General features: G+C 69.5%; 57 protein-coding genes and 1 pseudogene (2 of these 58 running past the window's edge). 18 read left to right on the top strand and 40 right to left on the bottom strand.

What is annotated here, in order from left to right:
- The 6 genes from lysA to QOL69_RS12960 all read right to left on the bottom strand — a co-directional run.
- Positions 1 to 726 carry the 5' portion of a diaminopimelate decarboxylase gene (lysA, locus tag QOL69_RS12985; protein ID WP_283403506.1) on the bottom strand. It extends 678 nt beyond the left edge of the window, so the window shows 726 of its 1,404 coding nt (coding positions 1–726); its start codon is at positions 724 to 726; the stop codon falls past the left edge of the window.
- Positions 723 to 1,562 carry a 2,3,4,5-tetrahydropyridine-2,6-dicarboxylate N-succinyltransferase gene (locus tag QOL69_RS12980; protein WP_283403505.1) on the bottom strand — a complete coding sequence of 280 codons (840 nt, stop codon included), beginning with the start codon at positions 1,560 to 1,562 and terminating at the stop codon, positions 723 to 725. Before QOL69_RS12980 ends, lysA begins: the two co-directional genes overlap by 4 nt.
- Positions 1,563 to 1,615: 53 nt before the next feature.
- The gene (gene dapB / locus QOL69_RS12975) at positions 1,616 to 2,404 is read right to left on the bottom strand and encodes a 4-hydroxy-tetrahydrodipicolinate reductase (protein ID WP_283403504.1); all 789 of its coding nucleotides are present in this window, start codon (positions 2,402 to 2,404) and stop codon (positions 1,616 to 1,618) included.
- Entirely contained in the window at positions 2,401 to 3,399 is a 999-nt protein-coding gene (gene dapA / locus QOL69_RS12970; protein ID WP_283403503.1) for a 4-hydroxy-tetrahydrodipicolinate synthase, read from the bottom strand. Before dapA ends, dapB begins: the two co-directional genes overlap by 4 nt.
- Positions 3,400 to 3,631: 232 nt before the next feature.
- Positions 3,632 to 3,898 carry a hypothetical protein gene (locus QOL69_RS12965; protein WP_283403502.1) on the bottom strand — a complete coding sequence of 89 codons (267 nt, stop codon included), beginning with the start codon at positions 3,896 to 3,898 and terminating at the stop codon, positions 3,632 to 3,634.
- Complete coding sequence (locus QOL69_RS12960) at positions 3,876 to 4,559, bottom strand: haloacid dehalogenase type II (protein ID WP_283403501.1); 684 nt, start codon at positions 4,557 to 4,559, stop codon at positions 3,876 to 3,878. Before QOL69_RS12960 ends, QOL69_RS12965 begins: the two co-directional genes overlap by 23 nt.
- Positions 4,560 to 4,693: 134 nt before the next feature.
- Here QOL69_RS12960 and QOL69_RS12955 point away from each other — a divergent pair, with 134 nt between their 5' ends.
- Positions 4,694 to 5,572, top strand: coding sequence for an HD domain-containing protein (locus tag QOL69_RS12955; RefSeq protein ID WP_048077451.1), 879 nt, complete (start codon positions 4,694 to 4,696; stop codon positions 5,570 to 5,572).
- Between the two features lie 27 nt (positions 5,573 to 5,599).
- Here the strand turns inward: QOL69_RS12955 and QOL69_RS12950 are convergent, their stop codons facing one another.
- Complete coding sequence (locus QOL69_RS12950; RefSeq protein ID WP_283403500.1) at positions 5,600 to 7,177, bottom strand: aldehyde dehydrogenase family protein; 1,578 nt, start codon at positions 7,175 to 7,177, stop codon at positions 5,600 to 5,602.
- A gap of 117 nt (positions 7,178 to 7,294) precedes the next feature.
- Between QOL69_RS12950 and QOL69_RS12945 the strand changes: the two genes are divergently transcribed.
- Both QOL69_RS12945 and QOL69_RS12940 read left to right on the top strand, forming a co-directional pair.
- Positions 7,295 to 11,080: a transcriptional regulator FilR1 domain-containing protein gene (locus QOL69_RS12945; protein ID WP_283403499.1), complete on the top strand. Its 3,786-nt coding sequence runs from the start codon at positions 7,295 to 7,297 to the stop codon at positions 11,078 to 11,080.
- A 72-nt stretch (positions 11,081 to 11,152) separates the two neighbouring features.
- Complete coding sequence (locus QOL69_RS12940) at positions 11,153 to 11,665, top strand: PUA domain-containing protein (protein ID WP_283403498.1); 513 nt, start codon at positions 11,153 to 11,155, stop codon at positions 11,663 to 11,665.
- Positions 11,666 to 12,124: 459 nt separating this feature from the next.
- Here QOL69_RS12940 and QOL69_RS12935 read toward each other — a convergent pair whose 3' ends face one another.
- From QOL69_RS12935 to QOL69_RS12910, 6 genes are all read right to left on the bottom strand, one after another.
- Positions 12,125 to 13,135 carry a presenilin family intramembrane aspartyl protease PSH gene (locus QOL69_RS12935; RefSeq protein ID WP_283403497.1) on the bottom strand — a complete coding sequence of 337 codons (1,011 nt, stop codon included), beginning with the start codon at positions 13,133 to 13,135 and terminating at the stop codon, positions 12,125 to 12,127.
- 764 nt (positions 13,136 to 13,899) lie between these two features.
- Complete coding sequence (locus tag QOL69_RS12930; RefSeq protein WP_283403496.1) at positions 13,900 to 14,706, bottom strand: carbon-nitrogen family hydrolase; 807 nt, start codon at positions 14,704 to 14,706, stop codon at positions 13,900 to 13,902.
- Complete coding sequence (locus QOL69_RS12925; RefSeq protein WP_283403495.1) at positions 14,703 to 15,134, bottom strand: SRPBCC family protein; 432 nt, start codon at positions 15,132 to 15,134, stop codon at positions 14,703 to 14,705. The genes QOL69_RS12930 and QOL69_RS12925 overlap by 4 nt, the downstream gene beginning before the upstream one ends.
- Before the next feature lie 76 nt (positions 15,135 to 15,210).
- Positions 15,211 to 15,438 (bottom strand): DUF7123 family protein, encoded by a 228-nt coding sequence (locus QOL69_RS12920; protein ID WP_004598402.1) that lies wholly within the window; start codon positions 15,436 to 15,438, stop codon positions 15,211 to 15,213.
- 115 nt (positions 15,439 to 15,553) lie between these two features.
- On the bottom strand, positions 15,554 to 15,736 hold the full coding sequence (locus QOL69_RS12915) for a DUF7525 family protein (RefSeq protein ID WP_283403494.1): 183 nt from the start codon (positions 15,734 to 15,736) through the stop codon (positions 15,554 to 15,556).
- A gap of 69 nt (positions 15,737 to 15,805) precedes the next feature.
- Positions 15,806 to 16,837: a phosphate signaling complex PhoU family protein gene (locus QOL69_RS12910; RefSeq protein ID WP_048077454.1), complete on the bottom strand. Its 1,032-nt coding sequence runs from the start codon at positions 16,835 to 16,837 to the stop codon at positions 15,806 to 15,808.
- 217 nt (positions 16,838 to 17,054) lie between these two features.
- On the opposite strand from QOL69_RS12910, the gene QOL69_RS12905 reads away from it, so the two are divergent.
- A complete protein-coding gene (locus tag QOL69_RS12905) occupies positions 17,055 to 17,414 on the top strand; it encodes a response regulator (RefSeq protein ID WP_006629705.1) in 360 nt (119 codons plus the stop codon).
- A gap of 42 nt (positions 17,415 to 17,456) precedes the next feature.
- Here the strand turns inward: QOL69_RS12905 and QOL69_RS12900 are convergent, their stop codons facing one another.
- Positions 17,457 to 17,837: a DUF7522 family protein gene (locus tag QOL69_RS12900; protein WP_048077455.1), complete on the bottom strand. Its 381-nt coding sequence runs from the start codon at positions 17,835 to 17,837 to the stop codon at positions 17,457 to 17,459.
- A gap of 133 nt (positions 17,838 to 17,970) precedes the next feature.
- Here QOL69_RS12900 and aglJ point away from each other — a divergent pair, with 133 nt between their 5' ends.
- Complete coding sequence (aglJ, locus tag QOL69_RS12895; protein WP_283403493.1) at positions 17,971 to 19,005, top strand: S-layer glycoprotein N-glycosyltransferase AglJ; 1,035 nt, start codon at positions 17,971 to 17,973, stop codon at positions 19,003 to 19,005.
- A gap of 109 nt (positions 19,006 to 19,114) precedes the next feature.
- Positions 19,115 to 20,197 carry a DUF8054 domain-containing protein gene (locus tag QOL69_RS12890; RefSeq protein ID WP_283403492.1) on the top strand — a complete coding sequence of 361 codons (1,083 nt, stop codon included), beginning with the start codon at positions 19,115 to 19,117 and terminating at the stop codon, positions 20,195 to 20,197.
- 89 nt (positions 20,198 to 20,286) lie between these two features.
- Here the strand turns inward: QOL69_RS12890 and QOL69_RS17315 are convergent.
- A pseudogene (locus QOL69_RS17315) lies at positions 20,287 to 20,721 on the bottom strand (ABC transporter permease subunit); the annotation flags it as partial.
- Here QOL69_RS17315 and QOL69_RS12880 point away from each other — a divergent pair.
- Positions 20,617 to 21,018: a hypothetical protein gene (locus QOL69_RS12880; RefSeq protein ID WP_283403491.1), complete on the top strand. Its 402-nt coding sequence runs from the start codon at positions 20,617 to 20,619 to the stop codon at positions 21,016 to 21,018. The pseudogene QOL69_RS17315 and the gene QOL69_RS12880 sit on opposite strands and share 105 nt — an antisense overlap.
- 59 nt (positions 21,019 to 21,077) lie before the next feature.
- Here QOL69_RS12880 and QOL69_RS12875 read toward each other — a convergent pair whose 3' ends face one another.
- The 11 genes from QOL69_RS12875 to tpiA form a co-directional block, all read right to left on the bottom strand.
- Complete coding sequence (locus QOL69_RS12875; protein ID WP_283403490.1) at positions 21,078 to 21,617, bottom strand: DUF7974 family protein; 540 nt, start codon at positions 21,615 to 21,617, stop codon at positions 21,078 to 21,080.
- A gap of 88 nt (positions 21,618 to 21,705) precedes the next feature.
- On the bottom strand, positions 21,706 to 23,034 hold the full coding sequence (locus QOL69_RS12870) for an ABC transporter ATP-binding protein (protein ID WP_283403489.1): 1,329 nt from the start codon (positions 23,032 to 23,034) through the stop codon (positions 21,706 to 21,708).
- Positions 23,027 to 24,103 (bottom strand): ABC transporter ATP-binding protein, encoded by a 1,077-nt coding sequence (locus QOL69_RS12865; RefSeq protein ID WP_283403488.1) that lies wholly within the window; start codon positions 24,101 to 24,103, stop codon positions 23,027 to 23,029. Before QOL69_RS12865 ends, QOL69_RS12870 begins: the two co-directional genes overlap by 8 nt.
- Entirely contained in the window at positions 24,103 to 25,152 is a 1,050-nt protein-coding gene (locus tag QOL69_RS12860; RefSeq protein ID WP_048077460.1) for an ABC transporter permease, read from the bottom strand. Before QOL69_RS12860 ends, QOL69_RS12865 begins: the two co-directional genes overlap by 1 nt.
- The gene (locus QOL69_RS12855) at positions 25,145 to 26,101 is read right to left on the bottom strand and encodes an ABC transporter permease (RefSeq protein WP_048077461.1); all 957 of its coding nucleotides are present in this window, start codon (positions 26,099 to 26,101) and stop codon (positions 25,145 to 25,147) included. The genes QOL69_RS12860 and QOL69_RS12855 overlap by 8 nt, the downstream gene beginning before the upstream one ends.
- An 87-nt stretch (positions 26,102 to 26,188) precedes the next feature.
- Entirely contained in the window at positions 26,189 to 27,973 is a 1,785-nt protein-coding gene (locus tag QOL69_RS12850) for an ABC transporter substrate-binding protein (protein ID WP_048077504.1), read from the bottom strand.
- A gap of 624 nt (positions 27,974 to 28,597) precedes the next feature.
- Entirely contained in the window at positions 28,598 to 29,359 is a 762-nt protein-coding gene (locus tag QOL69_RS12845; RefSeq protein WP_283403486.1) for an acyl-CoA synthetase family protein, read from the bottom strand.
- Between the two features lie 88 nt (positions 29,360 to 29,447).
- Complete coding sequence (locus tag QOL69_RS12840) at positions 29,448 to 29,768, bottom strand: cupin domain-containing protein (RefSeq protein WP_283403485.1); 321 nt, start codon at positions 29,766 to 29,768, stop codon at positions 29,448 to 29,450.
- Between the two features lie 78 nt (positions 29,769 to 29,846).
- Positions 29,847 to 31,016, bottom strand: a complete 1,170-nt coding sequence (gene dnaJ, locus QOL69_RS12835) for a molecular chaperone DnaJ (protein ID WP_283403484.1) — start codon at positions 31,014 to 31,016, stop codon at positions 29,847 to 29,849.
- 82 nt (positions 31,017 to 31,098) lie between these two features.
- Entirely contained in the window at positions 31,099 to 33,012 is a 1,914-nt protein-coding gene (gene dnaK, locus QOL69_RS12830) for a molecular chaperone DnaK (protein WP_283403483.1), read from the bottom strand.
- Positions 33,013 to 33,220: 208 nt separating this feature from the next.
- The gene (tpiA, locus tag QOL69_RS12825) at positions 33,221 to 33,865 is read right to left on the bottom strand and encodes a triose-phosphate isomerase (protein WP_283403482.1); all 645 of its coding nucleotides are present in this window, start codon (positions 33,863 to 33,865) and stop codon (positions 33,221 to 33,223) included.
- Positions 33,866 to 34,031: 166 nt separating this feature from the next.
- Here tpiA and QOL69_RS12820 point away from each other — a divergent pair, with 166 nt between their 5' ends.
- Both QOL69_RS12820 and QOL69_RS12815 read left to right on the top strand, forming a co-directional pair.
- The gene (locus QOL69_RS12820; RefSeq protein WP_283403481.1) at positions 34,032 to 34,811 is read left to right on the top strand and encodes a DICT sensory domain-containing protein; all 780 of its coding nucleotides are present in this window, start codon (positions 34,032 to 34,034) and stop codon (positions 34,809 to 34,811) included.
- Positions 34,808 to 35,218, top strand: a complete 411-nt coding sequence (locus tag QOL69_RS12815) for a disulfide bond formation protein B (RefSeq protein WP_283403480.1) — start codon at positions 34,808 to 34,810, stop codon at positions 35,216 to 35,218. Before QOL69_RS12820 ends, QOL69_RS12815 begins: the two co-directional genes overlap by 4 nt.
- Before the next feature lie 64 nt (positions 35,219 to 35,282).
- On the opposite strand, the gene QOL69_RS12810 is transcribed toward QOL69_RS12815, so the two are convergent.
- The gene (locus QOL69_RS12810; protein WP_283403479.1) at positions 35,283 to 35,816 is read right to left on the bottom strand and encodes a multiprotein bridging factor aMBF1; all 534 of its coding nucleotides are present in this window, start codon (positions 35,814 to 35,816) and stop codon (positions 35,283 to 35,285) included.
- A gap of 135 nt (positions 35,817 to 35,951) precedes the next feature.
- On the opposite strand from QOL69_RS12810, the gene aroA reads away from it, so the two are divergent.
- Together aroA and QOL69_RS12800 are read left to right on the top strand one after the other, a co-directional pair.
- Positions 35,952 to 37,331: a 3-phosphoshikimate 1-carboxyvinyltransferase gene (aroA, locus tag QOL69_RS12805; RefSeq protein WP_283403478.1), complete on the top strand. Its 1,380-nt coding sequence runs from the start codon at positions 35,952 to 35,954 to the stop codon at positions 37,329 to 37,331.
- Between the two features lie 504 nt (positions 37,332 to 37,835).
- Complete coding sequence (locus tag QOL69_RS12800; RefSeq protein WP_283403477.1) at positions 37,836 to 38,990, top strand: ArsA family ATPase; 1,155 nt, start codon at positions 37,836 to 37,838, stop codon at positions 38,988 to 38,990.
- 22 nt (positions 38,991 to 39,012) lie between these two features.
- Here QOL69_RS12800 and QOL69_RS12795 read toward each other — a convergent pair whose 3' ends face one another.
- Together QOL69_RS12795 and QOL69_RS12790 are read right to left on the bottom strand one after the other, a co-directional pair.
- A complete protein-coding gene (locus QOL69_RS12795) occupies positions 39,013 to 39,675 on the bottom strand; it encodes a DUF2238 domain-containing protein (protein ID WP_283403476.1) in 663 nt (220 codons plus the stop codon).
- Positions 39,672 to 40,307: a hypothetical protein gene (locus QOL69_RS12790; RefSeq protein WP_283403475.1), complete on the bottom strand. Its 636-nt coding sequence runs from the start codon at positions 40,305 to 40,307 to the stop codon at positions 39,672 to 39,674. The genes QOL69_RS12795 and QOL69_RS12790 overlap by 4 nt, the downstream gene beginning before the upstream one ends.
- A 172-nt stretch (positions 40,308 to 40,479) precedes the next feature.
- Here QOL69_RS12790 and QOL69_RS12785 point away from each other — a divergent pair, with 172 nt between their 5' ends.
- The 5 genes from QOL69_RS12785 (at position 40,480) to QOL69_RS12765 (ending at position 45,433) form a co-directional block, all read left to right on the top strand.
- A complete protein-coding gene (locus QOL69_RS12785; protein WP_283403474.1) occupies positions 40,480 to 41,277 on the top strand; it encodes a DUF2103 domain-containing protein in 798 nt (265 codons plus the stop codon).
- Positions 41,278 to 41,421: 144 nt separating this feature from the next.
- On the top strand, positions 41,422 to 42,120 hold the full coding sequence (locus QOL69_RS12780) for a LysE family translocator (RefSeq protein ID WP_048077469.1): 699 nt from the start codon (positions 41,422 to 41,424) through the stop codon (positions 42,118 to 42,120).
- 89 nt (positions 42,121 to 42,209) lie between these two features.
- The gene (locus QOL69_RS12775) at positions 42,210 to 43,262 is read left to right on the top strand and encodes an NAD(P)-dependent glycerol-1-phosphate dehydrogenase (protein WP_283403473.1); all 1,053 of its coding nucleotides are present in this window, start codon (positions 42,210 to 42,212) and stop codon (positions 43,260 to 43,262) included.
- A 73-nt stretch (positions 43,263 to 43,335) separates the two neighbouring features.
- Complete coding sequence (locus QOL69_RS12770; RefSeq protein WP_048077471.1) at positions 43,336 to 43,995, top strand: DUF420 domain-containing protein; 660 nt, start codon at positions 43,336 to 43,338, stop codon at positions 43,993 to 43,995.
- A 115-nt stretch (positions 43,996 to 44,110) separates the two neighbouring features.
- Entirely contained in the window at positions 44,111 to 45,433 is a 1,323-nt protein-coding gene (locus tag QOL69_RS12765; protein ID WP_283403472.1) for a M28 family peptidase, read from the top strand.
- A gap of 66 nt (positions 45,434 to 45,499) precedes the next feature.
- Here the strand turns inward: QOL69_RS12765 and QOL69_RS12760 are convergent, their stop codons facing one another.
- The 9 genes from QOL69_RS12760 to QOL69_RS12720 all read right to left on the bottom strand — a co-directional run bounded on the left by QOL69_RS12760 (position 45,500) and on the right by QOL69_RS12720 (position 51,352).
- A complete protein-coding gene (locus QOL69_RS12760; protein WP_048077473.1) occupies positions 45,500 to 45,943 on the bottom strand; it encodes a DUF7313 family protein in 444 nt (147 codons plus the stop codon).
- 98 nt (positions 45,944 to 46,041) lie between these two features.
- Entirely contained in the window at positions 46,042 to 46,794 is a 753-nt protein-coding gene (locus QOL69_RS12755) for an NAD(+)/NADH kinase (RefSeq protein ID WP_283403471.1), read from the bottom strand.
- Positions 46,795 to 46,902: 108 nt separating this feature from the next.
- Positions 46,903 to 47,181 carry a DUF7314 family protein gene (locus QOL69_RS12750; RefSeq protein WP_048077474.1) on the bottom strand — a complete coding sequence of 93 codons (279 nt, stop codon included), beginning with the start codon at positions 47,179 to 47,181 and terminating at the stop codon, positions 46,903 to 46,905.
- A 4-nt stretch (positions 47,182 to 47,185) separates the two neighbouring features.
- Positions 47,186 to 47,617, bottom strand: a complete 432-nt coding sequence (locus QOL69_RS12745; protein WP_048077475.1) for a DUF7315 family membrane protein — start codon at positions 47,615 to 47,617, stop codon at positions 47,186 to 47,188.
- Positions 47,618 to 47,704: 87 nt separating this feature from the next.
- Positions 47,705 to 48,523 carry a cytochrome b family protein gene (locus QOL69_RS12740; protein ID WP_283403470.1) on the bottom strand — a complete coding sequence of 273 codons (819 nt, stop codon included), beginning with the start codon at positions 48,521 to 48,523 and terminating at the stop codon, positions 47,705 to 47,707.
- 4 nt (positions 48,524 to 48,527) lie between these two features.
- Positions 48,528 to 49,337, bottom strand: coding sequence for a cytochrome b (locus QOL69_RS12735; protein WP_048077477.1), 810 nt, complete (start codon positions 49,335 to 49,337; stop codon positions 48,528 to 48,530).
- A gap of 7 nt (positions 49,338 to 49,344) precedes the next feature.
- Positions 49,345 to 49,734, bottom strand: a complete 390-nt coding sequence (locus tag QOL69_RS12730) for a DUF7318 family protein (RefSeq protein ID WP_048077478.1) — start codon at positions 49,732 to 49,734, stop codon at positions 49,345 to 49,347.
- Complete coding sequence (locus QOL69_RS12725) at positions 49,731 to 50,372, bottom strand: halocyanin domain-containing protein (RefSeq protein WP_283403469.1); 642 nt, start codon at positions 50,370 to 50,372, stop codon at positions 49,731 to 49,733. Before QOL69_RS12725 ends, QOL69_RS12730 begins: the two co-directional genes overlap by 4 nt.
- A gap of 95 nt (positions 50,373 to 50,467) precedes the next feature.
- Positions 50,468 to 51,352, bottom strand: coding sequence for a DUF7319 domain-containing protein (locus QOL69_RS12720; protein ID WP_283403468.1), 885 nt, complete (start codon positions 51,350 to 51,352; stop codon positions 50,468 to 50,470).
- Between the two features lie 116 nt (positions 51,353 to 51,468).
- Here QOL69_RS12720 and QOL69_RS12715 point away from each other — a divergent pair, with 116 nt between their 5' ends.
- Positions 51,469 to 51,945 carry a DUF7321 family protein gene (locus tag QOL69_RS12715; RefSeq protein ID WP_048077479.1) on the top strand — a complete coding sequence of 159 codons (477 nt, stop codon included), beginning with the start codon at positions 51,469 to 51,471 and terminating at the stop codon, positions 51,943 to 51,945.
- Positions 51,946 to 52,069: 124 nt separating this feature from the next.
- Complete coding sequence (locus tag QOL69_RS12710) at positions 52,070 to 52,690, top strand: HAD family hydrolase (RefSeq protein WP_283403467.1); 621 nt, start codon at positions 52,070 to 52,072, stop codon at positions 52,688 to 52,690.
- A gap of 36 nt (positions 52,691 to 52,726) precedes the next feature.
- Here the strand turns inward: QOL69_RS12710 and QOL69_RS12705 are convergent, their stop codons facing one another.
- Both QOL69_RS12705 and QOL69_RS12700 read right to left on the bottom strand, forming a co-directional pair.
- Entirely contained in the window at positions 52,727 to 53,641 is a 915-nt protein-coding gene (locus QOL69_RS12705) for an MBL fold metallo-hydrolase (RefSeq protein WP_283403466.1), read from the bottom strand.
- A gap of 1 nt (position 53,642) precedes the next feature.
- Positions 53,643 to 54,980, bottom strand: partial view of a radical SAM protein gene (locus QOL69_RS12700; RefSeq protein WP_283403465.1) — the 3' portion only. Its footprint extends 525 nt past the window's final position; 1,338 of the gene's 1,863 nt are visible here — the last part of the coding sequence; the start codon falls outside the window, past its right edge; it ends in the stop codon at positions 53,643 to 53,645.

Below are 54,980 nucleotides of genomic sequence, written 5' to 3'. Positions count from 1 at the left end.
GTCGACCGGATCGGTCTCCTCGTCGCTCGGATCGATCAGTTCCCGCGCCAGATCGCCCATCCGCGCCACCAGTTCGCGGTGGCTGTCCAACTGGTCGGGGTCGATCCCGGAGCCGGCGTGAGCGTGGATCCCGACCACGTCGAACCGCTCGGCCGCCTCGCGGGCGACCGTCGCGGCGCGGTCGTACGGGATCCCGAACTTCGCGGCCCCGCCGGTGGTGACCTTCTCGTGGTGGCCCGCGCCGACGCCGGGGTTCACGCGGACGCAGACCCGGCCGTCGTAGCCGCGCTCGGCGAGGCGGTCGAGAGTGTCGACCGCGCCGGCGGTGACCGTCAGGTCGGGGTCCGCCTCGGCGGCGTTGACGACGTAGTCGAGGTCGCGGGCGGGCGGGTTGACCGCGGTGTAGTGGAGCCGCGAGCCGTCGAAGCCGGCCGCGAGCGCGCGGTCGACCTCGCCCGCCGAGGCGCACTCCGCGTCGAGTCCGGCGTCGCGGACCGCCTCCAGGACGGCGCGTCCGGTGTGCGCCTTGACCGCGTATCGCACGTCGGCGTCCGGGAACGCCGCGAGCAGGCGCTCGCAGTTCCTGCGGACCCGGTCGAGGTCCTGGACGTAGAGGGGGGTCCCGTGTTCGGCCGCGAGGTCGCGCAGGCGGGCGGCGTCCCAGTCGCTCACGCGCCGGACCGACGGATTTGCCCGAGACTCCGCGGCCGCGTCGCTCTCGCTCATTCCCGGAGCGCGTCCTCCCGGCGCGTCGCCTCCAGCGTCTCCTCCTCGACGTGGGTCGCGACGACCGCGGGCTTGTACGCGCCGCCCTCGAAGAGGTCGTGGTCGCCGACGGACGACTCCACCATCCGCGTGAACGCGCGGCGCTCGGCGGGGAGGTGGCCGTAGAGGACCTCCTCCTCGACGAGGTCGTAGACGGGGATACGGGGAGTGAGAAGGGTGTTCTCGCCGACGATCGAGTTCTTGCCGACGCGGAAGCCCGAGGTGACCCGGCAGCCCGCGCCCAGCGAGACGCCGTCCTCGATCACGACCGGCGCGTCCTCGACCGGTTCGAGGACGCCGCCGATCAGCGTGTTGGCTCCGAGCTTCACGTCCTCGCCCAACTGCGCGCAGGAGCCGACCGTGTCACAGGAGTCGACGAGGGTGCGGTCACCGACGTACGCGCCCATGTTGACGAACGAGGGACTCATCATGATGCAGTCGCTGCCGAGGTACGCGCCGCGCCGGATCGTCGTGCCGTCGGGCGTGTTCCGGGTGCCGCGCTCGCCGAGGTCGGCGGTGTCGCGCAGCGGGAGCACGTCGTGGTAGGTGACGCCGCCGTACTCGCGCGCCTCGGTCTCGCGCAGCCCGAAGTTGAGCAGGATGCCCCGCTTGACCCACTCGTTGGCCTCCCACGAGGTCACGTCGTCGCCGGTCTTCTCGGCGGCGCGGACCTCGCCGGCCTCCAAGGCGGCGAGGAACTCGTCGACGACCGCTGCGTCCTCGTCGGTGGCGTCGGCGGCGGTCAGCCCGTCCTGATAGCGGTTCCAGAGGTCGGATACGTCGACTTCGAGACTCATTTGGTGGTGTATGGATGAGTATAGGTATTTACTCGTCGATGTGCGTATGCGTGTCAGGCATCTCCATCCGCGTCCAGCACATCGCCGAACCCGTACCAGCCCGGGTCGCGGCCGGCGAGCCACGCGGCGGCGTCGAGCGCGCCCTCCGCGAACACGCCGCGGTCGCCGGCGCGGTGGGTCAGTTCGAGCGTCTCGCGGTTCCCGGCCAGAAGAACTTCGTGTTCGCCGGTCACGTCGCCGGCGCGGCGGGCGTGGACGCCGACCTCTCCCGGGCTCCGCGGGGCGTCGCCCTCGCGGCCGTGGACGCGCTCGTCGAGGTCCTCACGCACGTCCTCCACGTCGTCGAGGATCGATTTCGCGGTGCCCGATGGGGCGTCCCGCTTCGCGTTGTGGTGCGTCTCCGTCAGTTCGACGTCGTAGCCGGGCAGCGCCGCGGCCGCCTCCCGGACCGCCCGGCGGAGCGCGGCCACGCCGCGGGCGAAGTTCGACGCCTTGAGGACCGGCACCGCGTCGCTCGCCGCGCGGAGCGAGTCGAGCTGCGCGTCGGCGAAGCCGGTCGTCCCCGTCACGAGGGGGACGCCCGCGTCGGCGCAGGCCTCGGCGTACGCGACCGCCGAGGCGGGCCCCGTGAAGTCGACGAGGACGTCCGGCTCCTCGCTCGCGAGCAGGTCGGCGAGATCGTCGGCGTCTTCGACGGCGACACCCGCGACCGGCTCGACCGGGCTGCGGTTGACCGCGAACGCGACCGCGACGCCCTCGCGGTCGGCGGCGGCGGCGAGCACCTCGCGGCCCATGCGACCGCCCGCGCCGGTGACGGCGACGGAGAGGGGGTCGCCGCTCATTCGGCACCCCGCGCCGCGGACTCGACGCGCTCTCGGTCGACGGCTCCGGGTGCGCTCGCGTCGTACGCGGCCAGTAGCTCGCGGAGCGACTCGCGTCGGTCCGCGGAGAGTCGCGAGAGCGGCGGGCGGACGCCGGGACCGCCGCGGCCGCGGAGGTGCATCGCCTCCTTCACCGGGATCGGGTTCGTCTCGGCGAACAGCTCGCGCACGAGCGGCGACAGCTCGTGGTGGAGCGCCCGCGCGCGGTCGTAGTCGCCCGACAGCGCCGCGCCGACCATCGCGCAGGTGCGCTCCGGCTCGACGTTGGCGACGACGCTTATCGTGCCCGCGCCGCCGATCGAGAGGACCGGCAGCGTGAGCCCGTCGTCGCCCGAGAGCACGGCGAACGCCTCGTCGCGGGTGCGTTCGATCACCTCGCTGATCAGGTTCAGGTCGCCGGATGCCGCCTTGTACCCGCGGATGTTCGGGTGTTCAGCGAGTTCGACGGTGACGTCGACCGGGATCGACTGCCCCGTGCGGCTCGGGACGTTGTACACGATCTGCGGGAGGTCGACCTCGTCGGCGATGGTACGGTAGTGTTCGAGGAAGCCGGCCGGCTCGGGCATGTTGTAGTACGGCGAGATGAGCAGCAGGCCGTCAGCGCCCGCGTCGGCCGCGCGCTCGGACAGGGAGAGCGCCTCGGCGGTGTTGTTCGAGCCGGTGCCGGCAATCACGGGGATGTCATCGAGCGCGTCGCGGACCGTCTCGATCACCGCGACGTGCTCGTCGTGGCTCATCGTCGCCGACTCCCCCGTCGAGCCGACGGGGACGACCCCGTCGACCCCGGCGCGTTCGAGGTAGCGCGCGTTCTCGGCCAGCTGCTCGTGGTCGACCGCGTTCTCCTCGGTGAACGGGGTCGTCATCGCCGGGTAGACGCCCTCGAAGGGCGCGTCCGTCGTTTCGCTGTTCGTCTCGTCCTGCGTCGCGTAGGGTGTCGTGGTGGTCGTGTCTGTCATGGGTGCTGCCGCGAGTCCGGGTCGGTGAGCGGACCTGTGCGCGCGTCGAGGGTCGTCCGGGACGGGGTCGCCACTCCCGCCGGGGGACGGCTCACGCGCGTTTTTTCGAGAAGAGCCGCGTCGCTGGTGGCGTCGGCGAGCCGGGCGCGGACGCGGGTCGGGTCACACCGACCGATCTGTCGGTCTCGCGTTTATAGATTGTGTCTCGGGTCGAAACTGCCGCGCGGGCGACTCAGTCGGCCGCCGGTCCGCCGAGGTCAGCGCGGACGGTCCGGCCGGCGGTCAGCACGAGGATCGCGAGCGCGGTCGCGAGGTTCAGCCACAGCGTCGGGCGGTCGAACCCGGCGACCGCCTCGACCGCGAGCCACCCCAGCAGCGCGACGCCGACTCCGGCGGCTCCGAGACGCGCGCCGCGCCGATCCGCGTAGAGCGCGACGCAGACGGCCGCGGTAGCTCGTCGAGAGCCGCACCCCGGATCAGGCCCCGAGTAGGTCCGCAAGCTCGTGGAGCGTCTCGACGGTCGCGTCCGGGTCGCCGGCGAACGGCTCCCACGGCGTGTCCTTCCGGTCGACCCACGCCGCCTGCATCCCGGCGTGGCGCGCGCCCAGCACGTCGAACCAGCCGGCGGTCGCGTGGACCACCTCGTCGATGGGGGTGCCGGTCCGGGCCGCGCCGTGGCGGTACAGCTCTGCGGCGGGCTTGAACGTCTCCACCTCGTCGGCGCTGATCGTGTCCGCGAGGAGGTCCGCGATGTCGGCGTGGTCGACCATCGACGCCAGCATCTCCGGGTCGCCGTTCGAGAGGACGTAACAGTCGTAGCCCGCGTCGCGGAGCCTGCGGACGCCCTCGCGCACGTCGTCGAACACCTCCAGCTCGTGGTACACCGCGAGGATCTCGTCGCGCTCCGCGGCCGGGAGGTCGACGCCGTGCGCCGCCAGCGCGTACGTCAGCGCGTCCCGGTTCATCTCGAAAAAGGGCTGGTAGGCGTCGACCGCGTTCGCGACGAACGTGTACGCCAGCGACCGCGACCGCCACAGCCGCGACACCGGCTCGGGGTCGGGAACGCGGTCCGCGAGCGCCGCCTCGGCGGCCTCCACGTCCACGAGCGTGCTGTACGAGTCGAAGGTTACGGTCGACACGCGCTCGGCGTCGAGCGTCATATGCGGACCAACAGTCGGCGGCGGAATAAGCGTCGGGACGACGGTAGGACCGACGCAGGCGACCGCGGGACCGACGCGAACACCGGACGCGCCGATCGCGGATTTATAAGCGTCGAGCGTCACTCATCGACGCTATGACCGATCAAGCCGACGACGAGCGCGACCCCACGGCGGGCGACGTCGCCGACGCCGACGCCGAGATCGACCCCGACGCCGACCGCCACTACGACCCCGACGCCGACCACGCCTTCCCCGACGAACGGCTCAACGAGGTCTTAGAGCGGCTCCTGTCCGACGAGGAGATCGTCGCGTACCTGGAGGCCCAGAACGTGAATCCGGTCGCCCGAAAGGGGTACAACGACCACGGCACCAAACACGTCGAGATCGTCCGTGACCGCGCGCTACAGCTGTACGACCTGCTCAAGTCCGGCGGCGTCGAGTTCAACGGCGCGCGCCAGCAGGGGTTGGACGAGGCGGACGAGCCGGTGATCGTCGCGCTGGCGGCGACGCTCCACGACATCGGTCACGTCGTCCACCGCCACGACCACCCGTACTACTCGATCCCGCTCGCGGCGGACTTACTCGACGACCTGCTCCCCGCCTTCTACGACGTGGCGGAGCAGGTCCGCGTGAAAGCCGAGGTGCTCCACGCGATTTTGTGCCATCACACGGAGGAGCAGCCGCTGACGCTGGAGGCCGGCGTCGTCCGGATCGCGGACGGGCTCGACATGGAGCGCGGCCGCTCGCGGGTCCCCTACGAGGAGGGCGGCCGCGGGATAAACACCGTCTCCTCGCAGGCGATCGAGCGCGTCTCGCTCCGCGAGGGCGACGAGACGCCGGTCCAGGTCGTGATCCGAATGAACAACGCCGCGGGCGTGTATCAGGTGGACTCGCTGCTGAAGGCGAAGATCGACGGGTCGCTGCTCGAAGAGAAGGTCCGGACCGTCGCTATCAACACCCACAGCGACGGCGTCGACGGCAACGAGGCGATCGTCGACCGGATCGAGCTGTAGTCGGGATTCCGGACGGCTCCGACCGGCTCAGGGCCCGCGGAGCGTCTCACCCGCGCCGTTCCGGTGGGAGGCCTCGTCAGCGACGCTCGTCGCGGCGACAGTCGTCGTCCGCGCGAGGTGGCCGGGCGTGAGTCCGCCGCACAGCTGGCTCCCCTCGGCGGTGCCGCCGCCGAGCACGGGCGCGGCCTCGAACCCGTTCGACCGCACGCCCGCCGCCGCGATCCCGGGCTGATTGACCACGAGACGGCCGGGGGCGAGCCGCTCCGCGACCCGGCGAGCGCGGCGCTGTTGGGTGGTGTGGACCGCCGCCGCGTGGGGCGCGCCGATCTCGGCCGCCAGCGCGGTCGCGGCGTCGAACCCGTCGCGGCCGTGGACGGCGACCGCGGGGATCCCGGGCAGCGTCGCGAGCGGGTCGTCGGCACCCTCGGGCTCGACGACGAGGAACGCCGCCCGTCGGGCCGCGCTCGGGAGGTCGAGCGCGGCCGCCAGCCACCGCGGCGAGTTCCCGCGCGGGTCCATCTCGCCGTCGACGACGCCGGCGTCGCCCCCATGGTCGTCTCCGGTCGATCCGTCGAGGAGCGCCCGGAGGCGGTCGCACTCGGCGGCGTCGAGGACGTATCCGCCCTCGTCTCCGAGCGCGGAACACAGCGGCTCGACCACCGGCGACACTGTGACGACCGCGGCGTCGCCCGCGGGGTGCGCGCCGAAGTCGTAGGTCGCCCCGACGGCCACCCGCGTCGCCACGGCCGCGGCCGGGACCGACCCGTCGGCGACGGCGACGACCCCGTCCGCGCCGGTCGCGGCGTTCGGCGTCCCGCAGCGCTGTCCGGCGGCGACCGTCGCCTCTGACCCAGCCGCGACGGCGAAGTCCGCCCGCTCGAACAGCGCGTCCGTCCCCGGCTTGGAGGCCGGCGCGGGCAGCATCGACACCGCGCCGGTCGGCGCGCCGGCCTCGGAGAGGGCCCGGCGGACGGTCTCGACGACGACGTCGCAGGTCTCCACGGTCGACGGCGAGGGGGCGAAGACGACCGCGTTCCGCGCCGCCAGCCCGTACAGCGAGAGGACGGCGGGGATCACGACCGGGTGCGTCGCGGGGACCGCCGCACCGACGACGCCGAGCGGCCCGGCGACGGTCACCGTGCCCGTCGCGCCGTCGCGGTCGACCACGCCGGCGGTCGGCGCGTCCCTGAGCGACCGTCGCGCCGCGTCGAGCGTCTCGGCGACCTTCTCGGCCTTCGTTCCCGGGTGCCCCCGCCCCGTCTCGTTGGCCGCCGACCGCGCGAGCCGGCTAATCGTCTCCCTGTCCGCCAGCCGCTCGCCGACCGCGCGGACGAGTCCGTCGACGTCGTCGGGGTCCCACGCGGCCAGGTCGTCTGCCGCCGTCCGCGCCGCCGCGACCGCCCGCTCCGTGCGGCTCGTCGGGTTCTCGACTGACGCTCCGGATCGCTCGGTGGCGGCGGACGCAGGACCGTCGGCGTCCGGTCCGGACCGCTCGCCGCCGGAGTCGACGCCGTCAACGGGTCCGGAACGACCGGGGGCGTCCGTCTCGCCGCGCTCGTTCGTCGCTTCCGTCCCGTCGCCCTCCTCCGTGCGATTCCCGGTCATGGGCTCGACTGCGGCCCGATCCGCCTTATTCTCACCCCGTGGAACACTGCGTCACCCCGCGAGGGGAGCCGTCAGTGAGGAAACAGTTATGTCGGTGGGTGTGGTGCGGGGGGACGTATGACGGAGCCGTCGGAGCTCGTGGGCGTCGTCGAACGCCGCCTCGACTTCCTCGAACGGCTCGCCGCGGAGCCGCTGCGGAAACACGAACTCGTCGACGCGCTGGGCCACTCTCGGTCGACGGTGAACCGCGCGATAGACGAACTGGAGGCGGCGGGGCTCGTCGCCGGCGAGACGGACGGGTACCGGACGACGCTCCCCGGCCGACTGCTCGCGGACGGGTACCGGGAGTTCCTCACGGTCGCCGACGACCTCGCGGCCGCGGGCGACGTGCTCGACCCGCTCGGGGCGAACGCGGAGGTCTCGCCCGCGATATTCCGTGGCGCAGAGACGTATCGGGCCGCGGCTCCGGACCCGTACCGACCGCTGGAGGTTCTCGACGAGGCGCTCGCCGACGCCGACGCGGTCGCCGCCGCCCTCCCGGCGTTCCCCTACCCTCGGGTCGCGGAGCGGCTCCGACGGACCGCTGTCGGCGAGGGGACCGTCGACCTCGCGCTGGCGGAGCGGGCGTACCGGCACGCGGCCGATCGATTCGCGGACGACCTCGGGGCGGTCGCGCGCCGCGAGGGGTGTCGGATCGCGTCGGTCGGCGGCGTCGACGTCGGGGTGGTCGCGGCCGACGAAGTCGCCCTCCTCCTCGTCTTCGACGACGACGGCACGCTCCACGGGGCGGCGTCGTCGACGGACCCGGAGGCGCTCGCGTGGGCGGAGACGAGAGTGCGCGACCTGATCGGCCGGGGGCGTGACGGCGGCGAGGCGATCTCGGCGGTGGACCGCGCCGCAACGCCCGCGACCGAGGACGGACCGGCGGCAGGTGACTCCCGCGACGGCGACGCCGACGGCTTGACGGCAGACGCGGACGCGAACATGGACACGAACGCGGACGCGGCTGAGACCGCGAGCCGAGACGGCGGAGCGAGCGCGGAGCGAAGCGACGGCGACGGTGCGCTTTTCGGACGCCCGAGATCGGACGAGCGAGGGCGTGATACGCTCTCGGCACAGGGATTTCACGCGGTCGACGAGGACCGGCTCGCCGGGGACCCGGATCCGCACGGGCCGCTCCGCGCCACGGCGTCGTTCCCGGAGGTCGACGCGGGGTACGTCCTCGACAGGACCGCGGTGCGCGACGGCGAGCGGCGCTCGATCGCCGGACTGCTCGTCGACGGGCTCTCCGAGGGGACCGACCACGCGCTCGTCGGACCGCCGGGAAGCGGGAAGAGCACCGTCTGTCGGAGCGTCGCGGTCGAGTGGTATCGGTCGGGACGCGGCCCGGTGACGTACCGCGCGAGCGGCGGCGGCGAGGCGTTCACCGCCACCGAGCGGCTGCGGGAGCGCGTCACCGAGGGCGACGGCCACCACCTCGTGGTCGTCCAGGACGCCGTCGACCCGGGGGCCGCAGAGGCGGTCGGCGTCGCCCGCGAACTGGCCGACTGCGACGACGTCTCGTTCCTCTTCGACGCCCGCGAGGAGCCGTACGACGACCCCGACGGCCTCCCGCTCTCCCCCGCGGACCTCCGCTACCGGCGGGCGATCGAGACCGTTCGGATCCCCCGGCTCGACGAGCGCGAGGTCGAGCGGTTCGTCCGCCACGTCGCCGACGTTACCGGGTCGGTCCCGGCCGCCGATCCGGAGTCGCTGCTCGCCGACGTGCGCCGGGTCGACGACGAGCGCGTCGGCGAGCTGCTGTGTCTCGTCCACCGCCTCGTCCGCGCGACCGACGGGGCGGGAGAGACCGACCTCGACGAGGTGACCCGGAATACCGCTGCCGGGGACGACGCGGAGCCGACCTCCGGGCTGGAGACCGCGGTCGCGGAGGCGGTCCGGGAGGTCGAGAGCCGCCCGCCGCCGACCGCGGACGTCGCGGTGTTGGTGAACCTCCTCAACGTCGCCGGCGTGAGCGACGTTCGGACGCTGGCGTACGCGCTCGTCGACGGCCCGGACCGGGGCGTCTCGGACGAGGCGGACGGCGATCCGTCGCCGACGGTCGAGTCGGTTCGCCGGGGGCTCGACCGGCTTACCGGCACGGCCCTCGTCGCGTCGGGCGACGGGGAGTACCGCACCGTCCACGACGAGTGGTCGGTGCTGTTCTTGGAGCAGTTGGTGGCGCGGGAGCCGGAGCCGGTCGTCGCGCGGCGCGTCGGGCGGACCGTCTCGCGGGTACTCGCGCTTGCGGACGACCCGGCGCGTCGCGCTCGGGTCCGACGGGCCGTCGGCGGGGACGCGCCGGCGATAGACCGAATCGAGCGCGATCCGGGAGCGTGGGCGGCCGAGACGGTTCGAGCGGTGTTCGGCGTCGGTCGGCGCTATCCTCGGCTCGCGGCGCTGTACGGCCGCGTCCGCTACGCCTGGATCGACCTCCCGGCGGCGTGCCCGGACGACCTGCGCGACCGCCCGCCGGAGTGGGTGTCGCGGATGTACGTCGACGCCGGCGACCTCGACGGCGCGACCGAGGCGCTCGACGCGTGGCGGCCGGCCGACGAGCGAGGAGCCGCTGAGCGCCAGCGAGGGTACGGTAACGTGGCGCGCCGCCGAGGCGAGTACGACGCGGCGCGAGAGCGGTTCGAGCGGGCAGAGGAACTGTTCGCGGCCGCGGGCGACCGCACGGGACTCGCGGCGGCGGTCAGGGGGCGAGCGCAGGCGGCGCACTTCGACGGCGACTACGAGACCGCCTACGAGGCGGCGTCGCGGGCGTACGCCATCGCCGCCGGGGCCGGCGACCCCATCGGGATGGCGAAGGCGCTGATGGACGTCGGCAACGCGCTCGACGCCCTCGACGGCACCGACGCAGTCCTCGACCACTACCGCGTCGCCGGCGACCTGTTCCGGGCGCACGACGACACCCACGGCGAGGCGAACGTCAGGACGAACCTCGCGGTCGCGCTACGGCGGCGCGGCGACCTCGACGCCGCCGTGCGAACCGCGGGGCGCGCGCTCGACGGCTACCGGACGGTCGGCGACGAACACCGCGAGGCCATCTCCCTGCTGAACCTCGCGGCGGTCGCCGAGCAGCGCGGCGCGGTCGGCGAGGCAGTCGCCCGCGCGTCGGAGGCGCGCGTGGTCGCCGAGCGGGTCGGGTCGGAGATGTACGAGGCGTTCGCGCTGAGCCACCTCGGCAGCGCGGCGTCCCTCGGCGGCGACCTCGACCGGGCGGAGCGGTTCCTGACGGCCGCGCTCGACCGCCTCGACGCGCTCGACGCCGACGCGCGCTGCGCGATGGTGACCGCGATTCTCGCGGAGGTGTCGATCGACCGCGGCGACCTCTCCACGGCCGAGCGCTGGACGGAACGGACCGCGTCGCTGCTCGACGATCACGCCGGCCACAAGCGGCTCGCCGAGGCGGACCGGGTCCGCGGACGGCTGGCGCTCGCTCGGGGGGATCCCGACGCCGCGACGACGGCGCTGCGGTCGGCGGTCGACGCCGCGAGGGAGGGCGGGTTCACGCAGGTCGAGGCCGAGGCGCTCGCGTCGCTGGGGGCCGCGGCCGCCGCGCGCGGCGACGCCGCCGCGGCCGCCGACCGGCTGACGGCGGCCCTCGACCTCGGCCGTCGGATCGAGGGCGCGAAGGCGGTCGTCACCGCGGCCGACCGGATCGCGGACCTGCTCGCCGGGGAGTCCGACGCGGCGGCCGGGGTCGACCGCGAGGCGCTGGCCGAGGCGCTCCGGGCGTCGCCGCCCGAGGGGGTCCCCGCCGACTCGGCCGCGGACCCGACCGCGTACCGAGCGATCGCGGACCGGTGGCGCGTCGACCGCGACGGGGTCGCCGCGGCGTACCCCGCACTCGGCTGAGGTGCGGTCCCCAGCGCCGCTGACGCCGGACGGTGTCGCAACCGCTTTGGGCGCGCGGTCGGTATCGCGGGCATGACCGACGCCGAGACGCTCGCGGACCTGCGGACCGCCGCCGACTATCAGTTCGGGGCCGGCGCGGGCGAGGCCCTGTTCCCGCCGGACGACCCCCTCACGGTGCGCCGGTCGAGCGGCGGCCGCCCGCGGCAGGTGATCGACGGCGACGTCGACGACACGCCCGGCAGCAGCGAGGGCGACCGCCTCGTCTCGTACGGCACCGACGGCCGGTTCACGCTCGGCCTCGCGGGCGGAAAGCGGATCCACGACGCGTTCCCCGAGCCGCGACACCGGATGGTCGTCGGCGAGGAGAGCGAGCCGTTCGTGCGCGAGGGGCGCGACGCGTTCGCGAAGTTCGTCACCGCGGCCGACGACGGGATCCGACCCGGCGACGAGGTGCTCGTCGTCGACGAGACGGACGCGATATTCGGCGTCGGCCGCGCCGAACTCTCGGGTGCGGAGGCCGAACAGCTCGGCTCCGGCGTTGCCGTGAAGATGCGCGACGGAAATCCCGCTGACGACGACTCATAAATCCCTCTGCGGTGGCGCGCGCCTGCGAGCGCCCGAAGGGCGCGAGACAGCGCCGCGCGAGGGAGTCGGCGGCGACCAACGGGAGCCGCCGACGAGGCTGGGGAGGCGTGAGGTGCGGTTGCGGTGCGGGGTGGGACTCGAAGGGGCAGTCGCGAGGCGGGCGCAGGCGACGCAAGCACTGGAAGGAGCGAGCAACGCGAGCGACTGAAGCGCACAGCGAGCATGCGCCCGCCTCGCGACTGGGGCTTCGATGATATTCGTATTGATCAGCGATTTATGAGAAGTGACTACGTACAGCCGAGCGGCTGGGGCTTCGGTGGTGGTGTTCTCGGCAGCGGCTGTGTCGTAGCAAGCGACCGAGGCTTCGCCGGTCGTGTTCTCGGCAGCAACTGTGTCGTAGCGAGCAGCCGGGTTTTTGACGGCTCCCGCGGCCGACCGAAACCCTACGCCCGAATCGACTTATAAGAACGCCGCGAGCCCCAGCGCCTCGATCAGCGGCACGCCGGCGATGACCGACCCGATCAGGTAGCCGCCGATCGCACCGCCGTTCAGCAGCGGGAGGCCCGCGTGCGGGCGGCCCTGAATCACCCACCGCATGAGGACGAGCAGCCCCACGAGGGTCCCGACCATCGCCAGCAGCGCGGGGAGGTTCACCCCCAAAAGCGGGACCGCGAGGTTCGGAGCCGACGAGAACGTCGCGGCACTCGCGATCAACACCGTCGGGATGACGGCGTCGCCCAGCCCGATGAAGAAGGCGTCGCGGTCGCCGGGTTCGGCGTGATCGTCAGGTTCGGCGGGGTCGCCAGCTTCGGCGGGGTCCGCGTCCGACTCCTCGTCGTTATCCGCCCCGGCGGCCTCCTCGCCCACCCCGGCGGCCTCCTCGCTCGCGGTCTCGCCGTCGAGCAGCGAGTACGACAGCGACAGCGGGATCACCAACACGACGGGGATGTTGAGGTCCATGATTCCCTCGGCGAGCGACAGCATGTGTTCGGTCCCGTACACGGAGATGGCGTCGTAGACGGCGAGGACGGCGAGCAGTAGCAGCGCGGGCAACAGGCCGAACGAGATGCCGAACAGCCCGGCCGCGCCCGCGCCCATCAACACCCCCGCGGTGTCTATCACGTACCACTCGGGGTGGACGAGGAGGCCGGCCCCGACCGCGAGCGCCGGCACCGCGGCCGCCAGCGGCGACACGAGCGCGGAGAAGACGTACCACGAGAGGTACGCGGAGACGCCGACGATCAGCAGGCGGATCGCCCCGTCGAGGTCGTAGCGGAACGCCGCGAGCATCAGCCCGGTCATCGCGACGATGGCGACGACGTACAGCAGGCTGTTCGCCGGGTTGTCGGGGTTCTCGACCGCCTGATAGCCGCTGTCGACGAACTCCGGGACAAGTGCCAGCGCGCCCAGCTGGACGGCGAGGAACAGCCCGACCACGAAGGCGACGCCGCGGTACTCGCGGGGGAACATTCGACCGCCGGTTCGGCGGCCGGGGGTTTCGTCCTTGCGCTTCCGGGCCGCGAACGCCGACACCGTCGGCTGCTGGCGGGGTGAGAGGCGTGACAGAAACGGGTCCGGACTCGGTGTGGGAGCGGGTGGGCCCGAACCCGAGCCGGCGGACGACGGACGGTGGAAGCGAGTGGCCGAGCGGCCCGCCCCGAAAGGGATGGGGCCGGTCGGATTCGTCCGCGGCGTTTGCTTTCTCCGGCGTCGGAGATAAGAACGTACCGGCCAAATTATCGGTATAGATACTCCCGACGAGACAGTGAGGCTTCGACCGCGTCGTCCCCGAACGAACTCGCCTCGGCAGGACGAGACGATCGATAACGGTGACGAGCGACAGACGACGGACCGGAGAAAACGCGGAAGGAGGCGAAGTGCGGAACGGGACAGGATACGGAACGAGGCGGAATGCGGGACTATCGGAACGGGAGGAAGCGGAAAGGGGTGGGCGAAAGGCGAACGGAGAGGTGGTGGGAGGCGGGCGGGCGGCGGCCGGACAGCGGACCCCCAGGCTGTCGTCGGCGACGCCGCCCGGGTGGTCGGGACGGGCGCGCGGATTGTTAACGCCGAACTCCAACGAGAAAAGCGTCGGACTTCGGCGACCGAACGTACGTGCCTCACAGGTATAAATATGTGAGATCCGGTCGCGGCGCTCCCGTCGTTCAGAGCCGAAACGCCGAGACCGCCCCGTTACCCGCCTCGGGGCGGCTCACCGACGATTGGGGAGCAACTCACCGACGGTCGCGGAGCGCCGGGAACTCCTCGCGGACCGCGGCGACCCGGTCGGAATCCACCGTCGCGGTGACGACTCCGGGGTCGTCGCCGACCGACGCGAGCGCGGTCCCCCACGGGTCGTACACCGCGCTCCGTCCGCAGAGCGCGTCGCCGCCGAAGCGACCGCTCCCGTTGACGGCGGCGACGTACGCGAGGTTCTCGATGGCCCGCGCGCGACCGAGCGTCCGCCAGTGTTCGATCCGGGGGTACGGCCACGCGCTCGGCACCAGCACGCACTCGACGCCGCGGTCGACCATCTCGCGGAACTGCTCCGGGAACCGGAGGTCGTAGCAGGTCGTCACGCCGAGCGTGACGCCCGCGACCTCCGTCACCGGCGTCCGCTCGCCGGGTACCATCCGGTCCGTCTCCTCGGAGCCGTACCCGAACAGGTGTCGCTTCCGGTAGACGAGGCGACGCTCGCCGTCGGCGTCGAACAGCACCGCGGCGTTCGCGAGGCCGGACTCCGCCGGCACGTCGATCCCGTCCGCGGCCGACGCCGACAGGTCCTCGACGACCGTCCCAGCGAGTACCGCCACGCCGTGTTCGTCGGCCGCGGCGGCGAACCGGGCGAGGCGGTCGCCGGCGAGGCTCTCGGCGGCCCGGCCGTACGAGTCGAACGCGAAGTAACCGACGTCGAACAGTTCGGGGAGAACGACGAGGTCCGCCCCCTCGTCGGCGGCCGCTTCGATCCGGTCGAGCGCGCGGTCGACGTTCTCCTCGACGGCACCGCCCTCGACCGCCAGCTGGACCCCTGCGAGCCTCATGCCGGCGAGGCCAGCGAGGCGCGGAGCGCGGCTTCGAGGTTGTCCAGTTCGGCGTCGAAGTTCCGCTTGAAAAAGGACTCGACGCCGGGGAGCCGCCCGTCGACGACGAACTCGTTGGCGAGTCGGCAGCCGCCGTCGTCGGTCTCGGTGATCTCGTGTTCGCCGGTCACGCGGAACGCCCGCGACTTCCCGACGAACTTCACCCGGTTCGGGGGGTCGCGCTCGACGTCCTCCGTCTCGACGTCGATGGTCGAACGGATCATCGGTATCGGCAGCGCGACGTGCCACGTCGCGCTCCCGTCGTCGTGAACCTCGAAGGAGTCGACCACGCTGATAGCGCCCGCGCGCTGCTCCGCGTCCGAGATGAACGCCCACACGTCGGCCGGCGGCGCATCGAACTCGAACGTCCGGGAGACTCGAACGGTCATACGATCCCGTTTGGGGCTACGGGGGTTAAAAATGCGCGTCGACGGAGTCGGAGACGAGGAACGCGGCGGGCGGGCCTCACCCGTCCGGCGTCACGCGCCAGGTCGTCGACTTGGCGCGGCCCCACTTCTCGATGTCGACGTCGTCGGACTTCTCGGCGAGACGGGGGAGCCGCGACCCCACCTGTTTGGCGGTGAGACCGATCGCGTCGGCGATCGTCTTCGAGCGAACGTACCGCTCGCCACGGGTGACGCTGTCCGTGAGGTACGCGAGGATCCGCTGTTCCTCCTCGGTGTACTCGCTCATTGGCGTATCTACGTGTCTGACGCTCTTAACGGTTTCTCGTTTTTCCGAACGGACGCCGATCGCCCCCGTGGAGAGGAGCCGAACCGGCAGCAGCCGTACCGGGGCCGGGAGTCGGTCAGTCGAACAGCTGAACCGCGCCGACGGCGAGCGTCGCGAAGACGAACGCGCCCGCGAATCCCCACGCCTTTCCGAGCTGTCCCGGGTACGCAAACATCACCACGGCACCGACGACCGCGATGGCACCGAGCGCCAGCGCGACGCCGACCTCCTTGTCCGATTCGATGGAACCCTCGCTCATACGAACCGCTTCGCGGGGGACCACTTAGTTCATGCGAAGCGGGCGACGGGGACCGAGACCGCCGTCCCCTCAGATGATCTCGACGTGATCGGACTCCTCGTTGAGCGCGAGGTTCGCCGCGATCTCGGCGTTCCGCATCGCGTACTCCGCGGTGTGTTGGAGGCTGACGAGCACCTCGCGGGTCATCAGCAGCGTTTCGTTGTCGAGGTCGTTCGGGAGTTCGTCGAGGATCTCCTGTTCGCGGTCTTCGAGCCGCGAGAACAGGTCGCGGCACTCGACGGTGAGGTCGTAGTCGCGCTCGACGACGGCGCGGACCGCGAGCGCGGTCAGCTCGTCGACCTGATCGGTGAACTCGCGGATCTGGCGCATCGTCGCGCTGTCGACGTCGAGGGTGTGGCCGTCCGCCTCCATCACGATCTCGGCGATGTCTTCCGCGTTGTCCGCGGTGAGTTCGAGGTTCTTCGCGACCGAGCGATAGCCGATGAGCGGGAAGCCCTCTTCGAGGCCGACCGCGCGGGCGAGGTTCGGATTCTGGTAGGCGGTGAAGATGAGCCGGAGCAGGAGGACGAATATCTTGTTCGCCTGCCGCTCGCGGTTGAGCGCGCGCTGCGCGAGGTCGGGGTTACCGTGCGCGAGCGCCTTCACGGCCTCGCCGCGCATCGTCGACCCGGTGTTCTCCAGCCGTTCGAGCAGGTTGTCGAGGGTGAAGTCCTCGGGGTCGACCGAACAGCGGATCGAGATGTCTTCCGGCGTCTCCTCGATGACGCCGAGACCCATCAGCTGCGTCTCGGCTTTGTACACCGCGTTGATGTGCTCGCTGTCGAGCGTCCCCTCGCTGCGGACGTGGATCACGCGCCGACCGAGCACGTACTGCGCGACGATGGCGCGTTCGAGCGAGCGCGCGTCGAGTCCGTCGGCGTTTATCACCGCCTCCGACTCCTCGCTGCTCACCGACTCGGGCAGCACCGTAAGCGTCCCTTTTCCCCCCATCCGCAGCGACACCTCGTCGCCTTTGTTCACGCCGTGTTCCTGCGCCCACTCGGCCGGGAGCGTCATCGCCAGCGTCGACGGCCCCAACCGTTGGACTTTCCGCGTTTCCATGCGCGAACATATCGCGGGATAGACCTTAACGTTGTTCCCATGTTCATTATATGCTTTATCGAATATACAAGGGGGAACCGCACGCGCCGATCCCCGTGTGTCGGTGTGAGCGACCGAAACGGCGGGGGTCGGCGACGAGGGATCACGTCGACGACGAACGACCGCTCCGATGGCGAACGATCCGCGCGCTTATATCGGTCAGGCGGGGATAACGGGTATGACCGAGCGGGTACTCGTCGTCGACGACTCCTCCTTCCAGCGGACCGTCGTCCGGGACGCGCTGGCGGACCGGTTCGAGGTCGTCGGCGAGGCGGAAAACGGCGCAGAGGCGGTGGAACTCTTCGAGGCGTACGAGCCGGACGCGGTGTCGATGGACGTCGTGATGCCGGAGATGACCGGGATCGAGGCGACGGCCGCGATCAAGGACCGCTGGCCGGACGCGGTGATCGTGATGTGTACGAGCGTCGACCAGCAGGAGAAGATGATGGAGGCGGTGAAGGCGGGTGCCGACGGCTACGTGACGAAGCCCGTCGACGCCGAGGAGCTGGTCGGCGAGTTCGAGAGCCACCTCGGGTGAGGCCCGGTCGGCTCCCGCGGTCGCACCGAACTCGGGGTCGAGTCAGGCCGGGTCGAACGACCGGAGGATCGTCGCGAGGGCACTCGCCAGCTCCTCGAACCGGTCTATCTCCATCGAGTCGGTCGTCAGCCACGCGCCGTGGCCGTTGGCGATCACTCGGGTGAGGTATCCGTTCTCGAACACGCGCACGGTGAACCGGTAGTCTCCGAGCTGCGTGTTCGCGTACAGCGACTGCGCGCGGAATCCCTGTCGCTCGTTCTCCGCGAAGCCGATCAGGTCCGCGGTTCGGCTCAGGTCGCTACGGAGGTACAGCTGTTCGACGTCGTCTTCGGTGAAGTACGTGAGACTCCGGAGTTCGTCGCCCGTCGCGGTGCGGGTCGCACTGAGGAGCTCGTCGATCTGTTCGGTCGATGGATGAGACATACAACCATGATCATCGCTCTCATACATGAGCGTGTGGGTGGCCACGCCGGGACGAGGGCCGCCCACCGGAATCGGGAGTCCGTGACGGCCGAGAAGGACAGAGTTTACCGACTCCCGGGTGATCGCTCGTCTGATGAGCGAGTACGACGACGTCTGCGTCCTGTTGCCGACGATGAACGAGGCGGAGACGGTCGCACGCGTCGTCACTGACTTCCGCGACGCCGGCTTCGAGCAGGTCCTCGTGATCGACGGCCGCTCGACGGACGAAACGCGGTCCGTCGCCCGAGAGGCCGGCGCGCGCGTCGTCGAACAGTCGGGACGCGGGAAGGGACAGGCCGTCAGGGAGGCGGTCCGGGACCACGTGGACGCGTCGTACGTGCTGATGGCCGACGCCGACGCGACCTACGACGCCGCGGACGCTGCGGCGATGCTCGATCCCCTCCTCGACGGCAACGCCGACCACGTCATCGGGAACCGGTTCGCGGACATGCGCTCCGGGGCGATGACGCGGCTGAACCGGATCGGGAACCGCGTGATCAACCTCGCGTTCCGGGCGATCCACCGCAAGAACTACCGCGACATCCTCTCGGGATACCGGGCGTTCACCCGCGAGTCGTTCGAGCGCCTCCATCTCACCGCGGACGGGTTCGGGATCGAGACCGAGATGGCCGTCGAGTGCGTGAAGAATCGCCTCTCGGTTACGGTGGTACCGATCACGTACCGAGAACGGCCCGGCGGCTCGGCGACGAACCTCCACCCGATCCGGGACGGCGGGGTGATCTTCCTGGAGCTGTACCGCAAGGCGAAGACGAACAACCCGCTGTTCTACTTCGGCAGCGCCGGCGTGGCGTCGACGGCGTCGGGGGCGGCGATGGCGGCGTTCGTGCTGTATCGGTACCTCGCGTTCGGCGTCAGCCACGAGGTGATCGCCGTCGGCGCGGTCGGCGCGATCATCCTCGGGATCCAGCTGCTCGTGTTCGGCGTCCTCGCCGACATGATCCACTCGCTTCACGTGGAGCAGATCGAGCGGTACGAACGCTCTATCGACGATCGAGCGGCCGGGCGTCCGTCCGGGACCGATGGACTGGAGGCCACCGAGGGCCGCGACTCCGACGCTCGCGGCGCGGAGTCCACGCGACGCGAGGAGCCGGGCGACGCCCGCGACTGACCGAGAACGAGTCCCGTCGGCGGGCGGTCTGCGGGGGCCTGCGGGCGGTCTACGGGTGGTGTGATCCGAGATACCATCTGCTTTTGTCGCTCCGGGGGTATCCCTAGGTATGAGCTCCCGTGGCACGTCGTTGCGAGACAGGATCCGCGAACCGGAGTACACCGGGGAGAACCGCTGCGTCCCGTGTACCGTGCTGAACGTGGTCCTCGCCGCGGCGCTGACCGCGGCGGCCGCAGTGTTCGGGCCGGTGGTCGCGGCGGCCGTGCTGGTCGCGTCGCTAGGGAGCATCTACTACCGAGGCTACCTGGTCCCCGGAACGCCGGAACTCACGAAGCGGTACCTCCCCGACCGCGTGCTCCGCCTGTTCGGAAAGGCCCCCGAAGGCCCCCGAGACGGGTGGGAGAGGGCGTCGACGGGAGGGTCCGACGAGGTGACGGTGACCACGTTCGAGGCGGACCGGACCGCCGAGGGGACGAGCGAGGTCGCCGAGCGGTCCGCCGCCGAAGTTTCCGACGGGTCCGCGGACGACGACTCCGATCAGTCCGCGGACGAGTCCGAGGACCGGTCCACGGACGAGACCGACCACGACTCCCCCGCGGGCGACGAACCCGAGTTCGAGACGGTGGAACGGATTCAAGACCAGCGCGAGAACGCCGTGGATCCGACCGAATTCCTCCTCGACATCGGCGTCGTCGAGCCGACCGACGACGGCGCGGACCTCGTCTTCGAAGAGAGCTTCGCCGAGGCGGTCGAGTCGCGCGTCTCGTCGCTCGAACGGGAGGACGTGCGGGCGGAGACGCTCGCGGAGATGTTCGGCGTGAGTCCGGACGACGTCGCCTTCGAGGACAGGGAGTACCCCGCGGTGACCGTCCTGCGGCGCGTTCGGAAGTGGCCGGGCGACGGCGCGTACCTCGCGGACGTGGCGTCGCATCTCGCCCTCGTCGAGCGCACCGATCGGTGGCTCGACGTGCCGGCCGAACAGCGGCTCTCTATCCTCCAGTCGCTCCGGTCGTTCCTGTCCTCGTGTCCGGTCTGCGGCGGCGAGGTCGCCGCGACCGCGGACACCGTCGAGTCCTGCTGTATGGCCCACGAGGTGGTCGCGATCCGGTGTGAGAGCTGCGGCGAACACATCCTCGAACTCGAACCGGAGAAGATCGCGACGCCCGGCGAGGACACGGGCATCACGCCGTAGGCCGGTCCGAGCGAGTCCTCAGCCCATCTCGACCCGCGGTCGAGGTAGCCGTACGCCATGTCCTGGACGACGTTCCCGAACACGCCGACGCCGATGACGACGACGGTCCCGCCGAGCAGCACCGGGAGGTCGCGGTCGGCGACCGCCCGCAACAACAGGAGTCCGAAGCCCTCGATGCCGAACAGGGCCTCGATCACGAACGTCGAGAGGACGAGCAGTCCCAGCGCCTCGGTGAAAAGCATCGAGAAGAACGGGATCGCGGCGTTCCGAAGGACGTGGGCGGCGACGCGGTACCCCGACGCGCCCTTGGCCCTGACGAGCGAGACGAACTCCGCCGTGGCGTACTCCCGCGAGTGAGCGCGGGAGTAGCTGACGTAGCCGCCGAGCAGCGCGGCGAACGTTAGTCCGATCGGGAGCAGATGTTCGAAGACGAACGGCGGCGGGTCCAGTCGGCCGTCGACAGTGAACGAAAAGAGCATTCCCCCGACCCAGAAGCCCGGGAGAGCGAAGAGGACGTACGCCACCGCGACGCCGCCGGATCCGACGCGGCTCTCGGGCCCGAACTCCCCGACCCCGAGGCGGAGGCCGCGGTCGACGACGCGGCCGCGAGGCTCGCGGACGGCGACGTCGACGCCGCGGACGAAACGCTGGCCGCGGCCTTCCCCAGCGTCTGCGAGCGCGAAACGCCGGCGGCCGTCGACCGGCCGACCGAGGGCGAAACGGAGCGGCAAACGACCGGGACCGTCAGCTGCCTCCGGCACGGTCGGGCGGAGAGCGCGGAATTGACCCGGTCAGACGAAAGTGACGAGACCGGGCGTTAGATCGACAAGACGGCGGCGAAAAGGCCGGGTCATCGGCGGATCGGTCCGGGAAGCGCGGATCAGCGGACGATCCGCACCGTCGTCTCGTCGGTCAGGCCGCGCTTCTCGGCGTCCGTCGCGTTGATCGCGACACCGATGGTGTGGGTTCCGACTCCCGCCGGCTCCCACTCGCTGTCGGAGACCCTGAACAGCTGGTCCCACCGCTTTTGGAACTCCTTGCGTTCGCCGCGGTCGAACGACAGCTGCCCTTCCTCGTCGGGCGGGTCTCGGATCGGGACCTCGGCCGCCTCGACGTTGCCGTCGACGGTCCACTCCCAGAGGAGCGGGGAGACGGTCGGGATCGATATCGGCACCGGCAGGCGGTTGCGAAGGGTCACGCGGAACGGGACCGGCTCGCCGACCTCGTACTCGTCGTCCGACGTCTCCACGGACACCGACACCGGAAGGTGACGGAACCGTCGGGGGATCAGGAGGTCGCTCAGCGTCGACGACGGGACCGATCGCAGCGCCTGAAGCTTGGTCCGTCGCTCCTTTTTCGACGGCGCGTGGGCTTCCTCGTCGTCGCGGTGGAGGGCGTTCGATTCGTAGATCCGACGCATTGGGGGCGTTACGACGAGCGAAGCATAAAGGGTTACGCCGGACGGGCGGTCGACGTGCCCGAGTCGGAGCGCGAGTCGCGAACGTCGGTTACGCCGCGTTACCGAAGACGTCCCGCTCGTCGTCGAACCGGTCGTCGAACCGGAGACACGAGATGTGGTGGTCGTCGCTCACCTCGTACGCGTCCGGCTCGTGCGTCGAACACGGCGAGGTGAACGCGTCGTCCAACGCCGTCGCCGCCGCGGAGAGCTCTTCGTCGCGAAGCAGATCGATCGCCTCCGAGACCGCGGCCTCCGCGTCGTCGTCCGACAGGCGGTCCGGGAGGTCGAACTCGGTGCGGACCATCCGACCGAACTGCTCGCGCGACGCGTCCGTCGGGTCCGTTCGCGATCCCGTCACCTCGCTTTCGAGCTCCGCCGTCACCGACCCGACGGCGTCCGCCTCCCGCGTCCGGAGCTTCATGTCCATGATCGACCGCCACGTCTCCTGCGAGAGGTCGTAGTCGGCGTCGCGGATCACCTTCGGACATCGGGTGTGGAACCGGCAGCCCGACGGCGGGTCCAGCGGGGAGGGAACGGTCCCGGACAGGAAGATCTGCTCGCCCTCCCAGAGCGGGTCTGGTTCGGGAATCGCGGAGAGGAGCGCCTCCGAGTACGGGTGGTACGGTGGCTCGAACACCTCCTCCGTCGGCGCGATCTCGGCGATCTCGCCGAGATACATCACCGCGATCCGGTCGGAGATGTGCTCGACGACGCTGAGGTCGTGAGCGATGAACACGTAGGAGAGCCCGAACTCCTCTTGGAGGTTCTCCATGAGGTTGAGGATCTGCGCTTGAACGCTCACGTCGAGCGCGGACACCGGCTCGTCGCAGACGATCACCTCGGGATCGACGGCGAGCGCGCGGGCGATGCCGATCCGCTGGCGCTGACCGCCGGAGAACTCGTGCGGATAGCGGTTCGCGTGGCTCGGGTTCAGGCCGACGGTTTCGAGTAGTTCGTAGATCCGCTCTTTCCGCTCTTCGCCGCTCGCGATGTCGTGGATGTCGAGCGGCTCGCCGATGATGTCGCCGACCGTCAGCCGCGGGTTCAGGCTGGAGAACGGGTCCTGGAAGATGTACTGGACGTCCTTCCGGAGGTTCCGGAGGTCGGAGCTGGATAGGTCCGTGATGTCTTCGCCCTTGTAATAGACGGAGCCGCCCGTCGGCTCGACCAAGCGGAGCATGCTGCGTCCGAGCGTCGTCTTCCCGCACCCGGACTCGCCGACGACGCCGAGCGTCTCGCCCTCGTGGAGTTCGAGGTCGACGCCGTCGACCGCTTTCACCCACTGCGACCGACCGAGAAGCTTGTCGACGAACCCGCCGGTCGAGTCGTAGTACTTCTCTAACCCCTCGACTCGGAGGATCGGTTCGGCGCTACTCATCGCGATCACCCTCGACGTACTGCACGGCCGCGCCGTCCGCCGGGCCGGTCGTCTCGACGGAGTACGTGAGCCCCTGCGAGAGCCCCTCCGTGTACTCGAGACAGGCCGCGGCGTGTTCCGTGTCGAGAGTGGCCTCCGCTCCCGACTCGACGTCGGTGAGCGGCGGCTCCTTGCGCGTACACTTCTCCTCGGCGAACGGACAGCGCGGGTGGAAGCTACACCCGGAGGGAAGCTGAACGAGGTCGGGCATCACGCCCGGAATCGTCTGGAGCCGCTCCCGCTTGTCGCTGACGCGGGGGATCGAGCTCATGAGTCCGACCGTGTACGGGTGTTTGGGGTCGTAGTACAGCTCCTCGACCGGTGCCTTCTCGACCGGTTTCCCGGCGTACATCACCATGACGCGGTCACAGACCTCGGCGATGACGCCGAGGTCGTGGGTGATGAGCTGAATCGCCGTGTCGAACTCGTCGGCCAGCTCCCTGAGTTCGTCGAGGATCTGCGCCTCGATGGTCACGTCGAGCGCGGTCGTCGGCTCGTCCGCGACGATCAGGTCGGGGTCACACGACAGGGCCATCGCGATGATCGCCCGCTGTTGCATCCCGCCCGAGAACTCGTGCGGGTAGTCGGAGAACCGCTCTTCGGCCTCCGGGATACCGACGCGGTCGAGCAGCTGAATCGTTCGCGCCTTCGCCTCCTTGGACGTGTAGTCCAAGTGGTGTTCGATCGCCTCCGCGATCTGCCCGCCCACCGTGTATACCGGGTTGAGCGCCGTCTGTGCGTCCTGAAAGATCATCGATACCTCGTTGCCGCGGATCGAGCGGATCTCCGACTCGGACATCTCCAGCAGGTCCTCGCCTTTGAACAGGATCTCTCCGCTCTCGATCCGGCCCGGACTGTCGATCAGTCGCAACACGGAGAGTGCGGTGACGCTTTTGCCCGCGCCGCTCTCGCCGACCACGCCGAACTTCTCGCCCTTCTCGATGCGGAACGAGAGGTCGTCGACAGCCGTTACCACGCCCTCTTGGGTGTAAAATCGGACGGTGAGGTCCTTCACTTCGAGCAGCGCCATCAGTCCTCACCTCCGCGGCCGACACCCGTCTGCTGTGCGTCCAGTGCGTCGTTGATACCGTCACCGATCATGTTCATTGACATCACGAAGATGAAGATCGCCGCACCGGGGTAGACCGTCGCCCACCAAGGGATCTGGCCGCCCGGTCCCTGGATGAGCGTCGACCGCGTGGCGTTCAGCATGGTGCCCCACTCGGCCGAACTGGGGTCTAACCCGAGTCCGAGGAAACCGAGCGCTGCGACGCCAATGACGACGCTCCCGATGTTGAGCGACGCCAAGACGATGAGCGGCGGCATCGCGTTGGGAGCGATGTGTCTGAAGACGACCGAGCGGTCGCGCGCGCCGAGCGCTTTCGCCGCCATCACATACTCGTTTTCTTTGATCTTCAGTACTTCCCCTCTCACCAGACGGCCGTACCCCGCCCAGCCGAAGAGGCTGAACGCCAAGACGAGCTGCCAGTAGCCGCCGCCGAGGATGGCGACGATGATGAGCGCTAAGATGAGCCCGGGGAACGCGAAGATAGTGTCGACGATCCGCATCATCAGCTCGTCGACGTTGCCGCCGTAGTAGCCCGAGATGGAACCGTAGATCAGCCCGAACGACCCTGTGAGTCCGACGACGATAAAGCCGATCGAGAGGCTGTAGCGGCCCCCGACGAGGATCCGCGAGAACAGGTCGCGGCCGGAGCCGTCGACGCCCATCGGGTACTCCCAGCTGGGTGGGTCATACACCTCGACGGCCGGGTCTTGGAGGTACAGGATAGTCGTGGGGTCGTACGGAGCCAACGAGAACGGTTGGACGACCATGCCGAACATCTCGATGGGACGGGCGAAGAACGCCGCCAGCGACATCAGGACGACGATGACGAGCGCGCCCATCGCGGAGCGGTTCCGCTTGAACTTCCGGAAGCCGCGCCGCCAGCGGCCGACGGTTTCGCCGCTCGATTCGTCGGTCCAGTCGGACATCGGCTCTCGGTCTCTGACGCGGTCCGAATCGAATCCAGAGATGCGGATCCGGCCGCGTTCGTCGTGAGTTTGTCGGTCAGTCATATCGGATCCTCGGGTCGAGCGCCGCGTACACGATGTCGGCGACGAGGTTCGCGAGAATGACGAAGAACCCGGTAAACAGGGTGATCGCCATGACGACGTTGATCTCTCGCTGGTTGATGGCATCGATGAACTCCCGTCCGAGTCCCGGCCAGTTGAACACGACTTCTACGACGACCGATCCGGCCACGATAGAGGCCGTGAGCGTCGCCGCGAGCGTGACGACCGAGATCAGGGAGTTCCGCAGTACGTGTTTGAGTATCACCGTTCGTTCGGGCAGGCCCTTCGCCCGCGCGGCGGTGACGTACTCCTTGTTCAGCTCCTCAGTCATCGACGTTCGCATCACGCGCATGATGCTCGCCGCCGAGGCGGTTCCGATGGTGAGACCCGGCAGAATGAGGTACCACAACATCTCCGGGGAGAGGAGCGACTGTCTCGACGGCGGCAACACGGGAAATAGACCCAGATACAGCGAGAATATCAGGATCAACATCAGCCCGAGCCAGAAGTTCGGGATCGAGATGCCGGACAGGGCGAGGAAACGGCTAACGGTGTCCCCGAGATTGTCCTTGTTGACCGCCGCGTAGATCCCCGCCGGAATGGCGATGACCAGCGCGAACGCCCACCCGAAGAGGCCGAGCGCGATGGTCTCCGGAAGTCGCGCCCACACGATCTCCGAGACCTCGCGGCCCGTCTGGAGCTCCTGTCCGAAGTCACCGACGAGCACGTTCGAGATCCAGTTCAGGTACTGCTCCCAAACGGGGCCGGAAAGCCCCCACCGTTCGCGAAGCGCAGCCTCTTCCGCCGGACTCACATCCGGGTTCAACGCGACCAGCTGCGTGACCGGATCGCCGGGAGTCAGGTGAAACAGCCCGAACGTGATCACCGACACCCCGAACATGATGGGGATTATCGACAGCGTGCGTTTTAGTATGAAACGTTGGAGGCTCATCGTTGCTTGTTCATCGCAGTTGGTTTATCCGCCAGTAGACGTAACGAGGTCATTCGTGTCATCGAAACGGGGGTTTTCGCCGAGGTCTCAGTTGTCCGCGGCGACCTGATCAAGCAGCTCTTGGGCGCGCTCGGGGTCGTACTCGTTCGTCGGACGGATCTCTTCTTCGAGCGCCTCGTAGTCGGTGGTTCCGGTTCCCTGCGCCAGCTGAGGGAGATCCGTCCACGCGGCGCGGGCGTAGCCGTTGTAGATGTTTTCGACGATTCGCTCGCGTGGGATCAGATGATTGATCGCCTTCCGAAGACGCGCATCGTCGAACGGGGCCACGTTGACCGGATACTGGATATAGTCGTATCCACCGGTTTCGACGCTGTGAATGATGTAATCATCCGAAGCACCGAAGTCGTCAAGAGTCGACGTTTCTAGCCCGTACGTAGAGTCGATCTCGCCGTTCTGAAGCGCCCCAGACCGGGTGGAGTCGTCGGGAACAATCTCGACCTCGAAGCCGTCGATGACGGGACCGTCCGGGAAGTCGCTGGAGCCGTCGAACCAGCTGAACGCCTCGCTGACGCCTTTCTGTTCGGTCCAGTAGTTGTCGAACTTCGTGACCTCGTAGTACTGCTCGTCTTCGAACTCGGAAAACTCGTAGGGACCCGTCCCAATGGGGATGTTGTCGTCCCGGGGGTCGATGATATTCCGCTCGCCCTCGCCTGTCCCTTCGTTGGACGCTTCGATCTCTTCGATCTGCGTGGCGTTGAGAATGCTCAGACCGGGGAGTTCGCGTTCGGCTTCAGCGTCGGCGATCTGCGCGTACAGATCGACGGTGTACTCGTCCACCTGGACGGCCGCCAGTACCGAATCGAATGTCTGTGCGGAGATGTCCGAGTTCTGCGTGTACTCGTAGGTCGCGACGACGTCTTCCGCAGTGAGTTCGTCGCCGTTGTGGAACTCGACACCCTCTTGAAGGTTGTACCGGTACTGCATTCCGTAGGTGCCGTCCTCGGCTGCCTCGATGGCATCGTCGGGGAGCAGGACGCGGACCTCGTCGTCCTCGGCCGGATTGTCCTCGGGATGCTGGACGATGACTTGGTCCGCATCTACCGCGCCCTCTTCGGTCGTCCCGACGGTCGACATGTAATCCGCGTACGCGGTCCGGTCGATGTCGTTCGTGTCGAGTAGTTCGTAGCTCTCGGCAAGCCACGGGTGAATATTGCCTCGAGTATCGTTGGCGATCAGCCCTTCGAAGATGAATCCCTGCGCCAGCGTTGACGTCGTGTCGTTGCTGTACGGCGGATCGAACGAGTCGATGTTCGCGCCGACCGCGATGCTCATCGTACCGCCCTCTGTGAGGTCAGAGAGCTCGGAGTCGCCCGCGGCGTTGTCACGGTCAAGCCACATGATCTGTTCGTCCTGCGGCGCGAACATGTTGTAGCTGTACGTTCCTTCCGCGAAGGGCCACATCTCGAAGCCGTGAACGTCCGTATTTGAGACGGCGGTCGAAAGACCGAAGTGGGTAATCGAACTGTACCGCTCTTCCGCGAGGTAATTCCACACCTCGTCGTAGCGTTCGGCACGAAGTTCGGAATCCTCGGCAACCTCAACGCCGTACCGTGCGGAATCCATCAGTTCATCCAGCTCGGGATCACTGATTCCGTTGAGGTTACAGCACTGACCAACGTTATCCGAGTGATGGAGAGCGTTACAGAAGCTCTCCGGGTTAAACGTCCCGGAAAGCCCAACACAGGGAATAAATCCGTTGTTCTGGTATTCAGGGTCAAGGATACGGCCGAGGTACGTGTTCCACTCGTACGTCTCGACGGTCGTGTTGAAGTAGCCGGTCTGCTCCATCGACTCGGCTATGAGTTCGACCATCTGGAGCCGGTCACTATTGTTAGCGCCGACTTCGAGCTGAACGTCGAGGGGGAAAAGCTCTCCATCGCCGCCGTCTCCGCCGTCACCGCCGTCGCCACCGTCGCCGCCGTCGGATTGGCCGCCACACCCGGCCAGGCTGGCTGCGCCAGCCGCCCCGATGGTGGCGATAACGTTACGTCGATTTATGTTTTGGTTGGAATCGGATGCGTTGTGCCGACTTGGCATACCACATCCTACAACTGATTACTATAATATGTTACGATACGCTGGGGGGTGGCGTTTGGAACGTATTATTGGACATAGTTTGATTTATACAACCAAATATGTGCGCAATTACAAATCATGGAACGACAACCCGACGAGGGAAAATGAATAATCATTATGGAATACAAGTGTGTTCGAATCTTGAAATCACGGATCTGTCGAGTGTGTGTTACTCTCTCCTCGATCCGCCCCCGAAGTGATGGGGAGTTGGGAAAAGATCGATTGAGACCCGACGGATCGCGGAGACCGAGGGCCGAGAGACGGATCACCGGGAGACGAGTCGCCCCGGAAGACGGGCCGCCCAAGGGACGAATCGGCCGCATCGGCGTCGGACAGACCGACCGCAACTCCGAACGGCCGTCACTCCGCCGTCGACGCGAACTCCGCCGGGTCGATCCGGTGCGGCTCCGGCACGTCCGCGTCGCTCGGAGCCACCGCCACGTCGCCGCGGGGATCGCCCGTCCCGTCGACCGTTTCTTCCCCTTCCTCCGGCGGGGCGAGCACCGCGGTCCCGCCGACCGAGAGCGGGGCGAGGAGACCGGCCGCGACGGCCGGCGGATCGGAGAACGGCCGGCGGAGGACGACTCGCGTCTCCGCGTCTATCTCTCCGCTCTCGACGGCGGTCTCCGCGATCGAACACAGGTCGCCGTGCGTGAACTCGCGGGGCGGCCCGGCGACGGCGACATCGTCGGGATCGACATCGCTTGGCGGCATCCCCGGGTTCTCGCTCCACAGCTCCTGCTCCCAGTGCGTGGTATTGGGGCGGTCGGGCGGTCCCCCGAACGCGGCGAGGTTCGTTCCGGGTGACGGGTCGAGGGCGGCCGCGGTCGCGACCGGCGCGAGCACGACGCGGTCGCCGGCCTCGATTCCGGCCGCCGGGTCGAACCGCACCGGCGCGCCGACGGCCGCGGCACCGAGGAACGCGAGCGTGGTATGAAACCCGGGCGTCGGGTCGACGGCGACGGTCGCGCCCGCGCGGACGCCGAGGTATCGGAGCACGTTCGCCGCCTTGTAGCCGTTCGTGATCAGGTCGTGGTGGGTCCGCTCCCGGCCGTCCGGCGTGACGAGCGCCGTGTCGCCGGTGCGCCGGTCGCGCGCGAGCAGGTCGCCGACGAGTTCCATGTGAGAACCTCGGAGCGCGCCGGCCTTAACGCTGCGGCGTCGGGCGATAGGTCGGGAGACCGAACCCGCGGGCCGCCGTCGCCGCGGGTCAGGGCGCGCCGGCGATGACCATCTTCGAGCCGTCCGCGGAGAAGGCCAGGTCGCGCGTGGACCCCGGGTCGACGCGCACCGCGTCGCCGGGACCGAGGTCGACGGGGTCGCCGTCGACCGTGAGCGTCGCCTCGCCGTGGAGCAGCACGTACACCTCCTCGTGGTCGGCGTCCGCGTGGTCGTGTTCCATCCCCTCCCACCCGTCGTCGGCCTCGACGACGGTGACGCCGAGGTTCTCGCAGTCGAGCGCGTCACGGAGGAAGTACATGCCGGGCGCGCGCGGTTCGACGTCGTCGTAGGCGGTCGTGTCGTAGCCCATGGTCGGACGGAGAGGGCCCACCGACGAAAAGATACGGGACGCGGAAGAGTCCCGGAGCCGACGATGCCGACGGGACCGTCAGAACGAGCTCTTCAGCTTCTCGAAGAAGCCGCCGCCGACGTCGATGTCCTCGCCGCCGGCCTCGGCGAACGCCTCCAGCGCCTCACGCTGGTCGTCGTTGAGCGACTCGGGGACGACGACCGCGACTTGGACGTAGAGGTCCCCCCGCCCGCGACGACGGAGCCGGGGCATCCCCTTCCCCTGAAGCCGGAACGTCTCGCCGCTCTGCGTGCCGGCGGGGACGTCCATTTCGACGGTGCCGTCGACCGTCTCAACCTCGACGGTGTCACCGAAGACGGCCTGCGGGAAGGAGACCGCTTCGTTGACGCGGAGGTCGTCGCCGTCGCGTTCGAACCGCTCGCCGACGTCGACATCGACCTCGATCAGCAGGTCGCCCTTCGGGCCGCCGTTCTCGCCGGGCGCGCCCTCGCGCTCCATGCGGAGGCTCTGTCCCGAGCGGATGCCCGCCGGGATCTCGACCGAGAGCGTCGCCTCCTCGCGGACGACGCCGTCGCCGCCGCAGTCGCCGCAGTCCTCGCTGTACAGTTCGCCCTCGCCCTCACAGCGGGGACACGTCGAAGTCTGCTGGACGCGCCCGAGCGGCGTCTGCTGGACCTGCTGGACCTGTCCGCGCCCGTTACACTGCGGACAGGTCTCCACGTCGGCGTCGGGCGGGTGGCCCGCGCCGTCGCAGGTGGCGCACTCGGTCGGCCGCGTGAGCGTGACCTCCTTCGTTGCGCCCTCGAACGCCTCTTCGAGGTCGATCGTCAGCCCGGTCTTGAGGTCGCGGCCCTGCCGCGGCCGGTTGCCGCCCCCGCCGCCACCCCGTCCGCGACCGCCACCGCCGCCGAAGAACTGATTGAAGATGTCCTCGAACCCGCCAGCGCCGCCGGCACCGCCGGCACCGCCGAAGGGACCGCCCGCGCCGCCGGGACCGCCGCCCCCGGTCGCGCCGCGCTTGTCGGCCTCGGTGAAGCGGTCGTGACCCATCTGGTCGTACTGCTGGCGCTTCTGGTCGTCGGTGAGCACCTCCTTGGCCTTCTGGATCTTCTTGAACCGCTCCTCGGCGTTCTCGTCGTCGCTGACGTCGGGGTGGTGTTCGGCGGCCTGCTTGCGGTACGCCTTCTTGATCTCCTCCTCGCTGGCGTCCCGCGACACGCCGAGGACGTCGTAGAAATCTTCGCTCATGCGTTTCGTTGGTTGAGTGGTGTTGATCGCCCGGTCGAGTTAAGCGGCGGGGTCGAGGCGTCGAAAATCGGATCGGGGGAAGCTACTCCTCGTCGTCGTCCACGTCTTCGAAGTCGGCGTCGACGTACTCCTCGTCGTCCGCGTCGGCATCGGGGCCCGCCGCGCCGCCGGGGCCGCCGGCACCGCCCATGCCGCCCATACCGCCGGGACCAGCGCCGCCAGCGCCGCCCGGACCGGCCTGCGCGGCCTGTCCCTCGTACATCTGCTTGCCGATCTCCTGAAGCTCCTCGGTGAGCGCCTCGGTGGCGGACTCGATCTCGTCGGTGTCGGCGTCCTCGTCTTCGAGCACGTCCTCGACGTCCTCGATGGCCGCCTCGATGTCCGCGACGAGCTCGTCGTCGTCGAGCTCCTCCTCGTTCTCTTCGAGGAGGGTCTCCGCGCGCTGGATCGTCGTCTCGGCCTCGTTCCGAGCCTCGATCCGCTCGCGGCGGGCCTCGTCCTCTTCCTTGTGCTTCTCGGCCTCCTCTTGCATCTCCTCGATCTCCTCGTCGGAGAGGCCGACGCCGCCCTCGATGGTGATCGACTCGGCGTTACCGGAGCCCTGATCCTCGGCCTCAACGTTGACGATGCCGTTCTCGTCGATGTTGAACGAGACCTCGATCTGGGGCGTTCCGGCGGGAGCCGGCGGGATGCCGGAGAGCTGGAACGCGCCGAGGAGCTCGTTCTCCTCGGCGATCTCGCGTTCGCCCTGGAAGACGCGGACGTTGACTGAGGTCTGGTTGTCCGCGGCCGTGGTGAACACCTTCGACTCCTCTGTCGGGATGGTGGTGTTCTTCTCGATGAGCCGCTCGAAGAGCCCGCCCTTCACCTCGATGCCGAGCGAGAGCGGCGTCACGTCCAGCAGGACGATGTCGTCGACGTCGCCGGAGAGCACGCCGCCCTGGACCGCCGCGCCGAGCGCGACCGCCTCGTCGGGGTTGACGTTCTTCTTCGGCTCCTGCCCGACCAGCTCCTCGACCTTCTCTTGAACCTGCGGCATCCGGGTGGAGCCACCGACGAGGATGACCTCGTCGATGTCCGACTTCGAGTAGCCGGCGTCCGAGAGCGCCTGTTCGGTCGGCTCGACGGTGCGCTCGATGAGGTCCGAGGTGAGGTTCTCGAACGTCGCGCGGGTGACGGAGTCTTCGAGGTGGACCGGACCGCTGTCGGTCGCGGTGATGAAGGGGAGGTTGACGGTCGTCTCCTTCTTGTTCGACAGCTCGATCTTCGCCTCCTCGGCGGCGTCCTTCAGGCGCTGGAGCGCCTGCCGGTCGTCGCGGAGGTCGATCCCGTGGTCGTTTTTGAACTCGTCGGCGAGGTGGTCGATGAGCGCCTCGTCCCAGTCGTCGCCGCCGAGGTCGTTGTCCCCGTTCGTGGCGACAACCTCGTAGACGCCGCCGCCGAGATCGAGGACCGACACGTCGAACGTGCCGCCGCCGAGATCGTACACGAGGACGGTCTGGTCGGACTCGTCGTCGAGGCCGTACGCCATGGACGCCGCGGTCGGCTCGTTGACGATGCGCTCGACCTCGAAGCCGGCGATCTCACCGGCGTCTTTTGTCGCCTGCCGCTGCTTGTCGTTGAAGTACGCGGGGACGGTGATGACCGCCTTCTCGACGTCGTCGCCCAGGTACTCCTCGGCGTCGCGTTTGATCTTCTGGAGGATCATCGCCGAGACCTGCTCGGGCGTGTACTCCTCGTCGCCGATCTCGACGGTGTAGCCGTCCTCGCCCATGTGCCGCTTGATCGACTGGATCGTGCGGTCGGGGTTCTGGACGGCCTGATTCTTCGCCGGCTTGCCGACGAGGCGCTCGTCGTCGTCAGCGAACGCGACGACCGAGGGCGTCGTCCGGTCGCCCTCGGCGTTCGCGATGATCTCCGGCTCGTCGCCTTCCATCACCGCGAACGCGGAGTTGGTGGTACCGAGGTCGATACCGAGAATTTTGTTGCTCGCCATCTTGGTCACAGATAGCGGCTTGTTTCGGTTAAAGGTTACTAGACGCCGCCATTTCGGCGGGAGAAGGATACCGCTGCCGTCGTGCGATTTCCCGATCGTGTGAGTCGCTCACATCGATGTCTTTATACAGATCCGCAAACGCAGCGGCGGCTCGACCTCGACCGTGACCGGGGATCGGGCGGGCTCCGGGTCCGCCCCCGACCCGACCTCAGATCCCGCTGACGAGGTCTTCGAGGACGGATTCCGGGTCGTCGGCCTTCGCGACGCCGGAGGCGAGCAGGACGCCGGCGGCCCCGAGGTCGCCGGCGGTGGCGACGTCCTCGCCGGTCGAGACGCCGGCCCCGCAGAACACGTCGACCGCGGGGTCGACGGCCTCGGCGGCCGCGACCGCGTCCTCGACGATCCCCGGGTCGGCGGTGGCGACGGAGACGTCGCCGCCGATGAGTTCGGGCGGCTCGACCGCGACCGCGTCGGGACCGAGCGCGGCGGCGGCACCGACCTGCGCCGGGTTGTTCGCGCAGACGATCGTCTCGAGGTCACCGCGCTCGGCCGCACGGACGGAGCCGTCGATATCCGCGAGCTTCAGGCGGTTCTCGGAGTGGTTGATGAGCGTCCCCTCCGCGCCGTTGTCGGCGACGGCCTCCGCGAGCGTCGACCCGGTGTGCGAGCCGTGCGCGTTCGGCGAGACGTGTTGCGCCCACGTCTCGACGCCGGTGTCGGCGACGCGAGCGATGTCGGCCGCCTGCGGCGAGACCGCGATCCGCGCGCCGGACGCCTCGGCGACGTCGCGGGCCGCGGTTGCTACCTCGATCGGATCGCACGGGTACGCCTTGAGGTTCACCAGAATGAACATACGCTTACTCGGGGGGCGCGGCGCAAATAGGTTCATGCTTTGCGGCGCTCCCTCGATGGACCGTCGAGAGTTTCGATGGACCGTCGAGAGCCTCGAAACCGAGGGCACTCTCGACCCGGGAGAGCAGAAACGACCTTATACCCCGCTGTTGTGGGTCCGACAAGAAATGTCTCTCATCGAGCTCATCGCGGGCGTGGAAGCTCACGAGGCCACGCTGACCGTGTTCAACGCCGATCCGGCGGTTACGGACGAGCTTCGGGAGTACTTCGCCGACCGCAACGTCCGGATCGTCGACGACCAGACGGCCTCCGGCCCGGAGGCGTTCGCCGTGTTAGCGCGGGACGGCGAGTTCGTCACGGCCGTGACCGTCGACGAGCTGCTACCGCGGCCGAGCGGGGACGAGGACGGAGAGGCGGGTGACGAAAGCGGCGAGCCGACGGGCGAGGGTGGGACGGCCGGCCGCGTCGGAAAGCCGGTGTTGGATCACCTCGACGAGACGATGTTCACCTCCTACTCCCGCGAGGACATGGTCGCCGCGTCACGAGAGATCGAGGACCGCGCGTGGCGGGTCGGCGACGGGGAACTCCACGCCGGGTTCCAGACGCTCGACGTGCTCACCGGCGAGGCGGACACCTACGCCCTGCTCGGCGAGAAGGAGCGGCTCGACGTCCACGCGTACGCCGCGAACGAGGGCGACGCGCCCGACGTGGATCACTACACCGTCCACGTCGGCGAGACCGCCGAGATACGGGAGACGTGGTTCGTCGCGTACGACGGCGGCGGGTACGACGAGGCGAAGTGCGCGCTGCTCGCCGAGGAGCGCGCCCCGGGCGAGTTCTACGGGTTCTGGAGCTACGACCCCGAGACGGTCGATTACATCATCGACTACCTGACCGAGCGCTACGGCGGATCGGAGCAGACGGACGACGGCGGCGCGACGGTGTGACGGGCCGGCGCTCGGCGGCGACCGCGTGGCTGTCGGCCGCGACGGCCGTCGCGACGGTCGCGACCGCGGGGAGCCTCTGGTTCAGCTTCGGGCTCGGGCTCACGCCCTGCGACCTCTGCTGGTACCAGCGGATCGCGATGTACCCGCTCGTCGTCGTCCTCGGCGTCGCGGCCGTCGAGGAGCGGCCGGCGGTCTCGCGGACCGCGCTGCCGCTCGTGGCGATCGGGCTGAGCCTCGCCGCGTACCACTCGTATCTTCAGGCGACGGTGGGGGAATGTACGGTCGGCGGTCCCTGCGCGACCGTACTGTGGCGGAGTCCGGTGTTCGGACTCACGATTCCGAACCTCTCGCTCGTCGCGTTCGGACTGCTCGCGGTCCTGCTGGTCGGAATCCGTCGACGCGTCTGAGAGAGAGAGAATCGAGAGAATCAGAGGGGACGCGGATAGTCCGGCCCGTTTGGCCCGACCGGTTTCAGTCCTTCCGCTTGACGACGTCGCCGAGGGTCATCGTCCCCGGGTCGTCGGTCTCCCAGTCGGCGTCGTCGGCCGACTGGCCCTCGACGAGCGAGACGTCGAGCGCGCGTTCGAGCTTGCGCTGGACCTCGTCGGTCGGGAGCGTGTCGCCGCGTTCGAGCTTGCGGATGAGGCTCGCCTTCTCGTTGAGCTGGTCCGCCAGCTCCTCCTGACTCAGCCCGCGCGACTCTCGCGCGTCACGGATCACCTCGTCGTAGTCGGTCGCGATCTCGTCCATGTCGTCGAACATGTCGCGGGGGCGCGTCGAGCCGCCCGAGGAGCCGGAGCCGGAGGAGCCGGACGACCCGGACGACGAGGACGACTTCCCGGTGCTGGAGCTGGTGGAGTACTTGCCGCCGCCGGAGCTCGTCGACTCGTCGCGGACCTCGGTCCCGAAGTCCGTACACGAGCTACAAAGCTCTAGTTCGGCACCCTCGACCTTCGTCGTCGTCAGCGAGGCCTCCTCGGTGCCGCACATCTCACACTGGGGCATACGCGACGCTAACGCTCCCGGTGGTATAAAGGGTGTGCCGCGAGGCCGCGTCGACCCAGTTGGGATTTCGACGCCGGCCGGTCGCAATCGTGCCGCGGTCGGTACCGACTTGTCGCCGCGGGCGGCAGGGGACGTATGGATGTCCACGTCACGCGCTCGGAGCTCCGAGGGACCGCCCGCGCGCCGCCGTCGAAGAGCTACACTCACCGCGCGCTGCTCGCGGCCGGCTACAGCGAGGGCGCGACCGTCGAGTCGCCGCTGATCTCCGCGGACACGCGGGCCACGGCGCGCGCCGTGAGCGCGTTCGGCGGGTCGGTCGCGCCGGCGGGGGAGGCAGACGGAAAGGAGGGCGACGGGGTACTCGACCTCGACGACGCCGACGCGCTCGCTGTCGAGGGGTTCGGCGGCCGCCCCGGCGTCCCCGACGACGTGATCGACTGCGCGAACTCGGGGACGACGATGCGGCTCGTCACCGCCGCGGCCGCGCTCGCGGACGGCACCACCGTCCTCACCGGCGACGGCTCGCTCCGCTCCCGACCGCAGGGGCCCCTCCTCGACGCGCTCGCCGACCTCGGCGTGCGCGCGGAGTCGACCCGCGGAAACGGGCGGGCCCCGCTCGTCGTCGCCGGCCCCCTCGCGGGCGGCGAGGTCGCGATCCCGGGCGACGTCTCCTCGCAGTACGTCACCGCCCTGCTCATGGCCGGGGCCGTCACCGACGAGGGGATCGAGGTCGACCTCACGACGGCGCTGAAGTCGGCCCCGTACGTCGACATCACGCTCGAACTGCTCGCCGACTTCGGCGTCGAGGCGATCCCGCTCGACGAGGCGGGCGACCCCCTCGACAGCGCCGCGGGTGCCGCCGGCTTCTCGATCCCGGGCGGGCAGACGTACGATCCGGCGGGCGGCAGCTACGCTGTCCCCGGCGACTTCTCCTCGATATCGTACCTGCTCGGGGCGGGAGCCGTGGCGGCCGCGCCCGGCGAGACGGTCCGGATCGAGGGCGCGCGACCGAGCGCGCAGGGCGACGCCGCGATCGTCGAGATCGTCGAGGAGATGGGCGCGGCCGTCGACTGGGACCGCGAGGCGGGCGAGATCGCGGTCGAGCGCGCCGCCCTCTCCGGCGTCACCGTCGACGTGGGCGACACGCCGGACCTCCTCCCGACGATCGCCGCGCTCGGCGCGGTCGCCGACGGCGACACGCGCATCGAGAACTGCGAACACGTCCGCTACAAGGAGACCGACCGGGTGTCCGCGATGGCCGAGGAACTGGGCGAACTCGGCGCGGAGACGACCGAGGAGGAGGACGTCCTCACGGTCCACGGCTCCGAGAGCGATCTCCGCGGGGCGACCGTCGACGGCCGGGCCGACCACCGGATCGTGATGGCGCTCGCGGTCGCCGCGCTCGCCGCCGACGGGACCACGACGATCCGCGGTGCCGAACACGTCGACATCTCGTTCCCCGGCTTCTTCGACGCGGTGACCGATCTCGGGATGGACGTGGAACGCGACGACTGAGCCGACCACCTGCCGTGGCGCGCGCCTGCGAGCGGCCGCCACCGGCGGCCGCGAGTAGGGAGAGACCTCCGGTCTCTCCGATAGCCGGCGGCTTCGCCGCCGGCGACAGCGTCGCGCGAGGGAGTCGCTGGCTCCCGGAGCGAAGCGGAGGGTGCCAGCGACGAGGCTGGGGAGGCGTGAGGTGCGGTGCTGCGCGGTGCGGGGCGGGACTCGAAGGGGCAGGCGCGAGGCGGGCAGAGGCGAAGTAAGCACCGCAACGAGGGAGCGAGTGAAACGAGCGACTGAGTGAGGAGCGCAGCGAGCGTCTGTCCGCCTCACGGCTGGGGCTTCGGTGGTCGTGTCGCCGGTAACGATCGTCTTGTATCGAGCGGCTAGGGCTTCGGCGGTCGTGTCACCGAGAGGGTTCCCAGACCCCCCGAAGGCGACTACCGAAACGCAATCTCGACTCGATCTCGATTCGTATAGACCGACGGGTACAGGTGCCCGCCGTGACGACACGCGGGTATGGACGACATCGACGTCGAGCCGGTTGACCGCGTCGACGAGGCGGACGACTCCGTCGACGCCCCCGAGACAGCGGACAGCGACACGGCGGTCGTCAGCGAAGCGGTCGCCGACCTCCCCGCGGGCGTCGACGCGCCGGACTACGTGCTGTACGGCGGGAAAGGCGGCGTCGGGAAGACGACGATGGCGGCCGCGACGGGGCTCGCCTCGGCTGCCGGGGGCGTCCGCACGCTCGTCGTCTCCACCGACCCCGCGCACTCGCTCTCGGACACCTACGAGACCGAGATCCCCGCCGAGCCGGCGCAGATATGCGAGGACATGCCGCTGTACGCGGCCGAGATCGACCCCGACGCCGCGGTCGATGAGGGGATGTTCGGTGCCGACGCTGACCCCCTCGGCGGACTCGGCGAGATGGGCGATGCGATGGGCGGGATGGGCGGTGACGCCGAGGCCCCGGGCGACGAAGGCGGCCTCGGCGACCTCCTCGGCGGGACGATGCCCGGTGCGGACGAGGCCGCGGCGATGCGCCAGCTCCTCGAATATCTCGACGACCCGCGGTTCGACCGCGTCGTCGTCGACACCGCGCCGACCGGGCACACCCTCCGGCTGCTCCAACTACCGGAGATCATGGACTCGATGCTCGGTCGCGTGATGAAGCTCCGCCAGCGCTTCTCCGGGATGATGGACGGGATCAAGGGGATGTTCGGCGGGGGCGACGACGACCCCGACCCCTCTGCGGACCTCGAAGCGCTGCGCGAGCGCATCGAGCGACTGCGCGCCGTCCTCCGGGACCCGGCGAAGACCGACTTCCGCGTCGTGATGATCCCCGAGGAGATGAGCGTCGTCGAGTCCGAGCGGCTCGTCGCGCGCCTCGACGAGTTCGGCATTCCGGTGAACACGCTGGTCGTCAACCGCGTGATGGAGGGCGTCGGCGACGTGACCGGCGGGGGTGCGACCGGAATCGACCCCGACTGGGTGGTCGAGCCGAACCCCGACAGCTGCGAGTTCTGTGCGCGTCGGTGGGACGTCCAGCAGAACGCGCTCCGGGAGGCGACCGACCTGTTCCGCGGCCGCGACGTGAAGCGGGTCCCGCTGCTCGCGAACGAGGTGCGCGGCGAGGCGGCGCTGCGGGTCGTCGCCGCCTGTCTGAGCTGAACTACTTCCCGGGGTAGCGTCGCTACTTCCCCGAGTTGGCGTCGGAGAACAGCCCCTCCCGAACGTCGTCCGCGACGCCGGCGAGGTGCGCCTGTCCGAAGACCGCGACGAGCAGCGCGCCTATCGAGTTGTACGTCAGGTCGCCCACCGTGTCGTCGAGCCCGTGCTGGGCGAGCGGCATGTCGATCCCGGTCTCGTCGGCGACGATGTCGAGCCCGAACTCGAACAGCTCCCAGAAGACGCCGAATCCGAGCACCACCACGAAGATGAAGACGAACGCGAAGCGGGCGGGGATCCTGATCTCGTCGCTGTGGAGGTCGACGGCGCGGATTGCGGTGTAGCCCGCGCCCGCGACGAGCGACGCGGACAGCGCGTGCGTGAGGTGATCCCACCAGCCGATCTGCGCGTAGAACCACGCCGACCCGAGCGTGTGGAGGAACACCGCGGCCGTGATCCACACGCCGAGCCACGGGTCGAGCGGGATGTCGTAGTTCCGTTCGAGCATCGCCGGGATGAACGTGACGAGCAGGCCTATCGTCCCGTTGGTGACCGCCTTCGTCCCGCCGCCGGGCAGGCCGTATCTGCTTCCGAACAGCCCGTAGACGATGATCCCGACGAGAACGACCTGCATGACTCTGGTGAGCCGCCGCTGCGTTCGCATCGAAGGGCGCGGCAGGATCCTCATCGGCGCACCACCCGCCGGATCGCGCGACGGAGGCGGCGGCCGCGGCGTCTGAAGTACGCGTCGAAGAGGATCCCCGCGGCGAGTCCGGCCAGCGTCACGTAGATCCACTCGATCATCAGCGCCTCGTTGGTCGTCAGGTAGGCGGTGTCGAGCAGCCGGTCGGCGTTCCACCGCAGGATCGTCCACGCGCCGGCCGTCGCCAGCGTCGTCAGCGTGACGAGCGCGACCGCGAACCAGTGGGTGACCTGAAGCAACGTGAACATGTGGAACTCGACGATTATGACGAGCGCTAAGGCGGCGATGGCGAGGTACGTCGCGAAGACGCCGAGTTCGCCGCCGAGCAGCGCGCGCACGAGCGTCGGCAGCAGCGCGAGCCCGAGCAGTTCGGCCGGGAGCAACACCTTCCAGTCCCGCGCCGAGACGGCGGGGGCCACGACGACCGCGACGAGGCCGACGACGAACACGAGCGACAGCAGGTCGGCGTCGAGAATGCTCTCGACGAACACCCCGACGAGCACCGCGACCATCGCCCACGCGGCGATCGCGTTGGTGCGGCCGCCGCGGACCAGCCGGGCCAGCCGGTCCTCGACGGTCTCTTCGTCCGGGTTTCTGTCGGGCCGCGAGTCGTTCATACCGCGTTTCGACGCCGGGGACACTAATATGGGTTGCTCCCTGCGGTCGCGGCGGATGCCCTCTCCGCGACGAACCTACGGACGCCCTCTCTCCGCGACGAACCCGCGGACGTCCTCGTTCCGCGACGCCCACAACGGACGCCCTTTTATCTCGCACGCCCCTCGGTCCGCTATGAACTGCCGGCGGTGTGGCACCCCGATCGAGAAGCCGGGGGACTACTGTCTGACCTGCAACACCGCCAACGCCGACGCGGTCGTCGCCGAGTTCGAGAGCGACCGCGCGCACCTGACGATACTCGACGAGGACGCGGTCGTCGGCCAGACGACGGTCACCACGCGCCCGGAAGAGGGCGAGCGGCTGAGCGAGGTCCAGCTCCGGAACTTCGCCGGCCGCGTCGCCGACGAGATCCGACGGAAGCGCCCCGAGACCGTCTACGCAGCCGGCGAGCGTGCGCCGCTCCGCGAGACGCGCGCGCAGCTCCACCACGAGTTCTACCGCGTCCCAGACGGCGGTTCGAGCGGCCGACGCGGCGAATCGACCGCGAACGGCACGCGCGACGGCGGCGCTCGGGAAGACGTGAGTCCGGTCGTCGCGTGGGTCCTCGACCGCAGGGGCGACCGGTCGCTGGCGGTGGTCGAGACGCCGCCGCGGGAGAAAATCGGCGGGTCCCACTCGACGCTCATCGGCGACCGCAAGGGCCGGAAGGCCGTCCAGACCGTCGCGGAACACCCGCACGTCAAGAAGATCGTTCCCGGCCCCATCGACGCCGGCGGCACCGGGTCGCGGACGGGGCTCCGAGCGAAGGCGACGCGCGCGGGGACCAACGGAAACGTCCGGCTCCTCTTACGGGACGGCTCCAGCGTCCAAGAGAACCGGATCGTCACCACGGCGATGGACCGCGAGACCGGCGAGCGGGTCCGCGAGGACCTCAACGAGGCGCTCCGCGACGCCGAGCTTCAGGACGCGTAGTCGGAACGTCCCCCCGCTCGGGCCGATCGCCGTGTCCACATCCGTCCGTCGATGCGGCGATCTCGGGCGTACGGCCCGGAACCCACCGCTATCGACCGCCTCTCTGTCGCGGGGTTTTTCACAAAACCGGGCGTTTCGAGCGGTGTGAGTAGCTTCGTCACGCTCGGCGCGGGCGTCGTCTTCGGACTGGCGCTCGCGGCCCCGCCCGGCCCGATGAACGCGGTGATCGCCGAGGAGTCGGTCCTCCGGGGTCGGCTCGCCGGGGTCAGGGCCGGTCTCGGAGCCGCGACGGCCGACGCGATCTTCTTCGTTCTCGCGTACGTCGGCGTCGTCGCGGTCGTGGAGTCGTTCCCGCTGTTACAGGGCTTCATGGTCGCGGTCGGCGGCGTCTTGATGCTGTACTTCGCCGTCGATGCGGCGCGGGGCGCGCGAGCGTCGTTCCGCCCGACCGAGAGCGAGGAGCCGGTCGTCGCGGAGGGGAAGGGGTTCCGCAAGGCGCTGGTGCTCGCCCTGACGAACCCGTACCAGGTGCTGTTCTGGCTGACCATCGGCGTCGGACTCCTCCAGCCCGGCGAGCTCGACGTCCTCGCCCGGCTCCCCGTCGTCGGCGCTGACCTCGCCGGGACGTTCGTCGTCGCCACCGGATCGCCCGCGCTCATCGTCGGCTTCTTCCTCGGCGTGTTGCTCTGGGTCACCGGGTTCCCGACCGGACTCGTCGCCGCGGAGCGCCGGATCGAGACGTTCGCGCCGGTCGTCGCCGTCGGCTCCGCCGTCGTGCTCGCCGGCTTCGGCGTCTACTTCCTCTACGACGCGGCGACGACGCTCTCGGCGCTGGCCGCCTGAGTTGAACGCGAGAGGCCGAGTCGGCCGACATCCGGGTTCCCCCGACCGACATGGACAACGGCTTTGCCCCGTCGGCGCGACCGACCCGTATGTTCGAGAAGACGACGTGGATCAAGCTCCCGCGGAACGTCCTCGTGGGACACGACGTCCTCGACGACCTCGGAGAGGCGGTCGGCGACCTCTACCTCACGGGACGGCCGCTGATCGTGACCAGCCCGACGCCGAACGAGATCGCCGGCGACCGCGTCCGGGCACAGTTCGACGACCCCGCGACAGCCGTCGTCGAGGAGGCCTCCTTCGCGGCCGTCGAGGAGCTGAAAGAGACCGCGGAGGCGGTCGACCCCGGCTACCTGATAGCGCTGGGCGGCGGGAAGCCGATCGACATCGCGAAGATGGCCGCCGACCACCTCGACGTCGGCTTCGTCTCCGTCCCGACGGTCGCCTCCCACGACGGGATCGTCTCCGGTCGGTCGTCGATCCCCGAGGGCGACACGCGCCACTCGGTCGCCGCCGACCCGCCGCTCGCCGTCGTCGCGGACACGACGCTGATCGCGGACGCGCCGTGGCGGCTCACCACCGCGGGCTGTGCGGACATCATCTCCAACTACACCGCCGTGAAGGACTGGCGGCTCGCCCGTCGCCTGCGAAACGTCGAGTACAGCGAGTACGCGGGCGCGCTCTCGGAGATGACCGCGGAGCTGCTCGTCGAGAACGCCGACATGATCCGGCCGGGGTTAGAGGAGTCGGCGTGGGTGGTCGTGAAGGCGCTCGTCTCCTCGGGCGTCGCGATGTCCATCGCCGGCTCCTCGCGGCCCGCCTCCGGCGCGGAACACCTCATCTCCCACCAGCTCGACCGCATCGCGCCCGGGAAGGCGCTCCACGGCCACCAGGTCGGCGTCGCGTCGATCATGACCGAGTACCTCCACAGCGGCGAGAACGGCCGGTGGAACGCCATCCGCGACGCGCTCGCCGAACTCGACGCCCCGACGACGGCGGGCGAACTCGGGATCGACGACGCGGAGCTGATCGCCGCCCTGACGAGCGCCCACGAGATCCGCGACCGCTACACGATCCTGCAAGGTGGGATCAACGAGGAGGCCGCGATCGAGGTCGCGACCGCGACCGGCGTCATCGACGACTGAGTTCTGACTGCCCGGTTCCGGCGACGGGGACCGGCCTCGAAAGGCCAATAACGCTCCCGAGAGTACGTCAGGTATGTCCACCGCCAGCGTCCGCGACAGGGCCGCGGAACACCCCACCGCGATAACCGTCCTCCTCACGATCGTCGGCTACGGGGCCGTCGGTGGCGTGTTCCTCGTCCCCGAGTTCCAAGCGCTGTTCCCGACGCTCACGCAGGGGACCGTCGACCTCCTCGCGCACGCCATCGCCGCCGTCAACACCGTCACCGTACTCTCCCTCTCGCTCGGGTGGTACTGGATCCGCAACGACGAGGTGAAGAAACACGCCGCGGCGATGACGACGTCGTTCGTCCTCATCCTCCTCTTCCTCGCGATGTACCTCCCGAAGGTCGCGGGCGGCGGCACCAAGGAGTTCGTGCTGGACTCGACGTACGCGTGGGTCCCGCTGTGGGACTGGGTGTACCCGGCGTACTTGGTCATGCTCGCGATCCACATCGTCCTCTCCGTGGTTTCGGTGCCCGTCGTCCTCTACGCCATCGTCCTCGGACTCACCCACACGGAGCAGGAACTGCGCACCGAGACGCCGCACCGCCGCGTCGGTCGGATCGCCGCGAGCGCGTGGATCCTCTCGCTCGCGCTCGGCGTCGTCACCTACCTCCTCTTGAACCACCTGTACGACTCGACGTTCGCGGCCGCCGAGGCCGCGACGGTCCTCCTGCCGGCCGTTCCGGTCTGACGGCCGGGGGATTCCGGTCTGACGACACGGGGATTCTCCTCGCGCTCCGCGGGGCGGTCCCGGTCGCCCCCGCCGACACCGCAACGTTTGACCCGCGGCCGCGACACTTCCACCCATGACCGACTGGATCGGCGAGACGTTCACGAGCGACGCGGGCTGGAACCACCTCCTCGACTTGGTCGACGTCGGCACCCGAATGGCCGGCTCGGCGGGCGAGCGCGAGGCGCTGGAGCTGACGCGCGACGCGTTCGCCGACGCCGGCGCGCGGAACGCGGCGATAGAGGAGTTCGAGATCCAAGGCTGGGAGCGCGGCGACAGCGCGGTCCGGGACGCCGCGACGGGCGAGCCGCTCGCGGTCGGGCCGAACGCCTGTATCGCGCTGCCGCGAAGCCCGAGCGGCGAGGCGACGGGCGAGTTCGTCGACCTCGCTCACGGCGTCCCCGCGGACTTCGAGGCCGACCTCGACGGCAAGGTCGTGATGGTCTCGTCGGACACCCCCGACTCCGTCGACCGGTTCATCCACCGCCGCGAGAAGTACTACCGCGCCGTCGACGCGGGCGCGGCCGCCTTCGTCTTCGCCAACCACGTCGAGGGGACGCTCCCGCCGACCGGGAGCGTGGGGACCGCGGACGCGCCCGTCGGCGATATCCCCGCCGTCGGCGTCTCGAAGGAAGCGGGCGCGCGGCTCGGGCGGCGGAACGAGGGCGACGAACTGACCGTCGCGGTCGACTGCGAGACGCCCGCGGCGACGAGCGGGAACGCCGTCGCCGAGCTCGGTCCCGACACCGACGAACACCTGATCGTCTCCTCGCACGTCGACGCCCACGACCTCGCGGAGGGCGCGATGGACAACGGCGCGGGCACGGCGACGATAGTCGAGGTCGCGCGGGCGCTCGCGGCCCGGGAAGACGAACTCGACGTGCGGGTGCGGTTCGCCGCGTTCGGCTCCGAGGAGGTCGGACTGGTCGGCTCGTCGGTGGCCGCCGAAGCCGCCGACCGGGAGGCGGTCCGCGCCGTCGTCAACGTCGACAGCAACGTGTTCGGCCGGACCTTACGCGTCGACCACCACGACTTCGACGCGCTCGCGGACGCCGCCGAGCGGGTGAGCGACCGCTTCGATCACCCGATATCGACGGGCGAGGAGATGGTCCCGCACAGCGACCACTGGCCGTTCGTGAAGCGCGGGATCCCGGGGTACATGATCTCCGGCGAGACCGAGGGCCGCGGCCGCGGGTGGGGACACACGCACGCCGACACGCTCGACAAACTGGAGTCGCGGAACCTCAGAGAGCAGGCGATCCTCCTGACCGAACTCGTCGTCGACCTCGCCGACGCCGACGTGTCGATCCCGCGCCGCGACACCGACACCGTCGCCGCGGCACTCGAAGATGAAGGGAAGGCGACCGGGATGAAGCTCACCGGCGACTGGACGTTTTAGCGAACGCGGAGCGGAAGAGGGCGAGTCGGGAAGGCGGGGAGCCGACGGGGTCGAACGCCGACCTCGTCAGGCGACGACGAACTGGTTCCAGATCCCTTCGATGACGAAGAAGAGCGCGTAGTACGACGACCACACCAGCACGACGAGCGAGGCGGCGATCGAGCTTTTCGGTGCCTCTATCTCCATGTCATTGCGCGCCTCGACGTTCCGGGCCTCCAGTTCGAAGAAGTCTGCGATGAACATCGCGAGCACGAGCACCGACAGGATCGTCCCGCTGACCGGGGAATCGAGGATGAACAGGAAACACAGCAGGACGAGTCCGACGTTGGTGAACACGTGGGGGTTGTACGCCTCCACGCTGTCGGCGTCTTGGCCCTGTTCGACGTGCCGCCTGTGTGCGAGGTGCCGGGTCGCGAGGTTCGCGACGGTCATCACGAAGATCGCGTACGGCAGCACCGGCCCGACGGCCGACAGCCAGCCGAGGGGAACGAGGAACTGCAGTGGGTCCATATCCATCACTTCCGTTCACGACGTATTAGAGTGTTTCCGATCGGCGCGCCCGTGAGGCGGATGTGTCGTCGCGAGCAGGGACCGGACCGCGTCGGCGCTCAGCCGCTCTCGACCGTCGGCGAGAGGAGATCGACGGTCGTCGCGGTCTCGACCCGAACCGTCCGGTGCGGCTCGACGGTCCCGCGGCGCGTCCCGTCGACGACCAGCGCGACCGGCTCCTCCTCGCGCTCGACGGTGACGCGGACGCCGTCCGTCACGACCCACGTGTCGGGGCGCGTAGTGAACGGTGCGACGGGGACGACGGCGAGTCCGCCCCCCGGCGACACCACCGGGCCGCCGGCCGCGGCCGCGTACCCGTCGCTGCCGAGCGGTGTGGCGACCACGGCTCCGTCCGCGCGCACCGAGACCGACTCGCCGTCGAGGAACGCGATCTCGTACTCCGAGATCCGGGCGGGCGTCGCCGTCACGAACGCGACGTTCGCCGCCGCGAAATGACGCCGACCGTCCCCCGCGCCGTCGACCGCGAGGACCGGATGGGCGACGCACGCGAATCCGTCGAGCGACGCCTCGGATCCGCCGAGACCGGCGACGACGGCGTCGAGACGGTCGACCGCGAGGTCCGCGTCGACGGCGTAGCGGCCGTCCCCGACCGGGAGGATCGGAACCGAGCGCGCGTCCGCGCTCGCGACCGCGCGCGCAGCGTCCCACAGCGCGGCGTCTCCGACGGCGACGATCGCATCGCTCTCGGCGGGGTCGACGAGACGTGCGCCCGTTGCGGTCGCCGCCGACCGCATCGCCGCTGCCGGCTCGCCGTCGCCGAGAACCGCGAGGCGGCGCGTCGGCTCACTCATGCGCGAGGGTGGGGCGAGCGGAGGTGAAAAGCTCCCGGTTCATCGGCGGTCACCGGGCCCCGGGTGGAACTCCCGAGGAAGAGAGCAGCAGGACGAGGGGGCGTGCGTTCAGTTCGCGGCCGCGTCGTCGTCGCTGAGGGAGTCTCGGAGCTGCCGGCTGGCCGGGATCAGCACCCAGAACGTCAGTGCCCCGAGAATCATCAACCAGAAGAACATGTCGCCCGCGAGCAGTCCGACCTCGCCGTACGCCGTGTTCACGCCTTCCGCCGGGTTCACGAGCTGAACCACCTCGTAGTACGACGGGGTCCGGTACCAGCCGCCGAAGGTGATCCACCCGAGACCGCCGATCGTGAACAGGGCGAAGCCCTTCATGAACTCGTCTGCCATTATCTCACGTTTCGTTGGAGTCGTCTTGAGACTTTCCCATCCCCTGTCCGCGGAACCGGGTTCCGAGGACGTACACGGCGGTTCCGAGGACGATGAACCCGACGCCGGTGATCGCCAGTATCGCCACAAGTACGTCCTCCGGCGGCAGGATGCCGGCGTTGTCGAGCAGGTAGACGATGGTCGTCCGGATGAAGCTGATCTGAAGCGTCGCGGCGTCGATGAGGGTGAACCCGACGAAGTAGGTCACCACCGCGGCGAGCGTCGAGAAGACGGTCACCGCCTTGTACAGCCTGAACGGGACGACGACCTCGCGGCCGCTCGGTCCCTGCTGCGGACCGGTCGGTTCGTTGCGCGGGTCGGCGTCGTCGTCCCGGGCGATCGGGTCGCCGGTCTCGTCGAACGCCTGCGAGGAGTCGTCGTCTGATGCGGATGACATTGGTGACACGGAGCGTCGGAACGGCGGGTGGAGACGGTGAACGTCGGAATTACGGCGCGGTCGGGGATGGAGTGCCGTTCTCGGCCGTTACTTCGGCGGCCGGAGCATGTAGTACCGGCGGTTGAGGTCGTACATGTACCCCTCACGCATCGTTTTCAACACCGCGTAGGTGACGACGCCGCCCGCTACCGGGAGCATGAACACGAGCGAGAACAGCAGCTCGAGCTGGACCGGGAAGAAGTTCTGGATGGCGAGCGCCGCCAGCGTGATCGCCAGGATGACGCCGGCGACTCCGAGCGCGGCCCAACCCGGCTCCTCGACGGGCCGTCGCGCGTTCCCCTTGTTGAGGAAGGGGACGAGCGTGATGACGCCGAAGATGGCCCCGTGAGCGATGAGCCCGAGCAGCTCGTTGGACATGACGATGTTGCCGCCGAGCACCGCGAGGTCGGGGTTGATCGGGTCGAGCTTCAGCAGGCCGAACGACCAGTAGAGGTACCAGTCGGGCAGGATGATCGCCGGCGTGGAGCCGGGGTTCGCCGGATCCCCGAAGTGCGACGGGAGGATCGCGGCCACGAGCAGGATGATCCCGAGGAAAAAGGAGGTGATAGCGAGGTTCCGGATCGTCTCGTGGGGCCACGTCGGGAAGCCGAGCACGTCGCGCTCGACGTACGTCGACTCCGTGCGCAGGTCCTCGTCCTCGCGCCGAGAGCGCTCGAAGTACTGGTAGGTGAGCTGTGCGAGCCCTTGGCTTCGCTCCTTGCGCTCGGACCAGGTCGGCGTCTCGTCGTCCGGCGGGACCGTCGCCGGCGGCCCGCCGTCGGTGCGTGCCGCCTCGTCGGTGCCGCCGTCCGTCCGCGCTCGCTCGTCGGTGCGGTCGTCGGTCGTGGTGGTGGTGGTGTCGGTCATTGGATTAGTGCGGTTCCGCAATTCCCTGCACCCAGACGATGCCGACGTGGATGGCGATGAGCGCGGTGACCACGAACGGCAGCACGAACACGTGCAGGATGTACATTCTCACGAGCGTCGCCTGTCCGAGGGTGAACCCGCCGAACAGCAGCTGGGCCGCCCACTCGCCGACCAGCGGCGTCGCGAGCGCCAGTTCGACGCCGATCTGCGCCGCCCAGAAGGACAGCTGCTTCCACGGCAGGACGTACCCGGAGAAGCCGAACAGGAGCGTCAGGGCGATGAGCACGACGCCGAGGATCCAGTTGACCTCGCGCGGCTCCTTGTACGCGCCGGTGAAGTAGACGCGCAGCATGTGGAGGAACACCGCCGCGACCATGAATTGCGCCGCCCAGCGGTGGATCGACCGGAGCATGAAGCCGAACTGGACGTCTTTCATGATCATCACCATCGAGTCGTACGCCGCGGTGGGGTCGCCCTGCGCGGCTGCCCCGGCGGTAGATGGCGCGTAGTAGAATCCGAGCATCGCGCCGGACACCGCCGCAAGCAGGTACGCGATGATCGAGAGGGACCCGAGCGAGTACAGCGGGTACCAGTACCAGAACTTGTTGTCGAGGTCGTACTGCTCGGTGTGGCTCTTTGGCATCTGGAGGTTCGCGCGGTAGTACATCGTCTCCAGCAGTTCGAGGTAGTCGACGATGCGGAGCCGCTTGTCCAGCCAGATGAGCGTGGTCAGGAACACCGTCTCGATGGCGGTGAGGTCCTGACTCTTGAGCCACGCGTTGTGGTCCATGTCGTCTTGTTTTTTCAGACTCATTGTCGAATCACTTCTTGTAGTACGGGTACACCGCCCGCTTCAACGTCTCCGCGAGGTTGCCGGTGTCGATGCCGTCGCCCTCCTTGTCCTCCTCGCGGACGTACAGGTCCTCCCACTTACGGCGGCGCTTCTTGACTATCATCACGTCCGGGAGGAACTCCTTCCGGTAGAGCAGGAGGATGAACGCGAGGTCGATGAAGATGAGCGCCAGCAGCGCGCCGACGTACATGTTCCCCGCCTCCGTCGACGCCCACGCGGACATCAGCCCGTAGGTGAAAAGCGCCACGAAGACGACCTCGATGACCGTCAGGAGGACGATCGCGATCGCGGCCGCGGTACTCTCGCGGGCCGGCTCGTAGCGGTGGATGTCGCCGTACGAGGAGCCGCCGGAACTCATCTCGCACCCCCGTGGCCGGTGTGGGCCGACTCGCCGTACTTGAGCATGTAGAACGTGAACACGAACGTCAGGCCGATCCCGAGGATCGCGGAGATACCGACCCAGTGGGCGTGAAGCGGGACGCCGACGTAGGCGATATCCTCCGGCCATCCGGTGTTTGCGCCGCCGACCTCGACGGTCGCGACGTCCTCGCCGACGGCGATGCCGCCGTGCATGCCGACCGCGGTGTGGGGCACGCAGGCGTAGTGGGTGATGCCAGCGTCCTCGCCGGTGGTCTCGTACTCGTAGGTATACCCTTCCTCGCCGACCGCGCTCCCACTGTCGAGGCTCGCCGGTCCCTCTTGTGCGACGACGTTGTGATCGCCGCCGTTACCCGTCCACTCCCAGACGATCGTCGTTCCCTCGTCGACCCACACCAACGTCGGGTCGAACGCGAGGCCGCTGCTGCCGGCCCCGACCGAGATGGTCACCTCGTCTTGGCCGCGGGCGTCGGTGTAGGACCCGACGTTCCCGCCCGACGCGGCGCTCGGCCAGTCGGGTTCCACTTCCTGTGCAGCCGCCGTTCCGGTCGCCCCGGCGGAGGCCGCGACGGCGGCGGTCGCGCCGCCGGCCGTCCGCACGAAGTCCCGCCTTTTCATACAGTTTCCCTCAGGACGGGGTCCGCTTAAACCCACCGACTGAAACCGCCGACGTGGAGGGAGTTGCGGGGCCTGAGACCGCCGAAATCGGCGGATTATCCGTCTCGGCCGCGGTCGCTCTCGTCGGGGGCCTCGTCGGTCACGACGCCGTCCTCGACGGGAACGAACTCGGGCCGCTCTTTGGCCTCGCGGAGCGCCCGCAGTCGGTCCCGGTACTCCTCCGAACGGAACCGGTCGGAGAGCCGCGCGTTCGCCACCATCGCGAACAGGAACCCGCCGACGAGCAGGAAGACGATACCCATCGCCGGCGCGACGATGGTCCCGAGGTCGGCGACGGCGCTCGCGACGAGGAGGGCGATGCCGGCCAGCACCTGAATCGCGGCGACGACCTGTATCACGAGGTTGCCGAACTCGCCGGACCCCTCCGGGACGCTGTCCGGATGGGGGAGCGACCAGTCGTCGGGCGGCTCGGGCACCTCGTAGGAGTCCATCGCCGCGAGCGCGACGACGGGTTCGATGTCGCGGAGGACCGTCCCCTCGCCGCGCACCTCGCCGGTGGGGCGGATGATCGCGTACCCCTCGTCGGAGTAGACGAGGATCCGCTCCTCGCCGTCCTCGCGGACGCGCTCTAGGACCCCGAACACGTCCCGGGTCGCGATCCGGGACTTCAGCTCGGCGTCGACGCGGTCGAGGAGCCGGTCGCCCGTGATCCACGTGTCCGGGTCGAAGGCGGCGTCCCACTCCTCGGCGCTCATCTGCGCCATGTCCGAGGGACCGAAGTCGTCGAAGTCGTACTCCGACTCGACGCGCTCGCGGAGCGCCTCGATGTCGGTCTCGTCCTCGGAAGCGCCGTCGGAGGCGGTCGGGCGGGACCCACCGTTTTCGGTCTCCGCGTCCGGGTCTCCCGAACCGTCGGACGCCGGGTCTGCCGGCTCCTCCGGCGGCGACTCCGACTCCGACCGCGTCGAGGTGTCCTCCATCGCTTCGGCGGTACGTGCTCCTGACGCTAACTGTTTTCGTCCGCGCCCGAGCGACGAGACCGGCCCGTCGGCCGCGGATCGCGGGGCTTTACGCGCCGGAGCGCATAGTCGCTCGCATGGTCGACGAGTCGGTCATCGCGGCGCTGGCCGGGGTGTCCGTGACGACGAGTCTCCCCTTCCTCCTGTACGGCGCGTGGATCATGATCGACGCCGAGACGGTGTCGTGGAACGTGTTGATGCGACACCTGCGGTACATCGTCGCCGGACTCCTGCTCACGACCGTCCCCCTCGTCGGGTGGATGATCCCGCGCGTCCTCGATCAGCTGACGGGCATGGCGATCCTCCACGCCTTCTTCGGCGTTCAGGCGTACGCCATGCTGGCGTTCGCGCTGACCGGTATCGTCCGGATCTTTCAGGCGAAGCGGAACGCCGACGCGTACGAGGACCTCGACGTCGACATCGACGAGATCCACGAGGACATGGGCCACTGGCGGAAGCGACTCCGCGCCGGTGTCGCGGGCTTCATGCTGCTGTGGCTGTGCGCGTGGGTGACCGGCGTCTACCGGCTTCTCACGCTTCACTTCGGGGTGTGACCGCGGCCCGTCTCCGACGCGTCGTCGCGTGACTGCCACCGCGCGATCGCCGGCGTGTGACTTCCGTCGAATCCGTTTCACCGACCGACAGCTTCAATCCGGGTTTGTTCCTAACGGTGGTATCGTGGCAGTCACCTTCGATCTCTTCGGGACCCTCGTCGACGTCGAGTACCCGTCGGATCCGGCGGAAGCGGTCGCACGCGAACTGGAGTCACGCGACGTGGCGGTCCCCGACGACTGGCACGTCGCGTACGGCGAGCGACACGTCGAGGCACCGGCCGGCGCGGAGGTGCCGCTCCCCGCGCACGTCGCCCGCGCGCTCGACTCCCGCGGCGTCGACGTGACGGAGAACGCCGCCAGACACGCCGTGATCGCGGCGTTCGACCCCGACGTGACCCGACGCGACGGCGCGCTGGAGGCGGTCCGCGGCGCGGGCGAGCGCGGCCCGGTGGGGCTGCTCTCGAACTGCGCCGTGCCCGAACTCGTCCCGCGGACGCTGATACGGGCGGGGCTCCGCGGCGAGTTCGACGCGGTCACGACGAGCATCGGCTGCGGCTGGCGGAAGCCCCACCCCTCCGCGTTCGAGGCCGCGGCGGAGGCGCTCGGGACCTCCACGACCGGACTCGTTCACGTCGGCGACGACCCCGAGACCGACGGCGGGATCGTCGCAGCGGGCGGGCGCTTCGTCGACGTGACGGAGACGCCGCTGTCGGAGGTCGTCGCGGAGTTAGAAGCGGAGCCGTAGGGCGGATCCGAGGCGTCCCCGCGGAGGACGACGCTATCAGTCGAACCCGGCGTCCGCCAACCGCGCGCGCCACGCTTCGTCGATCCGTCCCTCGCCGACCAGTTTCTCGACGTGCGCGGCGACTGTCGCCAGCGCGAGGTCGCGCACCCCGGAGAGGTCCTTCTCGTACGCGCCGTCGACGACCGCGTCGAGGTCGGCCGCACCGGCGTCGATCGCGGCGGTCACGTCGCGTTCGCGGGCGCGCCGGTGTTCGATCAGTCGGTCGCACGTCGCAGTCGGGTCGTCTATCGGCGCGCCGTGTCCCGGGAGGAGCCGGTCGTAACCGGCGTCGCGCACGCGTTCGAGGCTCGCGAGGTACGCGGCCAAGTCCCCCTCGGGCGCGGCGACCGCGACGCTCCCCTCGGCGACCGCGAGGTCGCCACAACACAGCACGGAACGCCCCGATCCGCTCGTCGCCGGTTCGGATCCCGCCTCCGGCCCGCCGGCCGCGAACGCGACGTGGTCGGGTGCGTGGCCCGGGGTGTCGACGACCCAAACTCCGGTGTCGGCGACCGTCTCGCCCGGGGAGACCGTCTCGTCGGGGTCGATCCCGGTCGCCGCGGCGAACCGGTCGGCGTGGCCCTCGCGGGCGACGACGGTCGCCCCCGTCGCGGCCGCGTACTCTGCGACAGCCCCGACGTGGTCCGGGTGCGTGTGAGTGACTGCGATCGCTTCGACGTCGGGGGCGACCGCGTCAGTCGACCCGCGCTCCGCGACCGCCGCGTCGAGGGCGTCGGTCCGGGCCGCGGGGTCGACGAGCAGGCCGTCGAGAAGGTAGGCGTTCGTGGTCCCGCCCGGGGCGCGGGTGTCGACGGGGACCTCGACGCGGGTGACCGCGGGAGGACCGCCGGCCGCGTCGGCTCCCGGTCCGTCGTCGGCCGCGTCAGATTTCGGTCCGTCGTCGCCCGCCATCTCAGTCTCCGCGGCCGAGCGACGACCGCGCGGCCGGACCGGGACCGGATCCGGGACGGTCGCGGCCCGGGATCGGCACGTCGGTGTCGCCGGCGACCGCGTACGCCCCGAGGTCGACGATTCCGGGGTCGACCGCGTCGACGTCGGCGACCGAGTCGTACGGGCGACCGACGACGATGTCGCCGGCCGTGTTCCGGTTGATTCCCGGGACGGCCGTCAGCTCGTCCATCGAGGCCGCGTTGACGTCGAGCGGGTACGGGACGCCCGTCACGGAGCGGTAGCCGTGGTCGGTGATCGCCACGTCGACGGTGGTCCCCAGCTCGCGCTCGCCCGGGACCGCGACGAGGAGCGCGTAGGTCCCGAGCTGTCGCCCGAACGTCTTGCCGTCCTGATGATATTCGAGGTGGAGGTCCGGGAGGACGGTCCCGGGCGGGACGACGCGGTCGAGCATCGGGTTGTCGATGGTCTCGCGCACCTCGCGTTTGTACGCCTGAAACTGGTCTTTGTGCTCCTGCGCGATCTCGGCACCCGTCTCGGCCATCTCGGTGCCGGCGAACGCCATCACCTGCCGGATGTTGATCCGGCGGAGCATCAGCCCCTCGTCGTACACCGTCTGGAGGAAGCGCTTGTTGTGCTCGTACGTCTCCGGGCGCTCGCCCGTCAGGCCGTGGACGAGGTTGATCCCGGGAAGCAGCTTCGGCAGCCGGGGGCTCGCGTCCGGGCCGGTCGAGGGACCCGTGACGCGGTCGGGGTCGCCGGGTGTCGTCTCGGGGGTGTCGCCCGGCCGCCAGCCGCCCTCCTCGTTGACGACGCGAACCGCCTCCAGACACTCCTCGGCGGTGACGAGCAGGTTGTTTTCCTCCTGAACCACGGGGTCGGCGGATTCGAGACCGAACGCGGCCGTGTCGCCGGGCGTGTTGTGCTCGGCGATGACCCGGATCGCCTCCCGGGACGCCTCGGGATAGTCCGTGATCGTCACGGGATTCATGTTGTCGAGGTGGAGGGTGCGGAGCTCCGGGGCGACCTCGCGGATCCCCCCGTACAGCTCGCGTAAGGCGTCGGGGTTCGGGGCCTCGCCGTCGCCGCCGTACGCGAGGATGTCGGCCTGTCTCCCGAGCCGGAAGTGCGCGACCCCGCGATCCGAGAGCGCGTCGACCTCGCCGACGACGGAGTCGGGCGCACGGAACGCCGGGTCGCCGTACAGCGGCTCCGTACAGAACGAACACCGATACGCGCAGCCGCGGGAGGTCTCCAGCTCGCAGATGAGGTAGTCGGGGTGGTTCGGGTGCTGCTCGACGACGAACGCCCCCCGCCGCGCCCAGCGGTCGACCTCCTCGTT

It is taken from the genome of Halorubrum sp. DM2 (assembly GCF_901686465.1).
Taxonomy (GTDB): Archaea; Halobacteriota; Halobacteria; order Halobacteriales; family Haloferacaceae; genus Halorubrum.
Note: the sequence above shows the minus strand (reverse complement) of the source record. Positions and strands in the feature narration are given on the sequence as shown.

Coding starts and splice junctions, on each gene's coding strand:
- QOL69_RS12795 (WP_283403476.1), bottom strand. CDS start 39,675: ATGAGGATCCTGCCGCGCCCTTCGATGCGAACGCAGCGGCGGCTCACC.
- tpiA (WP_283403482.1), bottom strand. CDS start 33,865: ATGTTCATTCTGGTGAACCTCAAGGCGTACCCGTGCGATCCGATCGAG.
- QOL69_RS12935 (WP_283403497.1), bottom strand. CDS start 13,135: ATGTTCCCCCGCGAGTACCGCGGCGTCGCCTTCGTGGTCGGGCTGTTC.
- QOL69_RS12890 (WP_283403492.1), top strand. CDS start 19,115: ATGAGCTCCCGTGGCACGTCGTTGCGAGACAGGATCCGCGAACCGGAG.
- QOL69_RS12740 (WP_283403470.1), bottom strand. CDS start 48,523: ATGACCGACACCACCACCACCACGACCGACGACCGCACCGACGAGCGA.
- QOL69_RS12820 (WP_283403481.1), top strand. CDS start 34,032: ATGTCTCTCATCGAGCTCATCGCGGGCGTGGAAGCTCACGAGGCCACG.
- QOL69_RS12775 (WP_283403473.1), top strand. CDS start 42,210: ATGTTCGAGAAGACGACGTGGATCAAGCTCCCGCGGAACGTCCTCGTG.
- QOL69_RS12900 (WP_048077455.1), bottom strand. CDS start 17,837: ATGTCTCATCCATCGACCGAACAGATCGACGAGCTCCTCAGTGCGACC.
- QOL69_RS12755 (WP_283403471.1), bottom strand. CDS start 46,794: ATGAGTGAGCCGACGCGCCGCCTCGCGGTTCTCGGCGACGGCGAGCCG.
- QOL69_RS12945 (WP_283403499.1), top strand. CDS start 7,295: ATGACGGAGCCGTCGGAGCTCGTGGGCGTCGTCGAACGCCGCCTCGAC.
- QOL69_RS12730 (WP_048077478.1), bottom strand. CDS start 49,734: ATGAGTTCCGGCGGCTCCTCGTACGGCGACATCCACCGCTACGAGCCG.
- QOL69_RS12905 (WP_006629705.1), top strand. CDS start 17,055: ATGACCGAGCGGGTACTCGTCGTCGACGACTCCTCCTTCCAGCGGACC.
- QOL69_RS12785 (WP_283403474.1), top strand. CDS start 40,480: ATGAACTGCCGGCGGTGTGGCACCCCGATCGAGAAGCCGGGGGACTAC.
- QOL69_RS12790 (WP_283403475.1), bottom strand. CDS start 40,307: ATGAACGACTCGCGGCCCGACAGAAACCCGGACGAAGAGACCGTCGAG.
- QOL69_RS12880 (WP_283403491.1), top strand. CDS start 20,617: ATGTTCGAAGACGAACGGCGGCGGGTCCAGTCGGCCGTCGACAGTGAA.
- QOL69_RS12915 (WP_283403494.1), bottom strand. CDS start 15,736: ATGAGCGAGGGTTCCATCGAATCGGACAAGGAGGTCGGCGTCGCGCTG.
- QOL69_RS12705 (WP_283403466.1), bottom strand. CDS start 53,641: ATGGCGGGCGACGACGGACCGAAATCTGACGCGGCCGACGACGGACCG.
- QOL69_RS12960 (WP_283403501.1), bottom strand. CDS start 4,559: ATGACGCTCGACGCCGAGCGCGTGTCGACCGTAACCTTCGACTCGTAC.
- QOL69_RS12760 (WP_048077473.1), bottom strand. CDS start 45,943: ATGGACCCACTGCAGTTCCTCGTTCCCCTCGGCTGGCTGTCGGCCGTC.
- QOL69_RS12735 (WP_048077477.1), bottom strand. CDS start 49,337: ATGAGTCTGAAAAAACAAGACGACATGGACCACAACGCGTGGCTCAAG.
- aglJ (WP_283403493.1), top strand. CDS start 17,971: ATGAGCGAGTACGACGACGTCTGCGTCCTGTTGCCGACGATGAACGAG.
- dapB (WP_283403504.1), bottom strand. CDS start 2,404: ATGAGCGGCGACCCCCTCTCCGTCGCCGTCACCGGCGCGGGCGGTCGC.
- QOL69_RS12850 (WP_048077504.1), bottom strand. CDS start 27,973: ATGGTCGAACTCATAGCCGAGTCGATGGAGCAGACCGGCTACTTCAAC.
- QOL69_RS12840 (WP_283403485.1), bottom strand. CDS start 29,768: ATGGGCTACGACACGACCGCCTACGACGACGTCGAACCGCGCGCGCCC.
- QOL69_RS12930 (WP_283403496.1), bottom strand. CDS start 14,706: ATGAGGCTCGCAGGGGTCCAGCTGGCGGTCGAGGGCGGTGCCGTCGAG.
- QOL69_RS12940 (WP_283403498.1), top strand. CDS start 11,153: ATGACCGACGCCGAGACGCTCGCGGACCTGCGGACCGCCGCCGACTAT.
- QOL69_RS12745 (WP_048077475.1), bottom strand. CDS start 47,617: ATGTCATCCGCATCAGACGACGACTCCTCGCAGGCGTTCGACGAGACC.
- QOL69_RS12800 (WP_283403477.1), top strand. CDS start 37,836: ATGGACGACATCGACGTCGAGCCGGTTGACCGCGTCGACGAGGCGGAC.
- QOL69_RS12875 (WP_283403490.1), bottom strand. CDS start 21,617: ATGCGTCGGATCTACGAATCGAACGCCCTCCACCGCGACGACGAGGAA.
- QOL69_RS12925 (WP_283403495.1), bottom strand. CDS start 15,134: ATGACCGTTCGAGTCTCCCGGACGTTCGAGTTCGATGCGCCGCCGGCC.
- dnaK (WP_283403483.1), bottom strand. CDS start 33,012: ATGGCGAGCAACAAAATTCTCGGTATCGACCTCGGTACCACCAACTCC.
- QOL69_RS12810 (WP_283403479.1), bottom strand. CDS start 35,816: ATGCCCCAGTGTGAGATGTGCGGCACCGAGGAGGCCTCGCTGACGACG.
- QOL69_RS12920 (WP_004598402.1), bottom strand. CDS start 15,438: ATGAGCGAGTACACCGAGGAGGAACAGCGGATCCTCGCGTACCTCACG.
- QOL69_RS12770 (WP_048077471.1), top strand. CDS start 43,336: ATGTCCACCGCCAGCGTCCGCGACAGGGCCGCGGAACACCCCACCGCG.
- QOL69_RS12725 (WP_283403469.1), bottom strand. CDS start 50,372: ATGAAAAGGCGGGACTTCGTGCGGACGGCCGGCGGCGCGACCGCCGCC.
- QOL69_RS12855 (WP_048077461.1), bottom strand. CDS start 26,101: ATGAGCCTCCAACGTTTCATACTAAAACGCACGCTGTCGATAATCCCC.
- QOL69_RS12715 (WP_048077479.1), top strand. CDS start 51,469: ATGGTCGACGAGTCGGTCATCGCGGCGCTGGCCGGGGTGTCCGTGACG.
- QOL69_RS12750 (WP_048077474.1), bottom strand. CDS start 47,181: ATGGCAGACGAGTTCATGAAGGGCTTCGCCCTGTTCACGATCGGCGGT.
- dnaJ (WP_283403484.1), bottom strand. CDS start 31,016: ATGAGCGAAGATTTCTACGACGTCCTCGGCGTGTCGCGGGACGCCAGC.
- QOL69_RS12980 (WP_283403505.1), bottom strand. CDS start 1,562: ATGAGTCTCGAAGTCGACGTATCCGACCTCTGGAACCGCTATCAGGAC.
- QOL69_RS12845 (WP_283403486.1), bottom strand. CDS start 29,359: ATGGAACTCGTCGGCGACCTGCTCGCGCGCGACCGGCGCACCGGCGAC.
- dapA (WP_283403503.1), bottom strand. CDS start 3,399: ATGACAGACACGACCACCACGACACCCTACGCGACGCAGGACGAGACG.
- QOL69_RS12950 (WP_283403500.1), bottom strand. CDS start 7,177: ATGACCGGGAATCGCACGGAGGAGGGCGACGGGACGGAAGCGACGAAC.
- QOL69_RS12765 (WP_283403472.1), top strand. CDS start 44,111: ATGACCGACTGGATCGGCGAGACGTTCACGAGCGACGCGGGCTGGAAC.
- QOL69_RS12870 (WP_283403489.1), bottom strand. CDS start 23,034: ATGAGTAGCGCCGAACCGATCCTCCGAGTCGAGGGGTTAGAGAAGTAC.
- QOL69_RS12860 (WP_048077460.1), bottom strand. CDS start 25,152: ATGACTGACCGACAAACTCACGACGAACGCGGCCGGATCCGCATCTCT.
- QOL69_RS12865 (WP_283403488.1), bottom strand. CDS start 24,103: ATGGCGCTGCTCGAAGTGAAGGACCTCACCGTCCGATTTTACACCCAA.
- QOL69_RS12910 (WP_048077454.1), bottom strand. CDS start 16,837: ATGGAAACGCGGAAAGTCCAACGGTTGGGGCCGTCGACGCTGGCGATG.
- aroA (WP_283403478.1), top strand. CDS start 35,952: ATGGATGTCCACGTCACGCGCTCGGAGCTCCGAGGGACCGCCCGCGCG.
- QOL69_RS12720 (WP_283403468.1), bottom strand. CDS start 51,352: ATGGAGGACACCTCGACGCGGTCGGAGTCGGAGTCGCCGCCGGAGGAG.
- QOL69_RS12955 (WP_048077451.1), top strand. CDS start 4,694: ATGACCGATCAAGCCGACGACGAGCGCGACCCCACGGCGGGCGACGTC.